Source organism: Streptomyces sp. NPDC021115 (genome assembly GCF_044333065.1).
Lineage (GTDB): Bacteria > Actinomycetota > Actinomycetes > Streptomycetales > Streptomycetaceae > Streptomyces.
Genome location: NZ_JBIRQF010000010.1, coordinates 230,687 through 288,357, shown reverse-complemented (window position 1 = coordinate 288,357; position 57,671 = coordinate 230,687). Strand labels below are relative to the sequence as shown.

Sequence of the window (57,671 nt, the reverse complement as noted above, 5' to 3'; positions counted from 1 at the left end):
ACCCAGCGGTACGTCCCGTCCGGCTGCCGCACCCGGTACTCGACGCTGTACTCGCTGCGGCCGCGCAGCGACTCGGTGCTCGACACCGCCTGCACCCATGGCATGTCCTCGGGGTGGATGGCGCCCAGCCACGTGTTGACCTGGCCGTCGAAGGCGCCGGGCTCGAACCCCAGCAGCGTCTGCGCCTGGTCGTCGCAGGTCAGGGTGGCGCCGCGGAGATCCCACTCCCAGGCCCCGATCCGCGCCGTGCGCAGCGCCCGCTGGAGCCAGAGCCCGGACCGCTGCTCCTCCGGGCCCCGGGCCCGGGCGGCGGCCGCAGTGGCGGTCGCCAGCAGCCGCAGTCGCTGGGCCAGCCAGCCGGTGACCGTCCGGGCCAGCTCGCGCTGGGCCGCGTCGCCCGTCCGCGGGGAGGACGTCAGCACCGACAGCACCGCGAGCGGCCGGCGGCCGTTCATCGGCACCGGGATGGCCGCCATGCACACACCGGGCGGGATGCTCCGGGCGAGGGAGTCACGGCCTGCCGGGTCGGCGGCCCACAGGGCGGCGCCCGCGTGGAAGGCGGCCATCGGAGCGACCGAATCGCCCCACTCGATGGTCTGCCACGCCCTGGGCAGCTGACCGCTGAGGCCACTGGTGGCAACCAGCCGCAGCCCCAGCCCGTCCGGCCTGCGCAGATGCGCCATGCCGCCCAGGCCCTGAAGGCCGGACACCAGATGGTCGAGCGCCAGCCGCAGCAGCTCCGCGTCGCCCAGACCCTCACTCGCGGTCTCGAGCAGACTCAACCGGGCCCGCTCCGCCTCCCGGACCTGCGCGTGCTCCTGCGCCGGGGCGTGTTCCTGCGCGGGGGTGTGGTTCTGTGCCGGGTGCCGGTCGTTTACACCCACGCGATCACCTGCGCTCTGCGAGGCCCGGACGACTGGCCCGGCCCTCCCGGGACAGTCTCTCTAGTAAGAATATGTCCGTATTTTCAAGCGTTTCACCCTCCCTGGCGACACCGTTCGACACCGAGGTCACCGAAGAGGCGAAGCGCATGGTGATCAAACTGGACCGGCGGGAGGGCCGACCCCACCGAGCGTACTAATCTCCTTAGCAGTAGGGTGGTCGCGACGGACTGCCCATCACTGTTATCGGCGGAGGAACGGCGTGAGCGCGAGCGGACGCGTACGAGCGGACGGCGTCCTGCGACGCCTCCTGTTCGTCGTCCTGCTCGTGCTCGGGGTGCTGATGATGCACTCCATGGGTCACCCCGACGGCGGCCCGGGCATGAGCACCTCGGCACATGCCTCCGGCGGGACGCACGAGGCCATGCGGGACACGCCTGCCATGGCCGCCTCCCACGACGGCGCCTCCCACGACCACGGCTCCCGGGACGGGTCCGCCGTCGCCGCGCAGCGCGCCCCCTCCGCGCCCATGACCGGGATGGACATGGCCTCGCTGTGCGTGGCGGTGCTCGGCGCGTGGGTGCTCACGGCCGTGCTGCGGGCCGCCCTCGTACGGCGCCGTGGTCCGCCCCCGCCCCGGTCGGCGCCGGTGACCGCCGTGCCGCGGCCCGTCCCTCCCTCGCCGGGTCCCGACCTCACCACGTTGTCGGTGCTGCGGATATAGGCCGTACCCGGCCATCCGCGGAAACACCGAACGCAGAACACCGACAACACACACGGCATGAGGTGCATCGGCATGACCAACATCAAGCACGCATCGCGCCGCCGCCTCGCGGTGGCGGCCATCGTCGCCACGGGCGGACTGCTGCTCACCGCCTGCGGCGGGAACGACGACATGAAGGGCATGGACCACGGGAGCAAGGATTCCTCCGCCTCCGCGAAGGCCACCGCGACCCCGGCGTCGGGTGACTTCAACGACGCGGACGTGTCCTTCGCGCAGATGATGATCCCGCACCACCAGCAGGCGCTGGAAATGGCGAAGCTGGCGGACGGCCGGGCCGGGGACGGGCAGATCACCTCCCTGGCGGGGAAGATCGAGAAGGCCCAGGACCCCGAGATCACGACCATGAAGTCCTGGCTGAAGTCCTGGGGCAAGCCGGTCTCGCCGTCCTCGGACAGCATGCCCGGCATGGATCACGGTTCGGGCGGTATGGCCGGGATGATGTCCCAGAAGGACATGGACGAGCTGAAGGCCGCCAAGGGCGCCTCCTTCGACCGCGCCTTCGCGCAGATGATGATCGACCACCACAAGGGCGCGATCACCATGGCCGAGGACGAGCGCAAGAACGGCCGCAACGCGAGCGCCAAGAAGCTCGCCGAGGACGTCATCAAGAACCAGACCGCCGAGGTGACCACCCTGCGGAAGATCCTCGACCGGCTCTGAGTCACGGAAGCGGTGGCAACCGCTGCGTCCCGGGGGTGGCTACATCATCCCCGGGGCGCAGCCCACCACCGCGGGCAGCAGCGGGAGGGCCACGGCGGCCGTGACCACCGCGAGCCGCAGCGCGGGATGCGGACGGTGGCGCGGGCCCAGCATCCGGTGCAGCCGGACCAGGGCGCCGGGGCCACCGGCCGCGAACGCCCCACGGGGGGTGCGACCCGCCGCCATCTCGTACAGCGCCGTGGCCAGCGTCTCGCGCGGGTGGCGGCGCAGCGCACGGTCGTCCGCCGCCATCTCCAGCAGCATCGCCGTCTGCTCCCGGGCGGTGCGCGCCAGCGGCAGCCACCGGAAGGCCCCGGCGAACGCCTCGGCGGCGGCCAGCGCCAGATGGTGGCGGCCCGCGATGTGCGCGCGCTCATGGTCCAGTACGGCGTCGAGCTGGGCGCCGGACAGCACCCGCAGTGCACCCGTGCTGACGACCACGCGCGGGTAGCGCCCCGGCAGGCAGTACACGGCGGGCAGCTCATGGTCGAGGACGGTGGCGCGCAGCCGCGGCGAGCGGCGGCCGACCATGTCCAGCACGCCCAGGTGGCGGGAGCGGGCCCGCCGCGACCGCAGCACCTCGTGGCCGAAGCGGACGAGCGCGGGCAGCGCCACGAGCAGCGGCAGCAGGACGGCCGGGAGGTCGAAGGGGCCGGGTACCGGGATACGGGCGTGCCAGGTCAGCCCGCAGAACTGGGCTAATCCGGCCATTCCGGTGTCAAGGTGTCCGGTCGGGACGGCGAGGTGGTACGCGGCCAGCGCCACCGCGACCGTGAACGACACCGTCAGCCCCTGCCAGGCGGCCACGGCGAGCGCGGGGGAGCGGTGCGGCCAGGCGCTGCGCAGCAGGACCCGCGGGGCCAGGGCGCCGACCGCGGCCGCGTAGCAGGCCAGGGCGAGCGCCGGGATCACTCCTGGTTCCGCCGCCCGGCGGCCCGCAGCGCCTTGCGCAGGGCGCTGACCTCCTCGGGGCCCATCTGCTCGACGAAGTGGGCGAGGGCCGCGGGGCGGTCCTGGCTGGTGCCCAGCGCGTCCTCCATCAGCGCGGCGGAGTACTCCTCACGGCTGCGTACCGGTGAGTACAGCCAGGCCCGGCCCTCCTTGCCGCGCTGGAGCCAGCCCTTGTTGTAGAGGATGGTGGCCACGGTCATCACCGTGGTGTAAGCGACCGGCCGCTGTGTGTTGATGTCGTCGACGATCTCCCGCACCGTCGCCGGGCGCTGCCACGTCCACAGACGGTCCATGATCTCCGCCTCGAGATCCCCCAGCCGCCGCATGGACGCTTCCTTCCGCCGTCAGACGCTTACCTCCGTTAGTACGGAGGCCCATAGTAGAGAGCCGTCATCGCCGGGGGGACACCGGGGTGAATGCCGGGCGGCCCGAGAAGATCGCCGATCATCCGCAGCACCGGGTGCTCCGCCCCTGGCCAAAGCCTCAACTGGCCTTGCGCGCGATAGGATTGACCGGACGCGTATTCAACACGGGTAAGGCGAAAGGGACGTCTGGATGAGTGGTCTGAACAAGGGGCTCGGGAAAATCGAGGTGGCGCTCAAGTGGGACCCCAGCCCCAGCGGGGAGCCGGCCAACGATCTCGACATCGTCGCAGGGACCTACCACGCGACCGATCCGTACGGTGAACCCGCGTATCTGGTGCACTTCGACAGCCGGTCGCCCGACGGCACCATCTACCTCAACCGCGACAGCCGCACCGGCCAGGGGCTGGGCACCGACGAGGCGATGACCCTGGAGTTCGAGCGGCTGTCGGAGGAGTACTCCCGCGTCGTGGTCGGTGTGGCCATCCAGCAGAACGGCGGGCGGAAGACCTTCGGCGATATCCGGAACACCAGCGTCCGGATTGTTGAGGGATATACCGAGCTGATGGAAGGAGATTTCACCGGCGTCTCCGGAGCCACAGCAGCCACGGTCGCGGAGTTCACCCGGGACGAATCGGGGGAATGGGGAATCCACGGCACCATTCGCGGATTCACCGTCGACCCGGAAACCTTTACGGATGTGATGGGCAAGGATTATTCCTGACCGCACTTGTGCGTTTTCTCCGTCGGCTACGGGGCGATGTGAATCCGGCCGTCGACCGCGCCGCGCCCAGGTCCCGCTGGGCGGCCGGATCGCGCACGGTCAACTCACCGCCGTGGACGGCGTGATCCGCGGCGTACCGCATCTGGTGTACGGCGCGTTGCCGGATACTCCTTGAGAAGCAGGACGGAATCCGTCTGATGTCAGCTCCGGCGTCGGCATCTCATGCCTAGGGTTCTGTCATGGATCTCCGAAAGACCCTGCGCGGTCGGCGGCTGCTCGCGACGGTGGCCGCCGTCGCCGTCCTCGCGGGCACGGGCACCTGGGCCTCCGTCGTAGCCGCCGACGACGGGCCGACCGTGCACCGCGAGGACCGGGTGCTGGACATGCCGGGGACGCGCCTGGACACCTCGTACTTCACCGCGGGTCAGGGCCGCCGCCCCGCGGTGCTGCTCGCCCACGGCTTCGGTGGCAGCAAGGAGGACGTCCGGGAGCAGGCCGAGGAGCTGGCCCGGGACGGTTACGCCGTGCTGACCTGGTCGGCGCGGGGCTTCGGCAGAACGACCGGCAAGATCGGGCTCAACGACCCCGGCCATGAGGTGGCCGACGCCCGGCGGCTCATCGACTGGCTGGCCAAGCGGCCCGAGGTGCGGCTCGACGCCAAGGGCGACCCGCGCGTGGGCGTCGCCGGCGCCTCGTACGGCGGGGCGCTGTCGCTGCTCGCCGCGGGGTACGACCGGCGGGTCGACGCCATCGCGCCCGAGATCACCTACTGGAACCTGGCCGACGCGCTCTTCCCGAACGGCGTCTTCAAGAAGCTGTGGGCGGGGCTCTTCTTCACCACCGGCTCCGCCGATCTCTCCGGAGGCGGACAGGGTGGCGAGGAGGGCCAGGACTCCCAGGGATCGCAGACGGGACCGCAGGGCGGCGGAGGCGGCCAGGAAGGCCAGGGCAGTCAGGGGAGCCAGGGCGGTCAGGCCGCGCCGAGCGCCCCGGCCGCCGGGGACGGGCGCAACCAGGGCTGCGGACGGTTCGAGAAGCAGCTGTGCGCGATGTACGAGCGCGTCGCGGTCGCCGGAAAGCCGGACGACGCGGCCCGGCGCATGCTGGAGGCCCGCAGTCCGTCCGCCGTGGGCGACCGGATCAAGGTGCCGACGCTGATCTTCCAGGGGCAGTCCGACTCCCTCTTCCCGCTCGGCCAGGCCGATCAGATGGCGAAGGCGATCAAGGCCAACGGCGCCCCGGTCGACGTCGACTGGACCGACGGGGGACACGACGGCGGCGACCGCGAGACCGGGCGCGTCCAGTCCCGCACCCGGGACTGGTTCGACCGCTACCTCAAGGGCGACCGGGGCACCGACACCGGGCCCGCCTTCCGGGTCACCCGCGCCGGGGGCGTCGACTCCACCAACGGCGCCGTCCAGCTGCGCGGCGCCACCGGCGACCGCTATCCGGGGCTGGAGGACGGGCGGCGGACCGTGGCGCTGCGCGGCCGCGAGCAGGCGTTCGCGAACCCGCCCGGCGGGGGACCGCCGTCGATCTCCGCGGTGCCCGGCATCGCCGCCCTGTCCCAAGCTTCCTCGTTCGGGGTCGGCGTCTCCCTCGACATCCCCGGCCAGTTCGCCCGCTTCGACTCCGCACCGCAGAAGGAGAACCTGCGGATCACGGGGTCGCCGGAGGTGAAGGTCCGCGTCCGGGCGGACACCGACGACGCCGTGGTGTTCGCCAAGGTGTACGACGTCGGGCCGGACGGACAGCAGACGCTGCCCTCCCAACTGGTCGCCCCCGTCCGCGTCACCGACGCGAAGAAGGGGAGGACCGTCACGCTCCGGCTGCCCGCCGTCGACCACGAGATCATCGCGGGCCACTCGCTGCGGCTGGTGCTCGCCTCCACCGACCTCGGCTACGCCTCCCCGGCCCAGCCCGCCACGTACCGCGTCGCGCTCGCGGGCGACGGACTCACGGTGCCCACCGCGCCCGGGGTGCACAACCAGCCCGCACCGCTGTCGTGGTGGGTGTGGGGGCTGCCACTGGGCGGCGCGGTGGTGGCGCTCGCCGTGCTGCTGACGGGGCGTCGGCCGACGGCCGCGCCGCCGCCGGACCCCGAGCTCGCCGACGTACCGCTCCAGATCACCGACCTCAGCAAGCGCTACGCCAAGTCCGCCGACCGGTACGCCGTACGGGACCTCTCCTTCCGCGTCGAGAAGGGGCAGGTGCTCGGGCTGCTCGGGCCGAACGGCGCCGGAAAGACCACCACGCTGCGCATGCTGATGGGTCTCATCAGCCCCGACGGCGGGGAGATCCGCGTCTTCGGCCAGGCCATCAGGCCCGGCGCGCCCGTCCTGTCCCGGGTGGGCGCCTTCGTCGAGGGGGCGGGCTTCCTGCCGCATCTGACCGGACGCGCCAACCTGGAGCTGTACTGGCGCGCCACCGGACGGCCCGCCGAGGACGCGCATCTGGACGAGGCCCTGGAGATCGCGGGCCTCGGCGACGCCCTGGAGCGCGCGGTGCGCACGTACTCCCAGGGCATGCGGCAGCGGCTGGCCATCGCCCAGGCCATGCTGGGCCTGCCCGATCTGCTCATCCTGGACGAGCCGACCAACGGCCTCGACCCGCCCCAGATCCGCGAGATGCGCGAGGTGATGATCCGGTACGCGGCCGCCGGCCGCACGGTGATCGTCTCCAGCCATCTCCTGGCCGAGGTCGAACAGTCCTGCACCCATCTGGTCGTCATGGACCGCGGGCGGCTGGTGCAGGCGGGCCCGGTCGGGGAGATCACCGGCACCGGGGAGAGCCTGCTGGTCGGCCACGAGGGCGAGCTGAACGACGCGGTGGTCGACAAGGTGAACGCGCTGCCCGGCATCACCTCCGCGGTGCGCACCGACGCGGGGCTGCTCGTCCTGGTCGACGGCGCCGCCCCGGCGCGGCTGCTCGCCGAGCTGGTGCGGCTGGAGGTCCCGGTGACCAGCTTCGGGCCCAACCGGCGCCTGGAGGACGCGTTCCTGACGCTGATCGAAGGAGGATCCGCATGAGCGGCCCGGTGAGCCCGGCGAGTTCCGTGAGCCCCGTGAGCTCTGTTACGGAGGCGGCGCCCGGCTACCGGGCGCGCCACACCCTGCCCCTGCGGGTCGAGGCGGTACGGCAGCTGCGCCGCCGCCGCACCCTGGTGATGGGCGTGGTGCTGGCGGCGCTGCCGTTCGTCCTCGTGGCCGCGTTCGCGATCGGCGGCGCGCCCGAGGGGCGGGACGGCCGGGTCACCCTGATGGAGACCGCCACCTCCTCGGGCGCCAACCTCGCGGCCACCGCGCTCTTCGTCTCGGCGGCCTTCCTGCTGGTCGTGCCCGTGGCGCTGTTCTGCGGTGACACCGTGGCCTCGGAGGCCAACTGGTCCTCGCTGCGCTATCTGCTGGCCGCGCCCGTGCCCCGGGCGCGGCTGCTGGCCGGAAAGCTGGCCGTGGCGCTGGCGTTCAGTGCGGCCGCGATGGTGCTGCTGCCGTTCGTCGCGCTGCTGGTGGGGACGGTGGCGTACGGCTGGGGGCCGCTGCGGCTGCCCACCGGCGGTGAGCTGGCCACGGGCGACGCGCTCACCCGGCTCGCCCTGGTGGTGGCGTACATCTTCCTGTCCCAACTGATCACCGCCGCCCTCGCGTTCTGGCTGTCGACCGTCACCGACGCACCGCTGGGAGCGGTGGGCGGTGCGGTCGGACTGACCATCGTGGGCAATGTGCTGGACGCCGTCACCGCGCTGGGCTCCTGGCGCGAATTCCTTCCCGCGCACTGGCAGTTCGCCTGGGCCGACGCACTCCAGCCCCAGCTGGAGTGGGGTGGCATGCTGAAGGGCACGGCGGTGTCGGTGACCTACGCGCTGGTGCTCTTCGCCCTCGCGTTCCGCGGCTTCGGCCGGAAGGACGTGGTGTCCTAGCGCGGCCCTGAGCCGGTCAGTAGTCCTTGAGGATCTGCGAGTCGACCAGCTGGTAGAAGTCCTCCGACAGCTTGTTGAGGTCCTCCGCGGCGGTGTCGCCGCCGGTGATCTCGGCCTCCATCCGCTGCTGGTTGACCAGGGCGATCTCCTGGTTGGCGGTCACGAAGTCGCGCAGCTCGCGCTCGTAGGCGGCGAAGGCCGCGGCGTGGTCACCGCCCGCGGCCTTCAGCTCGCCCGCCAGGACATACGCCCCGATCAGCGCCATGGAGGTGCCCTGTCCTGAGGCGGGCGAGCCGCAGTACCCCGCGTCGCCGAGCAGCGCCACCCGGCCACGGGACCAGGAGTCCATGTGGATCTGGGCGATCGCGTCGAAGTGGAAGTCGGGCGCGCCCCACATGTACTCCAGCAGCCGCGGCATCTCCCAGCCCGCGTGTGCGTACCGCTCGGCCACCAGCCGCTTGTGCTCCGAGGCGTTCCGGTCGCCGAGGAGCTTCGTGGGCGGCTCGTCCGAGTCGAAGCCGACGTAGACCCGGGCCTCGGTGTTGTCCCGGACGCTCATCACCATCCCGCCCCACACGCCGTCCGTCATCGGGTAGATGACCTGCCAGCGGTCCAGTCCGAGATAGTTCGGCACGGTCCACACCGCCAGATAGCTCCCCAGCGGGCGGAGGAAGTTCTCTTCGGGACCGAACACCAGCCGACGGGTGCCCGAGTGCACTCCGTCGGCGGCCACCACCAGATCGAAGGTGCGTGACACTCCGCTCTGGAAGGTGATGGCCACCTCGTCCGGGCCCTGGACGAGTGCGGCGATCGAGTCGTCGAAGAGATATTCGATGTTCTTTCCTCCCGCGTCCACGAGAATCTTCGCCAGATCGTCGCGGAGAATCTCGACGTCCGGGCGGTCGAGCTCGCCGCCGCTCGCGGTCCGTTCGGTGGTGCTGAAGAGTTCCTTTCCGTCGGCGTCGACCGTCGACATACCGCGCAGACCGGTGCTGTGAGCGCGGATCTCCTCCAGCACTCCCATGCGCTCGCACACCTCCAGCGCCGTGCCCCGCACGTCGATGGCTTGTCCGCCTGGCCGCAGTCCGGCGGCCCGCTCCACCACGGTGACCTGGCATCCGTAGCGGTCCAGCCAGTACGCCAGCGCCGGTCCGCCGATACTCGCACCGGAAATCAGGACTCTCATATTCCGCATCGTGAACTCCTTTTCCGTCCCCCGAATACCTTCTTCTCGCAAGAGTGATCGAGGCCACCGACACCGCACCGACGTACCGCCTACGCGTACCGACACGACGCCGACAAGGCCGAACGCTTCGGCGGCCACTGGAGCGCAGTGAGCGATTAATGAGAGTGTTACCTGATGGTGTTGTGCGGTTCTGTTGTCATCGAAGAGACTGGGGCTTCCGACTGGCCCGTACAAAAAGCCGGTTGGTCGCACTGGTGACGTTCGGTCCTCCCCCCCACGATCCGAACAAGGACGGGACCCATGCACACTTCCCTGGAACACGCTCGCGTGTCCCGAGGCCCGGCAAGAGCCGTACGCGTCTGTCCCGGACATCGCCGGAGACCCGGCTCCCGTGGCCGCGGACCGGTCACGGCCGCCGCGTAGCGACCTCGAAAACCCCCACGCGAAGCCTCACCAACGGCGAGTCGCCACCCCACCGCCCGTATCGGGCAGATCAACGGCCACGCTCGGCATGCCCCCGCGCGGACGGAACGTCCGCGTGCCCGGCATCGCGCCCCGTGTCCCGTTCGGTGACGCACGACTTGGCAAGGAAGGAACTCCTCAGGTGCTCATTTCGCACCATCCGCGGTCACGCGCGTCATCTGAAGCGCCGACTGACGGTTCGTCCGAACCCGACGACGCCGGAACGCCCCGGGCCGCCGCCGACGGCCCGAGCGGACATGTGCTGGCGATCGGCGCGCCCGGCCCGGGAATCGACCAGCTGACCCGGACCCTGGTGTCCGCGGGCCACGAGGTGAGCCACGCCCGGCCCGGTGACGTCGACCGGCAGCTCCGGCAGACCCCGCCCGACGCGATCGTCGCCCTCGACGACCGCCTCGACGGACTGGAGGTGATCCGCGAGGTCCGTGCCGTCCCCGCGGGCCGGGCCCTGCCCCTGCTCATGGTCACCACGGACTCCGGGCCCACCGGCGTCGCCGACCTGCTGCGCGGCGGCGCCGACGACTGCGTACCGGAAACCTCCGACCCCGTCGAACTGGCCGCCCGCATCGAGGCCAAGCTGCGCCGGGTCCCGGTGCCGGTCGAGAACCTGCTGCTGGACCCGCGGACCGGCCTCTACTCCCAGCCGCACTTCCTGGGCGAACTCGACCGGGAGCTCAAGCGCGCCGACGACAGCCGCAGCGGCGGCGTCGTGGCCATGGTCGGTGTCGCCGAGATGGCCGCGCTGGAGGCCCGGCTCGGGCCCCGGGTGCGCCGCGAGGTCGCCGAGCGGCTGGCCGGGGTGGCGGAGAAGCTGGGCGGGGTGTGCGACCGGCTCGGCTGGGACGACGACGGACGGCTGCTGATGCTGATGCCGGGCGTCGACGAGGACACCGCACGCCGCGGCCTCCAGCAGTTCGCCAACACCGTGGCCGGTACCCGCTTCGTGGTCGCCGACGAGAACGTGCGGCTGACCCCGGCCATCGGCTGGACCCCGCTCACCGACTGCCCCGACCGCCACCAGGCCGTGGACCAGGCCCGGGACGCGGTGGCCGAGTCCATCCGCCACCGGGACCTGCGCCCGGTCAAGTACGCGGCCTGGATGCGCGGCGCGCCCCGCGGGCGGCGCCGTCTCACCGTGGCGGTGCAGGCCCTGCTCTCGGCCCTCTCGCCCTTACTCGTGCTCGTCCTCGGCGTGGCCATCCCCTTCGTGTTCTACCAGCAGACGTACGAGCTGGGCTGGGACATCGGATCGGCCGCCTACTGGGTCGTGGTCGGCGGCCTCATCGTGTCCGCGGTGCTCATCGTGCTGGAATGCCTCTTCTCGCTCGACGCGAAGTCCCGCCCCGAGCGGCCCGCACAGCCGTATCCACCGGCCAGCGCCGTCATCGCCGCCTATCTCCCCAACGAGGCCGCGACCATCGTCGACACTGTCGAATCGTTCCTGCGGCTGGACTACCCCAGCGAGCTCGAAATCGTGCTCGCGTACAACACCCCGCATCCCATGCCCGTCGAGGACACCCTCCGGGACATGGCGCGCAAGGATCCGCGCCTGGTACTGCTGCCGGTGGCGGGCTCCACCTCCAAGGCGCAGAACATCAACGCCGCCGTCACCCGGGTACGCGGCGACATGGTCGGCATCTTCGACGCCGACCACCACCCCGCCCCCGACGCCTTCCGGAATGCCTGGCACTGGCTGTCGCACGGCTACGACGTCGTCCAGGGCCACTGCGTGATCCGCAACGGGGACAGCTCCTGGGTCGCCAAGCTGGTGGGCGTCGAGTTCGAGGCCATCTACGCGGTCAGCCACCCCGGCCGCACCCGGCTCTACACCTTCGGCGTCTTCGGCGGCTCCAACGGCTTCTGGCGCACCGATCTGCTCGCCCGCACGCGGATGCACGGCTCGATGCTCACCGAGGACATCGATGCCACCATGCGCGCCCTCCACGAGGGCGCCAAGATCGCCACCGACCGCACCCTCGTCTCCCGTGAGCTGGCCCCCACCACCCTCAAGGCGCTGTGGAACCAGCGGTCCCGCTGGGCGCAGGGCTGGCTCCAGGTGTCGCTCAAGTATCTGTGGGGCGCGATGCGTTCCCGGGACTTCACCCTCCGCCAGAAGGCGGGGCTGTTCGTCCTCCTCGGCTGGCGCGAGGTGCAGCCGTGGCTGACCCTTCAGATCCTGCCCGTCCTGCTGTACGCGGCCTGGCGCGCTGGCGGCCCCGGCGAACTCGACTGGGCGGTGCCGCTCTGCCTGCTGGCCACCCTGTTCACGCTCTCCGCCGGAGTGGTGCAGGCGCTGTTCGCCTGGCGGCTCGCGATACCCGAACTGCGCCGCCGCAGGGCCTGGTTCTGGCGGTATCTCCTGGTGTCCACCTTCTTCTTCAGCCACTTCAAGAACATCGTGGCCCGTCAGGCGCTGCTCAAGGAGGTGCTGCGGGACCACCAGTGGCGGGTCACCCCGCGGTCCGGCGGTACCACGCGGCCCGGCGGTGACAAGGCGGTGCCCGGCGCATGAGCACCCTGTCCACCGTCAACAACCACCACGCCCGCCCCGAAGCGGTCGCCGCCGTGAAACCCGCGCGGTCCGCGACCGCCCGCCGCCGCAACGGCGAGATCCAGGGCTTCCGTGGGCTGGCCGCGATGGCCACGGTCGTCTTCCACGTGTGGCAGCAGTACTTCACGTACGACCGGGACGGCTCCCATCCGCCGGTGGCCGACCCCTACGCGAACGCGCTCGTCTCGCTGGAGGTCATCGACTTCTTCTTCGTCCTGTCGGCGTATCTGCTGACCCTGTCCTACGCGCGGGCCGCGATCGACGGCGGCTCGACAAAGCCCGCCCGGGTGTTCCTCTTCCGGCGCGCCATCCGCATCGTGCCGCTGTACTTCCTCGCCATCCTGTTCATCTGGGCGACCCGCAATCCGTCCCTGCCGGGAGACTGGCCTGACCTGGTCCGGCATCTCACCTTCACCCAGGTGTTCGACAAGGAACAGATCTTCTACACCATCGGCCCCACCTGGTCGCTGTCGCTGGAAATCATGTTCTACGTGGCGCTGGTGGCGCTCGGCCCGCTGGCCGTCCGCGCCTGCCACCGGCTGGACCGCAGGGCCGCGCGGGTGGCGGTGTGCGCCGTGGGTTGCGCGCTGCTGTACATCGGCCCGATGGTGTGGATCGCCGTCGCGCACTACGGGTTCGAGGTGCCGCACACCGAATGGCCGGTGTACTTCGGGCCGCAGGCCCGCTTCGGCGGATTCGCGGCGGGCATGGGGCTCGCGGTGCTGACCGTCGCCCTCGGCGACCGCGGACGGCTCGGCCCGAAGGTGACGATCCCGCTGCGGGTGGCGCCGCTCGTGGCCCTGTACGTGCTGTCGCTGCTCAGCGCGGACCCCGAGGACTTCGCCACCACCTTCTACCACCCGCTCTCCGCCGTGCTGTGGACCGTGCTGCTGTTCGCCACCCTCCATGTGCGCACCCAGGGGCGGTGGGAGGCATGGCTGTCGGCCCGGTGGCTCACCGCGATCGGACTGGCCAGCTACAGCCTCTTCGTCTGGCACGAGCCCATCATGCTCGGTCTCTACGAGGCCGGACTGCTGCCGCCAGCGGGCCAGGAGGGCTTTCCGCTGGCCGTGCTCATCGTGCTGGTGGTGGCGGTGGCCGCGGCGGTGGTGAGCTACTGGGTCATCGAGTATCCGGCGAGCCTGCTCGGGCGGCTGAAGGACGCCAAGGGGCAGTCGCGTGACTTCTATCCGGAAGTGGCGCGCTAGCGCTGTGCCACCTTAACGGCCGATGTGTCATGGGTTCTCCCCGGTGTGCGGCTCTTCGCACACCGGGGACCCATGACTATCATCTGGCGTGTTCTTGACGTAATAACGGGGAGACATCAGCGATATGGGCCGACACAGCCGCCCGACCCCTGCCCAGCAGGCCCGGGCCACATCCCTCAAGGCGGCCGCCGCCCTCGGAGTGGCCGGGACCATAGCCTTCGGCCTGCACTCCTCGGTAGGGGGCGACAAGTCCACGCAGGCCCGCTCCGATGTCGGCACGCATCAGGGGCAGGTACCGGACATCGATCCCACGGCCGATGACAAGCCCGCGGGAAGCCATATTTCGCCATCGCAGTCCGCGACGCCGCGGCCCCTCGACGACCGGACGGACAGCGCGGACCACACGGGTGGTACGGGCGGTACGGGCGGTGGCGGTACGGAGCCGTCCCCGGCGGCCACCCCGTCGCACACCCCGAGCGCGACGCCCTCCACGCCCGCGCACACCGATGTGGCCACCTCGCCGAACCAGCGCGCCGACCAGACCCCCGCCGACCCCTCGTCGCCGCCCCGGACACCCAGCGGCGGCCCGACCTCTCCCGGCACCCCGAGCGGACAGCCCAGCGACTCGCCGCAGCCGGGGAACGGCGGCGGCAAGGGCACGGGCGTGGTCGGCGATGTGGTGGACGGCCTCGGCGACACCCTGGACGGTGTGGTCGGTGGCCTGACCGGCGCACTCGGCGGCTGACCGCTCGCCACCCCGCCCCGGCGTGGGGCGGGGTGGGCGGTTACCCCTTGGCCAGCGCCTTCAGCGCGGTCAGGCTGCCGTTGAAGCGGTTGTGGTCACCCACCACCGCACCCGTGGAGGTGTACTGCCAGAAGGTGTGCGTCTTCCACCCCGTGGGCAGCGCCCCCGGTGAGGCGGCGTAGCGCGCCACCCACAGCGGGTTCTTCGAGGCGAAGGCGCCGCTGTTGCCGGTGCAGGACCTCCACCAGCCGGTGGTCGTGTAGATCACCGGATCGCGGCCGGTGAGGGACTTCACCCGGCCGCTGAAATCCTTGATCCAGCTCACCATCTGAGCCTTCGTCTTGCCGTAGCAGGACCCGCCGTACGGGTTGTACTCCATGTCCAGCACGGGCGGCAGCGTCTTGCCGTCGTTCGACCAGTCACCGCCGTTGCGCACGAAGAAGTCCGCCTGCGCCGCACCGCCGGACTTGTTCGGCAGGGCGAAGTGGTACGCGCCGCGGATCATGCCCTTCTTGAACGCGCCGTTGTATTGCGAGGAGAAGGCGGGGTTCTTGTACGTCGTGCTCTCGGTGGCCTTGACGTAGGCGAACCGCACGTTCTTGTTCCACAGCGATGTCCAGTTGACCGAGCCCTGGTGGTTGCTGACGTCGACGCCCTCCACCGTCCCGGCCTTCGGAGTGGCGGCCGGGGCCGCCTGCGGGGCGGTCTTCTCGTGCTCGGAGAGGGTCGAGCCCATCCAGTCCCCCTCGGGGTGCGGGACGGGCGCGGACAGGGTGCGGTTCGGGGCGGAGTCGGTGTCGGGGCCGTCCGGCGACGCCATCGCGGGGACGAGCGTGGCGAGGACAGTGGCCCCGACCGCGGCGCCCAAACCGCCGACGGCATACGGCGAACGCCAGCGCGAGGGGGCCCGGTGCCGCCCCTTTCCGGCCTTTAAGGACATCTGTTCCTCCGGAATTGGTGCTCCGTGGGGAGAGCAGTCCGCACCGAAGGTACGCGCGTAGAAGAAACATATGGAAGAGATTTTGGAAATTCCATGGGTCCACCCTGCGGTTGCCGACGTCACTGCCGCCGATATGGGCGGTCATAAAGCGGGAAACCTTGAATGTCCGCCCCGGGCAGGGAATTTCGGGGAAAATCAGTCGCCCATCGGTGCCGTGGAATACCCCGCCACCAGGGCCCGCGCCGACCGCGTCGCCCGGGCGGCGACGTCCTCCACCACCTCGTCCGGGTCGCCGAACACGCCGTCGAGCAACAGGGTCGCGTACCCCCGGGTCAGCGCCTGCAACGCCTCCAGCAGCGCCACCGCCGTCGCACCGCCCTCCCGGGGCACCACCTCGAACGCGCTCGGCAGCAGCAGGTCCACGAACTCCCGCTTGCTCGTCACCACGTCGGGGTGGGCGGTGCGCACACCGGGGGCGTAGAGGAGTTCGTACCCGCCCCGGAAGCGGGCGGCCGCGCGCACCACGCTGTCCGCCATGGTGGCCAGCCGCTCCTGCGGTGACTCCACCGTGGCCACCGCCTCCAGATAGAGGGCTCGCAGCCGCCGCGACACCTCCAGCGCGGCGGCCGCCAGCAGCGCGTCGCGGTCGGCGAAGTGGCGGTAGGGCGCGCCGGGGCTGACGCGGGTGCGGCGCGCGGCCTCCGCTACGGAGAAACCGCGCACCCCGACCTCGTCGACGATCTCCAGCGTCACCCGCACCAGCGCGGCGGCTAGATCGCCGTGGTGGTACGTGGCGCGCCCCTTGCCGGTGGGTGCCATCCGGGCGACCTTACCCGACCGGTTTTCCCTGCTCCGCCGCTCCCGGCCCGCGCTTGTGGGCCTCGGCGCGCGCTGCCCGCAGCGCGTCGCGGGAGCGTTCGACGCGGATCGGCAGATCGCGCACCCGCTGCCCGGTCGCATGGTGGAACGCGTTGGCCACGGCCGCCGCCGCGCCCACGATGCCCAGCTCGCCGATGCCCTTGCCGCGCACCGGGTTGGGGGTGTCGTCCCGCTCGTCCAGCCAGACCGCCTCCAGCTTCGGGACATCGGCGTTGGCCGCGACGTGGTAGCCAGCGAAGTCATGGTTGGCGAAGTCGCCGAAGACCGGGTCGACCTCGCCGATCTCCAGCAGTGCCATCGACAGACCCATCGTCATGGCGCCCAGGAACTGCGACCGCGCCGTCTTCGGATTGACGATCCGCCCCGCGGCGAACACCCCCAGCATCCGGTCGACCCGGATCTCGCCGGTGTCGGTGTCCACCCGGACCTGAGCGAAGTGGGCGCCGAAGGAGTGGCGGGAGAGCGAGGCCCGCAGCTCCACGTCCTCGGTGGTGTCCGCCCGCGCCTCGAGGCCCCCGTCCGGGACCACGCCGCCGTAGCTGTCCAGCTCCGCCAGCAGCGCACGGCACGCCTTGTCCACCGCCCAGCCCCAGGACGCCGTGCCCAGTGAGCCGCCCGCGAACGGCGCCGGGCCGAGCGAGGCGCGCCCGATCTCCAGCCGCAGCCGCTCGACAGGGATGCCGAGGGCGTCCGCCGCCAGCTGGGTCAGCGCGGTGCGCCCGCCGGTCCCGATGTCGACGGCGCCGATCCGTACCGTGAACATCCCGTCGGCCTCGGCGCGCGCCGTCGCCGACGAGGGGAACACATAGTCCGGGTGGTGTGCGGCGGCGACGCCGGTGCCCACCAGCCAGCGACCCTCGCGCCGGATGCCGGGCTTCGGATCGCGCAGCGCCCAGTCGAAGCGCGCCGCCCCCTCCCGCAGACACTCCGCAAGACCGCGGCTGCTGAACGGCTTGCCGCTGTCGGGGTCGACATCGGTGTCATTGCGGATCCGCAGCTCGACGGGGTCGATCTCCAGCTCGGTGGCCAGCTCGTCCATCGCCGACTCCAGCGCGAACATGCCCGGGGTGTGACCGGGCGCGCGGAACCACGCCGGGGTCAGCACATCGAGCGGCGCCACCTTCACCGTCGTACGGACGTGGGGCGCCCCGTACATCAGCCGCGTCGAAGTCCCCGCCTGGTCCGCGAAGTCCACCATCGCGGAACACTGCTGCACCACCTCGTGGTCGATCGCGGTCAGCCGACCGTCGCGCTCGGCACCGAGCCGGATCCGCTGGATGGTGGGCGCCCGGTAGGGAATCAGCTGGAACATCTGCTGCCGGGTCAGCGCGATCTTCACCGGACGGCCGAGGTGCCTCGCGGCGAGCGCCGCCAGCACGGTGGGGGAGCGCGGAATGCCCTTGGAGCCGAAACCGCCGCCGATGTACTGCGCGATGACCTCCACCGCGCCCTCTTCGAGTCCGAACACCGCCGCCAGCAGCTGGGACGACATGAACGGGCCCTGGTCGGAGTTGTACAGCGTCAGCCGGTCCTCGTCCCAGACGGCGATGGTGGCGTGCGGCTCCATCGGGCTGGTGTGCTCGACCGGAGTGGTGTACAGGGCGTCGGTGCGCACCGGCGCGGCCGCCAGCGCGCCCTCGGTGTCGCCGCGTTCGACGAAGCCGGGGCTGCCGTCGGTCACCGTCTCGGCGACATGGGCCCGTTCGTCGTCGAAACGCAGCACCACATCGTGGGGCTCCTGCTCGTAGCTCACCCGCACGGCCGCCGCGCCCTCGCGCGCCGCCTCCAGCGACGTGGCCACCACCGCGGCCACGATCTGGCCGTGGTACGCCACCTCGGGGGACTGGAGCACGAACAGATCGGGGCTCGCCGGTGCCTCGGTGTTCAGCCGCGGGGCGTTCCCGGAGTCCAGCACCGCCAGCACACCGGGCCGGGCCAGCGCCGGGGCGCCGTCGACCTCCGTCACCCGGCCGCGGGCGATGGTGGCCTGCACCGGCCACACATAGCCGACGTCCGGCGTCGGGAACTCATACGCGTAGCGCGCCGCCCCGGTGACCTTGTCGAGGCCGTCGACCCGGGTCATCGGCGCGCCGACGGTCTGCCGGGTGGTGGTCGCGGTGGTCATGCGCGGTCCTTCCTCGCGACGAGATCGCGGATGACCGCGACGATGAGATCGGTGGCCAGATCCACCTTGAACGCGTTGTCCGGCAGCGGCCGCGCCTCGGCCAATTCGGCCCGGGCCGCCTCGCGCAGCGTCTCCTCGTCCGGCCGCAGGCCACGCAGCCGCTCCTCGGCGATCCCGGCGCGCCACGGGCGCGGCGCCACGCCGCCGAGCGCGATCCGTACATCCGCGAGCGTGCCGTCGTCCGCTACCGACACCGACGCCGCCACGCTCACCAGCGCGAACGCGTACGACCAGCGGTCCCGCACCTTGCGGTACCGCATGGCCGCGCCACTCGGCGGCGGGGGCAGCTCGACGGCCGTGACGAGGTCGCCGTGGCCGAGCACGGTCTCCTGATGCGGAGTGTCGCCAGGCAGCCGGTACAGCTCCGCCACCGGGACGGTGCGCGTCGCGCCGTCCACCGACCGCAGATGCGCCACCGCGTCCAGCGCGACGAGCGCCACCGCCATGTCGGAGGGATGGGACGCCACGCAGTGGTCGGAGGTGCCCAGCACGGCCAGATCGCGGTGCGCGCCCCCGATGGCCGGACAACCGGACCCCGGTTCGCGCTTGTTGCAGGGCTTGGACACGTCCTGGAAGTACACACAGCGGGTGCGCTGAAGCAGATTGCCGCCCACCGTGGCCACCGTGCGCAGCTGCCCGGAGGCGCCCGCCAGCAGCGCCTGCGCCAGCAGCGGGAAGCGCTCCCGGATGCCCGGGTCGCCCGCCAGGTCGCCGTTGCGCGCGGTGGCGCCGATCAGCACCGAACCGTCGTCGCGGTGCTCGATCCGGTCGTACGGCAGCCGGGACACGTCGATCAGCAGCCCCGGGCCCGCCACCCCGAGCTTCATCAGGTCCACCAGATTGGTCCCGCCACCCAGATACTTGGCGTCGGGCCGCTCGGCCATCAGCGCGGCCGCCTCGGCGGCGTCGCCCGCACGGGCGTAGGCGAACTCCTTCATCGCACGCCTCCGGCAGAGCTCGCGGCCCGGGCGCCCTCGGTGCCCTCGGCTCCGGCCGCCTCCATGACGGCGTCCACGATCCCGCCGTAGGCGCCGCAGCGGCACAGATTGCCGCTCATGCGCTCGCGCACCTCCGTCTCGTCCAGGTCCGTGGCGCCCGGCACCCCGGCCGCGGTGTCCTCGGTGACATGGCTCGGCCAGCCGCGCCGCGCCTCGCCGAGCGCGCCGATCGCCGAACAGATCTGGCCGGGGGTGCAGTAGCCGCACTGGAGGCCGTCGTGGTCGAGGAACGCCTGCTGCACCGGGTGCAGCCCCGCGCCGTCCGCCAGATCCGCCACCCCCTCGATCGAGACGATCTCCCGTCCCTCGGCCGCCACCGCGAACATCAGGCAGCTGTTCACCCGCTCGCCGTCCATCAGCACCGTGCAGGCGCCGCACTGTCCGTGGTCACAGCCCTTCTTGGTGCCCGTGAGACCGACCCGCTCGCGCAGCACATCGAGCAGCGTCGTCCGGTTGTCGATGGTCAAGGCGTGGGTCGTGCCGTTGATCCGCAAGCTGATGTCGCTACTGGGAGAGCGATGTGAGAGGCTCATACATTGAATGTATCAACCTCTTACATGCATGGCGAGGCCGTGGCGAGAGGCCGTGGCGAGGTTCGTGGGCCGGGTTCGTGACGAGGAGAATGGGGTTCCATGCGAGACGTCGAAGCGGAGATGCACCGATGGTGGCGCGCCGGTGAACCGTTCGCCCGGGCCACGGTGGTCGCCACCTGGCACTCCTCACCGCTGCCACCGGGCACGAGCATGCTCGTCGGACCGGACGGCTCGGCCGTCGGCAGCGTCTCCGGAGGCTGTGTGGAGGGCGCGGTCTACGAACTGGCCCAGGAGGTCACCGACAGCGGCACACCGGTCCTCCAGCGGTACGGGGTCAGCGACGACGATGCCTTCGCGGTCGGCCTGACCTGCGGGGGAATCATCGATGTCTTCGTGGAGCGCATCGACCCCGCCGCCTTCCCCGAATACGACGACGTGGCCGCCGCGGTGCGCGAGGGCGAACCGGTGGCCGAGGTCGTCTGCGTGGCGGTCGACGGCCCCGACCCGGCCGGGCGGCTCGGCCGGCGGCTGGTGGTCCGGCAGGACACCGCCACCGGCTCCCTGGGTTCCCAGCGGCTGGACGCGGCCGTCGCCGAGGACGCGCGCGGACTGCTGGCGGGCGGGCGCACCGGCACCCTGCGCTACGGCTACGACGGCGTCCGCACCGACGAGGAACTGACGCTGTTCGTGTCGGTGCACGCCGCACCGCCCCGGATGCTGGTGTTCGGCGCCGTGGACTTCGCGGCGGCCATGGCCCGTATCGGCACGTACCTCGGCTACCACGTCACGGTCTGCGACGCGCGGCCCGTCTTCGCCACCAAGCGCCGCTTCCCCGAGGCCCACGAGGTGGTCACCGACTGGCCGCACCGCTATCTGCGCACCGAGGCCGAGGCGGGCCGGGTGGACGGGCGGACCGTGGTCTGCGTCCTCACCCACGACCCCAAGTTCGACGTGCCGCTGCTGGAGGAGGCGCTGCGGCTGCCGCTGGCGTACGTCGGCGCCATGGGCTCCCGCCGCACCCACGAGGACCGGCTGCGCCGACTGCGCGAGACCGGGATCGAGGAGGACCTGCTGGCCCGGCTCGCCTCCCCGATCGGCCTCGACCTCGGCGCCCGGACCCCAGAGGAGACCGCGGTCAGCATCGCCGCCGAGATCATCGCCGACCGCTGGGACGGCAGCGGCGCCCGGCTGACCTCGCTCGACGGCAGCATCCACCGGCCCCACGCCGTGCGCCCGGCGGCCGAGGGCTGAGACGGGGGCTCTGCTCCGGCCGCGGACCGTCACAATGGTCCGCGACCGAAGTGGATGCAGGAGGAAATAAAAACCGCCGTGGAGACCACGCGAGGCACCGACGACGCCAGAGAACCACTTCCCGACGACACCCCCGCCGACCGGGTAACCGACCCGGATGCCCTGCCGAAGACCGGCTGGCGCCGCTGGGTCATGGACACCCGGCCGTTGCGCCACCGCCCCTTCCGCCGACTGTGGACGTCCACCACGGTCACCGCCGTCGGCAGCCAGCTGACCGCGGTCGCCGTGCCCAAGCAGATCTACGACATCACCGGCTCCTCGGCCTGGGTCGGCTACGCGAGCTTCGCGGGGCTGCTGCCGCTCGTGGTGTTCGCGCTGTGGGGCGGGGTGGTGGCCGACCGGATGGACCGGCGCACCCTGATGCTGGTCACCAACGCGGGGATCGCCGTCACCTCGCTGCTGTTCTGGGCGCAGTCCTTCGCCGGTCTGAACTCGGTGCCGGTGCTGATCGTGCTGCTCGCCGCCCAGCAGGGGTTCTTCGGTATGAACTCCCCGGCCCGCAACGCCTCCATCGCCCGGCTCGTCCCCGAGCACGAGCTGCCCGCCGCGGGCGCCCTCCAGTCGACCGTTGCCCAGACCGGCATGATCGTCGGGCCGCTGCTGGCGGGCGCGCTAATACCCGTCGTCGGTCTGCCCACCCTCTATCTGGCCGACGCCATCGCGCTCTGCGTCACCCTGTGGGCCGTCTGGCGGCTTCCCGCCCTGCCGCCCCTGCCGTCCTCCGCGCAGGAGGGCGGGCCGGAAGGCAGATCACGGGCCGGATGGCGTGACGTGGCCGACGGCTTCCGCTACATCACCGCCCACCGGGTGCTGCTGCTGTCCTTCCTCGCGGACATCATCGCCATGGTGTTCGGCATGCCACGGGCGCTCTTCCCGCAACTCGCCTCACACACCTACGCGCCCTGGGGCGAGGGCTTCGCGCTCGGCCTGCTCTTCGCCGCGATCCCGCTCGGGGCGGTGGCCGGGGGGCTGCTCTCCGGCACCTTCTCCCGGGCCCGCCGCCACGGCCTCATGGTCATCGTCGCTGTGGTGGCCTGGGGCGTGGCCATCGGTGGTGTCGGCCTCAGCTCGAGCCTGTGGTGGGCAGCCGGGTTCCTCGCCGTCGCGGGCGTGGCCGACATGGTGTCGATGGTGTTCCGCGGCGCGATCCTCCAGTCCGCGGCCACCGACGACATGCGCGGCCGGATGCAGGGCGTGTTCACCGTGGTGGTGGCGGGCGGCCCGCGCGTCGCCGATCTGCTGCACGGCACGGCGGGCTCGCTCCTCGGGCCCCGCACGGCGGTCGCCGCGGGCGGGCTGCTGGTCACCGTGCTGATGCTCGGCCTGGCCGTCGCGGTGCCCGACTTCCGGCGCTACACGCCGTGACGGCGGCCCGTGTGGGCGCCCCTGCCCAGGGGCGCCCACACGGGCCCCGGCCTCAGGCGTCGCGCTCGCTGCGGTCCTGGCCCCAGAGGGTGTGGAACGAGCCGTCGCGGTCGGTGCGCCGGTAGGTGTGCGCACCGAAGAAGTCCCGCTGCCCCTGCACCAGCGCCGCGGGCAGCCGCTCCGAGCGCAGCGCGTCGTAGTACGCCAGCGCCGCCGAGAAACCGGGCGCGGGCACACCCAGCTCGACGGAGGTGGACACCACGCGCCGCCACGCGTCCTGCGCCTCGCCCAGCGCCTGCGCGAAGTAGTCGTCGGCCAGCAGCGTGACCGGCTTGTTCTCCTTGCCGTACGCCTCGGTGATCCGGTTCAGGAAGCGGGCCCGGATGATGCAGCCGCCGCGCCAGATGCGGGCCACCGCACCGGCGTCGATGTCCCAGCCGTACTCCTGGCTGCCCGCCTCGATCTGGTGGATGCCCTGCGCGTACGCCACGATCTTCGACGCGTACAGCGCCTGCTCGACCTCGTCGGCGAACCGCTCGGCCGCCTCGCCCGTGAGCCGCTCGGCCGTGGGTCCGGGCAGCCCCTGCGCGGCGTCCCGCACATCGGCGTGGCCCGACAGCGAGCGGGCGAACACCGCCTCGGCGATGCCGCTCACCGGAACGCCCAGGTCCAGCGCGGTCTGGACGGTCCAGCGGCCGGTGCCCTTCTGCTCGGCCTGGTCCTGCACCACGTCCACGAACGGCTTGCCGGTCGCGGCGTCGGTGTGCGCCAGCACCTCGGCGGTGATCTCGATCAGGTACGACTCCAGCCGGCCGCCGTTCCAGGTGCGGAACACCTCGGCGATCTCGCCCGGCGTGAGCCCCAGCGCGCGCCGCAGCAGGTCGTACGACTCCGCGATGAGCTGCATGTCGGCGTACTCGATGCCGTTGTGGACCATCTTCACGAAGTGGCCGGCGCCGTCCGGGCCGATGTGGGTGCAGCACGGGGTGCCGTCCACCTTGGCGGAGATGCTCTCCAGCAGCGGGCCGAGCGACTTGTAGGATTCCACCGAACCACCGGGCATGATGCTGGGCCCGTTGAGCGCGCCCTCCTCGCCGCCGGAGATGCCGGTGCCGACGAAGTGCAGCCCGCGCTCGCGCAGGGCCTTCTCCCGGCGCCGGGTGTCGTCGAAGTGCGCGTTGCCCCCGTCGATGATCACGTCGCCCTCTTCGAGGAGCGGCGCGAACTCCTCGATGACGGCGTCGGTGGGCGCACCGGCCTTGACCATGATGACGAGCCGCCGCGGCCGCTGAAGCGCGGCGACGAACTCCGCCGCGGTCTCGGTGGCGACGAAGTTCCCCTCGTGGCCGTGCTCCTCGATGAGCGTCTTGGTCTTGGCCGACGTGCGGTTGTGGACCGCGACGGTGTGCCCGTGCCGGGCGAAGTTGCGGGCGAGGTTGCTGCCCATGACGGCGAGCCCGGTGACGCCGATCTGGGCGGTGGGCTGGGTGGCGGAAGGGCTGGGCATTCGGTGTTCCACTCCTGTCGCACGCATCGAGACTTGTGCGAGGCGGCAGCGACGAGAGGTCTGGGGATCTTCCCTCCCGGTCGTCCCGGCATCGCCTGGTCATAGTTACACGATGTGCTCGGCGCCGGGATGTGTGTCCAAAGAAAGCGGCCGGAGTGCGTCACCTTTTCCACTGCCCGGGCATGCGCCAGATTTGTGGGATTTCCACAAGGCGGTACTGAGGCGTGCTGCGGGCCATTCGCTTCGGGGCTGGGTTCTGGCGGTTTGAGATCTTGGCGCTGGCGTCGGGCCTTGGCGGTAGGTGGCGGGTCTGATGCTGACCCAATGCTGACTTTGCTGACGATGATTCAGGTGGCGTGGAAACCGGCCTGCCGGGTCTCGTGGACGTGAGGTCGCCGACTACCTCTGATCGCGGGTGTAACTCTGCGTGATGTGAGGAGCGTGGCTGCGGCGGGTGTGGGGATTCGGGGCGTGGCGCCTTTCCGTGTCGAAACCGGAGAAATTCGTGGACATCGGCTGCGATGATGCGGCCGCATTCGTGGCTGACCTACGCAGATGAGTTTTCGGCCTCTTTTTGCTAACGGCGGCCGCGAGTGGGTCGCCGATGTCCGTCAGGATCGCAAGGGCCCGCCGCAGACGGACTGCGCCGCGGTGGGCCGCGAGCCTCAAGCGTTAGGCGTACGTAGGCGCAGCGCTGCCGCAAGGCCCAGCGTGCCCGATCGTGGTACGCGCCGCCGACCACCGGCACAATCAAGATTCGCCCCTGGTTCTCCCACACCCGTTCCAGCACGCTGTCACCACAGCAACCGGACCCCACGAAAGCAGGCGCACATGCGCAAGACACGCACCGCCCTCACCGTCCTCGCCCTCTCGGCCGCGGCGCTGACAGGCACGACCACCGGCGCCGCCGCCACCGACAACTTCTCAACCAGCCGTGCGGCCGCGGCTCCGTGCACCGTGCCCGACGCGTTCTGCGCCACCAGCGGCAGCGGCGACCAGCTCGTGCTGCACTGCGGCGAGTCCGCGTTAGTGCCTTGGAGCGGCGTCGGATACTGGGACAACCGCCTTCCCGGAGGCGGCATAGTCAAGATGTTCGACTACTACGGCTCCGTGAACCATGTCGCGCCCGCCGACTCCGGTCCCACCGAGATCAACTGGAGTCTCGTCTGGGCGGTGCGCGCCTATTGCTGACACCTGCTCGACGCGCGGCGCGTGCGAGAGTACTGCGAAGTCAGCAGGAGCTGTGTCAGAACCCTGCGACATGGGCCGGAGGCGGCGCCGAAGCCTTCGAAATGCAGGGCGCCTGAAGGGTGTCTCGTCGCGCTTCGCCATGAGGTCGCTGTGCTTCGCCGACAAGTAGTGCGGCCGCAGCTCTCAGGGGCTGGTCGTGCCGTGCTCTCCGCTCTCGCACGGCACCTGCCATCCTGTGCCGCTCGAAAACTCATCGCCGCAGGTGAGCGGGTGCGCGGTCAGTTCGCTGGGATGATGCCTTCCGTGATCGTGTCCTTGTTGTACAAGGTGACCCGGAAGCTGTTGGATGTTCCATCGGTGCTCCTCCGTTGCGAGACGGCAGGACGCGGAACTGCTGGTGCTGCGGCACGAGAACGCGGTTCTGCGCCGCCAGTTGGCCGGACCGGTCCGCTATGAGCCCGCCGACCGGTTCTGGTTCGCCGCCCTGTCCGGGCTGATACCCCGGCGTCACTGGCATGAGGTCTTCCCTGTCACCCCCGGCACCCTGCTTGCCTGGCACCGCAGGTTCATCGCCGCGAAATGGGACTACACCGCGCGCCGGCGTACCGGACGCCCACTCACCCCGGCAGCGCTCAAGACACTCGTTGTACGGCTGGCCCGGGAGAATCCGAGGTGGGGACACCGACCCGACGGATCCAGGGGAGCTGGCTCGGCTCGGGCATCGGATCGCCGCCTCGACGGTCTGGGAGATCCTCAACGCGGTCGGCGTCGACCCCGCGCCACGTCGCTCAGGCCCCACCTGGCGCGAGTTCCTGACCGCGCAAGCCGAGGGCATCATCGTGGCAGACTGCCCTCGGCGGCCCCAGCATGGTCGCCTGCCTCCTCGACCGCCCCTTGCGCTTCGATCGAGGAAACCGCCCAGCGCTGTCACGGTCGGATGAGGATACGTACCCGCGAGAGCCGGAACGGGGCCCGGCCACGAGCGTTCTACCGCGTGAGCTCAAAGCGCCCACCGGTGGATTCCGGGAGGGAACTCCCCGCGGAGAAGGCTGATGAAGGCGCGACCGCATGCCAAGTGGGTTTCGGTGGGCACGTCTGCGAAGAACCACGACCCCTGCCCGCCCGTGCCGAAGGAGTTCGCCACGTCCTTCGGGATGGCCGGGGACCACGCGAGTAGTCGCTGCATGACGCGCTCCGACAGGTCGATAGTGAGGGAGACGCGGTCGGGATGGGTTCCGAGGTGGTCGTCCAGACAGGGCGACACACATCCCGTGAATCCGAGCGTGGCCTGCAGCTCCCAGTGCTCTCGGGCGGCAACGAGCCATTCGGCAGGAGCGGCGATGGTCTTGGCTTCCTGCGCGAGAAGGTACAGCCACACCTCAGCCTGGGCGTCGCGTACCCAGAACCCGGAACCGCGGTAGTCCATATTCGAGCTGCCCACCGTTGAAGTAGAGCACGTGGGCGCCGAACACCTCCACAGAATTCCGGTCAGACCCGGCGCACCGGCTAGGTCGTGCGACAGGACGGCCGCGAACCACTCAAGCTCCACCAGCCCCCTTCGGCTGCCGTGCCCTGTTGCCCTTCGGATTCGAATAAGCGATCTCATCGGGGAATGACCCAGAACGACTTCCCCTCCGACCTCACGGAGGCGCAAACCGCCCAGTACCGCACGTACTGGCAGCTCGCGGATTCCGGCCCGGCAGCCAGCACGACCACTCAGGAACCGGTGCTTCCCGGCTCGGGCCATGGTGGCTGGGGCGGTGTCGGATCACGGGGCGTCGAGAAGTCCGTGATCTTGGAAGGGCATGTCATTCGCCTGCGGCGTCCTCGGCCTCCCAGCGCAGCAGGTCGCCCGGCTGGCACTTGAGCACCTCGCAGAGAGCGGCGAGCGTCGCGAAGCGCACCGCCTTGGCGCGGCCGTTCTTGAGTACCGCCAGGTTGGCGGGTGTGATCCCTACGCGGTCTGCGAGTTCGCCCACGGACATCTTCCGCCTGGCCAGCATCACGTCGATGTCGACGGTGATCGGCATCAGATCACCTCGTCCAACTCGGCCTGCATCTGTGATGCTTCGACGTCGCGCGCGACGGCCTGGGCGAGCAGCATCCGCAGGAGGAGCACGATGAGCGCGACTCCCAGGATGGCTACGCCGATCCCGCCCATGATGACGGTGACGCCCGGGTCGTCCCGCTGCCCCGGCGCGTTGATGGCCGTGACCGCGAACCAGACGAGGGCGGCCGCCACGATCGCGCCGATCACACCGTCCACATACCGGAAGGCGGCGTGGGAGAACACGGTTCCGCGACGCACCATCGCCACCAGCCGCCACACGCAGACCAGGGCGACCTGGACCGACACCATGCCCAGGATCGTGGCCACACGCAGCGAGGTCAGTGGGAGCGACCCGTCCTCCGGGTCGCTCCCACTGGCCAACGCCCACACCATCCCTGCCTGTACGAACACGGTGCCGGCGAGCACCACCACGAGCACGGCGCGCAGCGCGCGCACGGTCAGCTTTCCCATGGCCCATCCTTCCACCGAATTCCGATGGAAATCTATCGATATTCGATAGGTTAAGCAAGGGCTGGTGCGGAGGGTGGTCGGCAGTTTCGCCCAGTGGCGGGACGTCGCAGCCCTGGCTCGACGCCGGCTGGTCGACGTCCTGGTGCTGCACCTCGCGCCCGTCGTCCTGGGCGCCGGGACGCCACTGTTCACCGGCGGAGCGCCACCGTGGCGTTCGCCCCAGCGCTCGATGAGCGCCTGACGCTCGGCTGCTGCCGGCTCCAGCGACGCGACGGACTGCCGACCACCGAGGTCCGTCTCGACGGGCGGCAGCAAGCGCGTTCCCGCCGCAGCCACTACGCCGACAAGCCGCCCTTCAACCGTGAAGATCACGGTCTATGGCTGCCCGCTCCGCAGCCGAGCGGGCGCGCTCGATCACTGCGGCAGGCCGACCTGGGCCGCCAGGCGGAACACGTCCCCGCACGTGGGGGATGGCACCGGTGAGCGTTCGGCGAGGACGATCAGCGTATGGCGCAGTTCCCTGCTCAGCTGGAAGAGCCAGCGGCCGGACTGCTCACCCTTGTAGGCGTACAGGCGGAAGAGGCCGACGGTCTGTCCGTCACGGCTGTCGGCGAAGGTTCCCGGGAGCCCTGTGAGCAGGTCGATGTCGCGCTTGCCGGTCGCCGCGTCGGCCACGGCGCTGAGGGGCAGAGCGTCGAATTCCGCGGCGGACACGGAAGCTTCCGCCGCGACGGCGTGGGCAGCCAGAGCCGCGAAGACCTCGATCAGCTGCTCGCCTTCGCCCGTGTCGATGCCCCAGGTCCGCAGGTTCTCGTGACGACGGGCCTGCCGCCATGGCTCTTGGTCCATCAGTGGCAGCAGAACACGGCCCAGGTGCGCGCAGCGGGTCCAAAGCATGTCGTGGTCCGAGGTCACGGTCGACCCTCTCAACGGCGAGTGGAAGGGCCTGGGGCGAGGATCAGCCCCACTGCCACAGCCCCCCAATTTCCCACTGCGCGCAGGGCACGTACAGGACGGGGCTGTTTGCCGTGCCATGGCCCGTAGTGCCGCTCGAGCTGACGTGAGGTCGCTGCCGTCATCCACATGTTCGAGAAGTTGTTGCAGAACTCGAGGTCCGCCTCGCTGGTGCAGGTCACAGGCCCACCTGAGCATGAGCTGAGGCCCCCGGTACCCGTCATCCGGGAGCCGCTGTGGTTGGGCTTCGACGCATAGGCGAGACAGGTGGCCGCTGCTCTGGATGTGTCCTGCGCGGTCACCGCGGCCTCAGGCGGTTCCGCATCCGGCGGCCCCGCAGACGAGCGACGCCAAACCGTCCCACTTGTCTCCGGCCGGGGCACCGAGCGGCGAGGCCGGCACGGTCACGCTGCCGGGCGTGCCGAGGGCTGAGAAGGTGCGTGAAGAGCTGAGCGCCCCCGCAGCCTGCCGGACGGCACCAGCACAGGCGCAGCTACTTCCGCAGAACTCTGGCACGGTGCTCCAGAAGGTCAACGCAGTCACGGAGACCCGGCCGAGGCGCGCCGACGCGTTCTCGCATCAGCGCGATGGCCTGCACGTTACGGCCAGCGGTGATCAGACCATCGACCTCTGCTCGCGTCATCGGCGACAGGCGGTCCCACAAAGCATCAACCATGCACCCATTGAAGCTTCTGAAGCCGCAGTACTGCGATGGGCGTCGAGCAGGGCCCACCCGTGTAAAACACGCGGTTGCCACCATCACAGCGAAGGCGCTTCAGGCCGAGGACCGGGCCGACGCGGCCACCCTGTGGGGCTTCTCCACCGGATGACTCGATGTCTTCTCTCTGTCCCAGCAGTGCTCCTACGGCGGGACATCTTCCTCGAGCACCGCACCCGGCGCCTGCACGTCGCCGGCGTCACCGCACGCCCGACCGCGGCCTGGACCACCCAGCAGGCCCGCAACCTCGCCACCGGCCTGGGCATACGCATGGACTCGCTGCGCTTCCTCATCCGGGACCGCGACAGCGAGTACGCCGGCGCCTTCGACGCCGCGTTCCAGACCGAGGGCATCCGAGCGGCGCACGACAGCAACGGCGCGGGCGACGCCCAACGGGTGAGCTTTCTTCGCTCTCCTCGGCAGCGGGGCCGAGCCCGGTGGAGGCCGCGCGGGGGCGCGAACGCGGCGGCTGCCTTCGCCGTCACCGCACAGCCTGCCCATCGGGCCCACGGGCGACGGACTCCGGGGCTTCTTCGGGCCGGGCGTCGGGCTTGAGGCAACTACCGGGGGCACATTATGGCTTGATCACATGAGATGAGTGAACAGAACACGTCAGGACCTCCCAAGACCTACCACGGGTAATGCGTGGTCTGCCGGGTTGGCGGCCGCGTTGGCCGGGCGAGGAGCCGCGCGATGTGAGAGTTGACGCGTCAAACGTGGCGTAGGTCACCGTGGAGCTCCTGACCGGAGCCTTTGTACTCTCCAAGCGCGCAATCGCTACCGCACTGCTGGTCCCGGCTTGGGACATCATCATCGATTCCACTTGCCTTGCCGTTCGGTGAGTGCCGGAAGATTGGACGAGTAGTGTCCGGTGATCCGCGCCGCAGCTGGCCCCTTTCGGTGGCGCAGCGAGGCATCTGGTTCGCGCAGCGGCTCGATCCCACGAGCCCGGCCTACAACACCGCCGAGTACCTGGAGATCACGGGTCCGCTCGAGGTGGCCTCACTGGAGGACGCGCTGCGCCGGGCGGTGGCGGAGACCGACACGCTCAATGTCGGCTTCACCGAGGACGACGACGGCCCCCGGCAGGTGTACGCACCGGTGCCCGACTGGCCGTTCCCGGTGCTCGACGTGTCCGGGGAACCTGATCCGCGCGCCGCCGCCGAGGCGTGGATGCGGGCCGAAGTGGCGCGTCCGGTGAGCCTGGAGTCCGGCCGGACCTTCGTCCTCGCGCTCCTGCGGACCGGTGACGACCGCCACGTCCTCTATCTGCGCGGCCACCACCTGGTCACCGACGGATACATGTGCGCGCTGTTCGCGCACCGCGTGGCCGAGGTGTACACCGCCCTGGTGCGCCGTGAGCCGGTGCGCGAGGACGGCAGCGGCTCGCTGGACTTGCTGCTGGCCGACGACGCGGCGTACCGCGGATCGGAACGCTTCGCCGGTGACCGGGACCACTGGCTGGGCCGGCTGACGGACCGCCCCGAACCGGTGAGCCTCTCGGGGCGGACCAGTGCTGTCTCGCGGAGCTTCCACCGGCACACCGCCCGGATACCGGCCGCGACCACGGCCGGACTGCGGGCGCTGGCACGCCGATTACGGGTCGGTTTCCCCACCGTGCTGATGGCCGCCACAGCCGTGTACCTGAGCCGGACCACCGGCGCCGGCGACGTGGCCCTCGGCGTCCCGGTGACCGGGCGGACCGGCGCCGGACGGGGCATCCGCGGGCCGATGTCCAACGAACTGCCGCTGCGGCTGGACATCCGGCCCGCGATGACCGGCCGGGAGCTGCTGCGGCACGTCACCGACGAGGCCCGGCAGTTGCTCAGGCACCAGCGTTACCGCTACGAGGACCTGAGCCGGGAGCTGGGGGCGGTGGCCGGTGGTCGGCGCCTCTTCGGCCCGACGGTGAACGTGATGCCCTTCTTTTACGACCTGGCCTTCGGCGAGGCGCGGGCCGTCCCCGGCAACCTTTCGATCGGTCCGGTCCAGGACCTCTCCCTGTGCGTCGACGACCGCGCCGGTGACGGCACGCCGCGCCTCCACCTGGACACCAACCCGGCGGTGTACGACGCCGACGACGGCGCCGCCCACGGGCGCCGCGTCCTGCGCCTGCTGGAGAGTTTCGCGACGGCGGGCGCGGAGACACCGATCGGCCGGCTCGACCTGCTGCCGCCCGACGAGCGCGCACGCGCGGTGTCACCCGCCCCCGCCCCCCGCCACGACGCCCCGCCGCACACGCTGCCGCGGCTGTTCGAGGAACAGGCCGCCCGCACCCCGGACGCCATCGCGGTGACCGCCGGGGACGCCGCCCTGACCTACGCACAGCTGGGCGACCGGGCCAACCGGCTGGCCCGGCTGCTCATCGGGCGCGGGGCCGGGCCGGAACGGCTGGTGGCCGTGGCACTGCCACGCTCCGCCGACCTGGTGGTGGCCCTCCTCGCGGTGGTGAAGGCGGGCGCGGCGTATCTGCCGGTCGACCCCGGCTATCCACCCGAACGGATCGCGCTCACACTGGCCGACGCCGACCCGGTGTGCCTGGTCACCACGGGCGAAGTGGCCGCACGGCTGCCGCACGGCACGGACGCCGCGCTGCCGCTCGACGCGGACACCACCCTCCGCGCCCTGGCCGCCACGCCCGGCGGCGACCTCACCGACGCCGACCGCACCGGCCCGCTGGACCCCGCACACCCGGTGTACGTGATCTACACCTCCGGATCGACCGGCACCCCCAAGGGCGTGGTCGTCCCACACCGCAACGTGGTGCGGCTGTTCACCGAGACCGAGGCGTGGTTCGGTTTCGGCGCGGACGACGTGTGGACGCTGTTCCACTCCTTCGCCTTCGACTTCTCCGTCTGGGAGATGTGGGGCCCGCTGCTGTCCGGCGGGCGGCTGGTCGTCGTACCGCACGACGTCGGCCGTGCCCCCGGGGAGTTCCTGGACCTGCTCGTACGCGAGCGGGTCACCGTGCTCAACCAGACCCCGTCCGCCTTCCACCAACTGATCCGCGCCGTCCAGGAGGCCCAGCGCCCGGCGGAACTCGCCCTGCGCACCGTCATCTTCGGCGGCGAGGCGCTGGACCCCGGCAGGCTGCGGGACTGGTACGCGCGCCACCCGGCCGACGCCCCGCGGCTGGTGAACATGTACGGCATCACCGAGACCACGGTGCACGTCACCGCGGCGCCGCTCGGCGAGGCCGACGCCATGGCCGAGTCACCCCGCGGCGTCATCGGCGAGCCGATCCCCGACCTGCGCGCCTACGTGCTCGACGGCGCCCTCCAGCCCCTTCCCCCCGGCGTCACCGGCGAGCTGTACGTGGCGGGGCCCGGTCTGGCGCGCGGCTACCTGGGACGCCCGGGGCTGAGCGCGGAACGGTTCGTGGCCGACCCGTTCGGCCCGCCGGGGACGCGGATGTACCGCACCGGGGACCGGGCCCGGCTCCACGAGGACGGCCGGCTGGACTACGCCGGACGCGCCGACGACCAGGTGAAGCTGCGCGGGTTCCGGATCGAGCCCGGGGAGATCGAGGCCGCGCTCGCCCGCCACGAGGCGGTCGCCCGGGCCGTGGTGCTCCTGCGGGAGGACCGGCCCGGCGACCAGCGGCTGGTGGCCTACGCGGTCCCCGCGCCCGGCATCCGCCCCGAGGCGGCCGAGCTGCGGGCCTACGCGGCGCGGATCCTGCCCGCACACATGGTCCCGGCAGCCGTCGTCGTGCTGGACCGGCTGCCGCTGACGGTCAACGGCAAGCTCGACCGGGCCGCGCTCCCGGCCCCGGAGTTCACCCCCGCGGGGGCCCGGCGCGAGGCGCGCGACGCGACCGAGCGGCTGCTGTGCGGGCTGTTCGCCGACGTCCTCGGCGTGGAGCGGGCCGGGATCGACGACGGCTTCTTCGACCTCGGCGGGGATTCCCTGCTGGCGACCCGGCTGCTGAGCCGGATACGGACCGCGCTGGGCACCGAACTCCCGCTGCGCACCCTGTTCGAGGCCCCGACCGTGGCCGGTCTCGCCGCGGCGCTCGGCGCGGCGGACGGGTCCACCCGGCCGCCGCTGCGCCCCATGGAGCGGCCCGAGGCGGTCCCCCTCTCCTCTGCCCAGCGCCGGCTGTGGTTCCTCAACCGGCTGGAGGGGCCGGAGGCCGGGGCCGACTACAACATGCCGTTCGTGCTGCGGCTGGACGGCACGCTCGACCCGACCGCCCTGCGGGCCGCGCTCACCGACGTGGTGTGCCGCCACGAGCCCCTGCGCACGGTCTTCCCCGAGTCCGACGGCGCGCCCCGGCAGACCGTGCTCGACCCCGCCGACGCCGCCGTCACCCTGCCCGCACGCCACGTCGGCCCGGCCGAACTGGACCGGGCCCTGGCCGCGAGCGCCGCCACCGCCTTCGACCTGACCCGCGAAACCCCGCTGCGCGCCGAGCTGTTCATCCTCGGTCCGGACCGGTACGTGCTGTCGGTCGTGGTGCACCACATCGCCGCGGACGCGTGGTCCATGGTCCCCCTGGCCCGCGACCTGTCCACGGCCTACGCGGCCCGGCTGCGCGGCGGGCCGCCGCGCTGGGACCCGCTGCCGGTGGCCTACGCCGACTACGCGCTGTGGCAGCGGGAACTGCTGGGCGACGAGGCCGACGAGAACAGCGCCGGGGCGCGCCAGGTCGCCTACTGGACCCGCGCGCTGGCCGGGCTCCCCGCCGAACTCGACCTCCCCACCGACCGCCCCCGCCCCGCCGTGCCCGGTCACCGGGGCGGCACGGTACCGGTGCGCCTGGACGCCGCCGCGCACCGGCGGCTCGCGGCCCTGGCCGAACGCCACGGGGTGACGCTGTTCATGGTGCTGCGGGCCGGGCTCGCCGCGCTGCTCACGCGGCACGGCGCGGGCACCGACATCCCCGTGGGCACGCCCGTCGCGGGCCGTACCGACGAAGCCCTGGACGACCTGGTCGGCTTCTTCGTCAACACCCTGGTGCTGCGCACCGACACCTCCGGCGACCCGGCGTTCGGCGAACTCCTCGTCCGCGTACGCGAGACGGACCTGGCCGCCCACGCCCACCAGGACGTGCCCTTCGAGCGCCTGGTCGACGTTCTCAACCCCGCCCGGTCGCTGAGCCGCCACCCGCTGTTCCAGGTGCTGCTGACGTTCAACAGCGGGCTGCGACCGGCCGTCGACCTGCCCGGTCTGCGCGCCGTCGCCGAGCGGGTGGAGTCGGACACCGCCAAGTTCGACCTGGCGCTCAACCTGACCGGGGCCACCACGGACGACGGCGACCCGGCCGGTATCGAGGGCTACGCCTCGTACAGCGCCGACCTCTTCGACCGCGCCACCGTGGAGGCCCTGGCGGACCGCTGGGTACGGCTCCTGGAGGCGGCCGCCACCGACCCGGACCGGCCCCTGTCCCGCCTGGAGATGCTGAGCGCGGCCGAGCGCCACCGCCTGCTGACCGCGTGGAACGACACCGGCGCACCCGGCGGGCGGTCACCCGCCCTGCTGCCGGAGCTGTTCGCGCGGCAGGCCGCCGCCACCCCGCACGCCCCCGCGGTGGCCGCGCCGGACGCCGAGTGGACGTACGCCGAGGCCGACGCCCGGGCGAACCGCCTGGCCCGGCTGCTGATCTCCCTCGGGGCCGGACCGGAACGGGTGGTCGCCGTCGCGCTGCCCGGCTCCGCCGAACTCGTCGTCACCCTCCTCGCCGTGCTCAAGTCCGGCGCCGCCTATCTGCCGATCGACCTCGCCCAGCCCCGTGAGCGCGTCTCCGTCCTGCTCGGCGACGCCGCCCCGGCCCTGCTGGTGACGATCCGGCAGGCGGCTGCCGACCTGCCCGCGCACCCCGGCCGTCTGTTGCTCGACGACCTCGGGACCGTACGGGCGCTGGAACGGCAGCCCGCCACGTGCCCCCGCGACACCGACCGGATCACTCCACTGCTGCCCGACCACCCCGCCTACGTCATCTACACCTCCGGCTCCACGGGCACCCCCAAGGGCGTGGTGGTCGGCCACCGCGGCCTGGCGGACTACGTGGCCCGCGCCCGGCGCGTCTACACCGGCCTGGACGGGACGGTCCTGGTCCCCACCGCGCTCGCCTACGACCTGGCCGTCACCGGCCTGTACGGCGCCCTCACCTCGGGCGGATGCGCGGTGGTGGCCGCGCTGGACGACGGCCCCTGGCTTACGGCGCGGCTGGCCCGGACCCCGGCCACGTTCATGAAGGCCACCCCGAGCCATCTGGCGCTCCTGGCCGCGCTGCCCGAGGCGTTCGCCCCGGTGGAGCAGCTGGTGCTGGGCGGCGAGGCGCTGCCCGCCGGGCCGCTCGCCGCCTGGCGCGCCCGCCACCCGCGGGTGTCCGTCGTCAACCACTACGGCCCCACCGAGACCACCGTCGGATGCCTGGACTTCCCCCTCGTCCCGGGCGAGGCCACGAACACCGACACCCTCCCGATCGGCCGCCCCATGACGGGCATGCGGGCCTATGTGCTCGACGACCGGCTGCGGCCGGTGCCGCCCGGGGTGACCGGTGAGCTGTACATCGCCGGAGCCCAGCTCGCGCGCGGCTATCTGAACCGGCCGGTGGCGACCGCCGAGCGGTTCGTGGCGGGCCCCTTCGGCGCGCCGGGGGAGCGGATGTACCGGACCGGGGACCTGGCCCGGTGGACCGCGGACGGGACGCTGATGTTCGCGGGCCGGGCCGACGACCAGGTCAAGGTGCGGGGCCACCGGGTCGAACCCGGCGAGGTCGAGGCCGCGCTGACCACCCACCCCGCCGTCGTCCAGGCGGCGGTGGCGGTCCGCGAGGACCGGCCGGGCGACCAGCGGCTGGTGGCCTACGTCGTCCCGGCCGGCGACGCGGAACAACCGGACCCCGAGGGCTTGCGCGCGCACCTGGCGCGGCGGCTGCCCGAGGCCATGGTCCCGGCGCTGTTCACCACGCTCGACGCGCTCCCGCTGACCGCCAACGGCAAGGTCGACCGGCGTGCCCTCCCCGCGCCCGCCCGGGCCAGGACCGGTGCGAGCCGCCCGCCGCGCGGCCCCGAGGAGGAGATCCTGTGCGGGCTGTTCGCCGAGGTCCTCGGCGTGGACCGGGCCGGGGTCGACGACGGGTTCTTCACCCTCGGCGGTCACTCCCTCCTCGCCACCCGCCTGGTCAGCCGCGTCCGCACCGTACTCGGCGCTGAACTCCCCATCCGCGCCGTGTTCGAGACCCCCACCGTGGCCGGTCTCGCCGCCCGGCTGACCGGAGCCCACGGCCGCAGACGCCCCCCGGTGCGCCCCCGCGCGCACCGCCCCGAGGCGATCCCGCTGTCCTACGCGCAAGCCCGGCTGTGGTTCCTGCACCAGATGGAGGGCGCGGCCCCCAACTACAACCTGCCGTTCGTCGTACGCCTCGAAGGCGGCCTCGACCACACCGCCCTCACCGCCGCCCTCGGCGACGTGGTGGCCCGGCACGAGAGCCTGCGCACCGTCTTCCCCGAAACCGGAGGCGTACCGCACCAGGTCGTGCTCGACGCCGGTTCGGCCGCTGCCGCGGTCGAGCTGCCGGTGCGCCGGATCGACGACACCGGGGAGCCGGGGCGGGCCCGCCTCGCCGAGGCCGTCGCCGCCGCTGCGGCCCACCGGTTCCAGCTCACCCACCGGACACCGCTGCGCGCCGAACTCCTCGCGCTCGCCCCGGACACCCATGTGCTGGTGGTGGTCATCCACCACATCGCCGGTGACGGCTGGTCCAACGGCCCGCTGGCCCGCGACCTGTCCACTGCCTACGCGGCCCGGCTGCGCGGCGAGCCGCCGCGGTGGGACCCGCTGCCCGTCCAGTACGCCGACTACACGCTGTGGCAGCGGGAACTGCTGGGCGGTGAGGACGACCCCGACAGCCTCATCTCCGGCCAGATCGCCTACTGGACGCGCACCCTCGACGGGCTGCCGGAGGAGCTGACCCTGCCCACCGACCGGCCCCGCCCCGCGGTCGCCGGATACACCGGCGGAAGCGTACCGATCCGCATCGACGCGGACCTGCACGCCCGGCTGGACGCGCTGGCCCGCGCATCGGGCGCGAGCCTGTTCATGGTGTTGCAGGCCGGTCTCGCGGCGCTGTTCACCCGCCTCGGCGCGGGCACCGACATCCCGCTCGGCAGCGCGATCGCCGGACGCACCGACGACGCCCTCGACGGCCTCGTGGGCTTCTTCCTCAACACCCTCGTGCTGCGCCTGGACACCTCCGGCGACCCCGGGTTCACCGATCTGCTGGCCCGGGTACGGGAGACCGCGCTCGCCGCCTACGCCCACCAGGACGTGCCGTTCGAGCACCTGGTGGAGGTCGTCAACCCGGCCCGGTCGGCGGCCCGGCACCCGCTGTTCCAGACCATGCTGACCCTGCACAACAACGCCGAACCCCGGCTGGAGCTGCCCGGGCTGCGGGTGAGCCCGGACATGGCCGAGGTGGGCGCGGCCAAGTTCGACCTCTCCTTCGGCCTCACCGAGGCGCGCGGTCCGGCCGGTGAACCCGAAGGGCTCGGCGGCCTCCTGGAGTACAGCGCCGACCTGTACGACCAGTCCACCGCCGAGGAACTGCTGGCCCGCTTCGTGACGCTGCTGCGCGCCGCGGCGGACGAGCCGGAGGCGCGCATCGGGACGCTGGAGATCCTGGCCCCCGAGGAGCGGCGGCGGATCCTCACCGAGTGGGCGGGTACCCCCGCCGCCGCGCCCGCCTTCACCGTCCCCGAACTCTTCGAGCGGCAGGCGGCGCTGACCCCGGACGCGAAGGCGGTGGTCGCCGGCGGCGAGACGCTGACGTACGCCCGGCTGCGCGCGCGGGCCGACCGGCTGGCCCGGCGGCTGGCCGAGCGCGGCGTCGGCCCGGACACCCTGGTCGGGCTGTGCGTGACCCGTTCGGCCGCGATGGTGCCCGCGGTGCTGGGCATCTGGAAGGCGGGCGGGGCGTGCGTACCGCTGGACCCTGGATACCCCGAGGAGCGGCTGGCGTTCATGCTCGCCGACTCCGGGGTGCGCGTCCTGGTGGCCGAGGAGGCGGCCACCGCGCGGCTGGGCGGCCACACCGCGGACCTGGTCCCGCTGGACGGCCTGGCCGACCTGGCCGACCTGGACGACTCCGGCGACTCGGACGACGAGGAGCCGTCCGGCGAGCCGCTCGCGCCGCGCGCCGTCCGCCCCGACCACGCCGCGTTCGTCGTCTACACCTCCGGATCGACCGGAGTGCCCAAGGGCGTGGTCCTGCGGCACGGCGGCATCGCCAACCTCTACGCCTCCCACCGGACACGCGTCTTCGCCCCGGCGGCACGGGCGTCGGGAGGGCGGCTGCGAGTGGCGCACACCGCGTCGCTGTCGTTCGACGTGGGCGTCGGCCAGCTGCTCGGCCTCCTCGCAGGCCATGAACTCCACGTGGTCGACGAGGACACCCGCCGCGACCCCGCCGCGCTGGGCGCCTACGTACGACGGCACCGGATCGGCTACCTGGCCGTCTCCCCGACCCTCACCCGGGAACTCCTCGCCCTCGGCCACCTCGGCGGCGACGGACACCAGCCCGCCGCGATCGTGCTCGGCGCGGAGCCCACCGGCCCGGCGCTGTGGCGGGAGCTGCGCGCCCTGCCCGCCACCGAGGTGCACAACTACTACGCGCCCAGCGAATGCACCGTCGACGCCATCGGCGCCACGGTCGCGAGCGCCGAACGGCCCCGCATCGGACGGCCGGTCCCCGGCATGGCGGCGTACGTCCTCGACGCCGGGCTGCGCCCGGTCCCGCCCGGTGTGGTGGGCGAGCTGTACCTCACGGGCGCCCAGCTCGCCCGCGGCTACCACGGCCGCCCCGGACTGACCGCCGTACGCTTCGTGGCCGACCCGTTCGGGCCGCCCGGGACGCGGATGTACCGCACCGGCGACCTGGGCCGCTGGACCGCCGACGGGGCGCTGGAATTCGCCGGACGAGCCGATGACCAGGTGCAGATCCGCGGTTTCCGCGTCGAACTCGGCGAGGTCGAGGCCGTCCTGTCGCGCCACCGCGACGTGACCCACGCCGTGGCCGTCGTACGGGAGGACCGCCCCGGCGACCGGCGGCTGGTCGCCTACGTGGTCGCCGCGCCCGGAGCGGTCCCGGACCCGGCCGCCCTGCGGGCGCACACCGCCCGGAGCCTGCCGGAGTTCATGGTGCCCGCCGCGGTCGTCGTGCTCGGCGCGCTGCCGCTGACGCCGAGCGGAAAGGTGGCGCGGCGTGCCCTGCCGGCCCCGGACCCCACCGCGTCCGTGGGCGGTCGTGGGCCGCGCACTCCGCGCGAGGAAATGCTGTGCGGGCTGTTCGCCGAGGTGCTGGGGTGTGCCCGTCCCGGGATCGACGACGGGTTCTTCGCCCTGGGCGGGCATTCGCTGCTGGCCACCCGGCTGATCTCGCGGGTCCGCGCCGTACTCGGCGTGGAACTGGCCGTGCGGGACGTGTTCGAGGCACCCACGGTGGCGGGCCTGGCCGCCCGGATCGAGGACACGGACGGCCAGGTGCGGCCCGCGCTGCTCCCGGCCGCGCACCGCCCGGACCCGATGCCGCTGTCGTACGCGCAGGCACGGCTGTGGTTCCTGCACCAGCTCGACGGCGCCGGCGCCGCGTACACCATGCCGCTCGCGCTGCGGCTGCGCGGAGCCCTGGACCGTGCCGCGCTGACCGCCGCCCTCGCCGATGTGACCGCGCGGCACGAGATCCTGCGCACGGTCTACCCCGACACCGGCGGCACCCCCCGGCAGCTCGTGCTCGACCCCGAGCGGGCCGCTCCCGCCCTGCCGGTCCGCGAGATCGACGATGCCGCGCTCGCCGGGGCGCTGGCCGCCGCATCCGGCCACCGGTTCGACCTGACCGCCGAACTCCCTTTGCGTGCCGAACTGTTCGCCCTCGGCGCGGATGACCACGTGCTGCTGCTGGTGATGCACCACATCGCGGGTGACGGCTGGTCGAACGTGCCGTTCGCCCGGGACCTGTCCGCCGCCTACGCGGCGCGCCGCGACGGCCGGGCCCCGGGGTGGGCGCCGCTGCCCGTCCAGTACGCCGACTACGCCCTGTGGCAGCACGACCTCCTCGGCAGCGGGGACGATCCGGACAGCCTGCTCTCCCACCAGGTGGCGTACTGGACGCGGGCCCTGGCCGACCTGCCGGAACAGCTCACCCTTCCCACCGACCGGCCGCGCCCCGCCGTCGCCTCCCACCGGGGCGGCCGGGTGCCGTTCACCGTGGGCGCGGCGACCCACACCCGGCTCCGCGACCTCGCCCGGGAGGGCGACGCGAGCCTGTTCATGGTGGTGCAGGCCGCGCTCGCCGCCCTGCTCACCAGGCTGGGGGCGGGTACCGACATCCCGCTCGGCACCCCGGTCGCGGGCCGCACCGACGACGCGCTGGACGACGCCGTCGGCTGCTTCGTCAACACCCTCGTCCTGCGCACCAGCACCTCGGGCAACCCGGCCTTCACCGAACTGGTGGCACGCGCCCGCGAGACCGGCCTGGCCGCCTACGCCCACCAGGACGTGCCGTTCGAGCACCTGGTCGACGTGGTCGAACCGACCCGTTCGCTGGCCCGCCACCCGCTGTTCCAGGTGATGCTGGCGCTCCAGAACACCGACGCCGTCCCGCTCGGCCTGCTGCCCGGGCTGGAGGCGGGCCCGCTGCCGGTGCCGACCACGGCGGTGAAGTTCGACCTCGCGTTCACGGTGACCGAGGAGACCGGCCCGGACGGCGGACCGGCCGGGATCAGCGGCGTCCTGGACTACGCGAGCGACCTGTTCGGCGCGGACACGGCCCGGGGCATCGCCGACCGCTTCGTCACGCTGCTGGAGGCGGTGGCCGCCGACCCGGCGCGGACCCTGGCCGACCTTCCGGTCCTCGACGAGGCCGAGCGCGAGCGGGTCGTGACGGTGTGGAACGACACCGGGCACCCGGTCCCGTCCACCACCCTGCCCGAACTCCTCGCGGCACAGGCCGCCCGCACACCGGATGCCGTCGCCGTGATCGCCGACGGCACCACCCTGTCCTACCGGGAGCTGGACGCGTGGGCGAACCGGCTCGCCCACGGCCTCATCGCGCGGGGCGCCGGACCCGAGCGGGTGGTGGCGGTCGCCCTGCCCCGCTCGGCCGAACTCGTCGTCGCGCTGCTCGCCGTCCTCAAGACCGGCGCCGCCTACCTCCCCGTCGACCCCGGCCTCCCGGCCGAACGGGTCCGCCTCATGCTCGACGACGCCCGCCCGGTCCTCGTCCTGGACGACCCGGCGCACATCCGGGACCACGAGGACCGGCCGGACACCGATCCGGCCGTCGCGTCGAGACCCGCACACCCCGCGTACGTCATCTACACCTCCGGCTCCACCGGCCGCCCCAAGGGCGTGGCCGTGCCGCACGCGGGCATCGTCAACCGGCTGCTGTGGATGCAGGACACCTACCGGCTGGAGCCCTCCGACGCCGTCCTGCAGAAGACCCCGTCCGGGTTCGACGTCTCGGTCTGGGAATTCTTCTGGCCGCTGATCACCGGAGCCCGGCTGGTCGTCGCCCGCCCCGGGGGCCACAAGGACCCCGCGTACCTGGCGTCGGTGATCCGCGAACACGCCGTGACGACCGTGCACTTCGTCCCGTCGATGCTGCGGGCCTTCCTCGACGCACTGGACGAACCCGCCGTGGCTGGCCTCACCGGACTGCGCCGGGTCCTGTGCAGCGGGGAGACGCTCCCCGCCGATCTGGCCGGGCGGGCGCGGAAGATCCTGGGCGCGCCGTTGCACAACCTGTACGGGCCGACCGAAGCGTCCGTCGACGTCACCGCCTGGGCCTGCGACGACGAGCCGGGCGCGGTGCCGATCGGCCGACCGGTCCGGAACACACGGACCTACGTGCTGGACGCGGGCCTCGGCCCGGTGCCGCCGGGCGTCACCGGAGAGCTGTACCTGGCGGGCGTCCAGCTCGCCCGGGGCTACCTGAACCAGCCCGGGCTGACCGCCGAACGGTTCGTGGCCAGCCCGTTCGGCGCGCCGGGGGAGCGGATGTACCGCACCGGTGACCTGGCCCGCTGGCGGCGGGACGGGGTCCTGGAGTTCGCCGGGCGGGCGGACGACCAGGTGAAGGTGCGCGGGTTCCGGATCGAGCTGGGCGAGGTGGAGGCGGTGCTGGCCCGGCACGCCACGGTCGGGCAAGCGGTGGCGGTGGTGCGCGAGGACCGGCCCGGCGACCGGCGTCTGACGGCGTACGTGGTGCCCGCGCCCGGCGCCCGGGAGCCGCTTCCGGAGCAGCTGCGGGAGCACATCGCCGCCGCGCTGCCGGAGTTCATGGTGCCGTCCGCGGTCGTGGTGCTCGACGCGCTGCCGCTGACGCCGAGCGGGAAGCTGGCGCGGCGCGAACTCCCGGCCCCGGATCTCACCGGACCGACCGGTGGCCGTGGGCCGCGCACCGCGCCGGAGGAGATCCTGTGCGGGCTGTTCGCCGAGGTGCTGGGGTGCGCCCGTCCCGGAATCGACGACGGGTTCTTCGCCCTCGGCGGGCATTCGCTGCTGGCCACCCGGCTGATCTCGCGGGTCCGCGCCGTACTCGGCGCGGAGCTGACCGTGCGGGACGTCTTCGAGGCGCCCACGGTGGCGGGGCTCGCCGCCCGGATCGACGCCGGGGGAGACGACCGGCGGCCCGCCCTGCGCGCCACGGCACACCGCCCGGACACCGTGCCGCTGTCGTTCGCGCAGGCCCGGTTGTGGTTCCTGCACCGGCTGGAGGCGTCAGGACCGACGTACAACATGCCGTTCGCGCTGCGCCTGGCCGGGGACCTCGACATCGCCGCGCTGCACGCCGCCCTGAACGATGTGATCGCCCGGCACGAGACGCTGCGCACGGTCTACCCCGAGGCCGCCGGGGTCCCGCACCAGGCCGTGCTCGCCCCGGGGGAGGCTTCCGTCGCCCTTCCGGTCCACCGCGCCGACGAGGCCGCGCTCGCCGGGGCGCTGGCCGCAGCGGCCGGGCACCGGTTCGACCTGACCGCCGAACTCCCTTTGCGTGCCGAGCTCTTCGCCCTCGGCGCGGATGACCACGTGCTGCTGCTGGTGATGCACCACATCGCGGGTGACGGCTGGTCGAACGTGCCGTTCGCCCGTGATCTGTCCGCCGCCTACGCGGCGCGCCGCGACGGCCGGGCCCCGGGGTGGGCGCCGCTGCCCGTCCAGTACGCCGACTACGCCCTGTGGCAGCACGACCTCCTCGGCAGCGAGGACGACCCCGGCAGCCTGATCTCCGCCCAGATCGCCCACTGGACGCGCACTCTCGACGGGCTGCCCGGGGAACTGGGTCTGCCCACCGACCGGCCCCGCCCGGCGGTCGCCGGCCACCGGGGCGGACGGGTGCTGTTCACCCTCGACGCCGGAACTCATCTGCGGCTCGCGGAACTGGCCCGCGCACACGGCACGACCCTGTTCATGGTGGTGCAGGCCGGGCTCGCCGCCCTGCTCAGCCGGGTCAGCGGCGGCACCGACATCCCCATCGGCAGCGCCATCGCCGGACGCACCGACGAAGCCCTCGACCACCTCGTCGGCTTCTTCGTCAACACTCTCGTGCTGCGCGTGGACACCTCGGGGGACCCCACCTTCGCCGGTCTGCTGGAGCGGGTGCGGGAAACCGACCTGGCCGCCTACGCCCACCAGGACGTCCCGTTCGAGCGCCTGGTCGAGCTGCTCAACCCGGCCCGGTCGGCGGCCCGGCACCCGCTGTTCCAGGTGATGCTGACGCTGCAGAACAACGCCGAGCCCGAGTTCGCCATGCCCGGCCTGCGGGTGACCCCCGACGTCGCCGAGACCGACGCGGCCAAGTTCGACCTGCTGTTCAGCCTCACCGACCGCTACACCGAGACCGGTCACCCGGACCGGCTCGACGGGGTGCTGGAGTACAGCGCCGACCTGTTCGACCACCCCACCGCCGAGGCCCTGGCGGCGCGCCTGGTGCGACTGCTGGAGGCCGCGGCGGCCGGGCCGGACCGGCCGATCAGCGCCTTCGGCCTCACCGGCGCCGCCGAGCGCGAGCGCCTGCTGGGGACGTGGAACGGCGCGGTGTCCCCGCTGCCGCCCACGACCCTGCCGCGGGCGTTCGAGGAACAGGCCGCGCGGACACCGGACGCGGTCGCCGTGACCGACGGCGGCACCGATCTGACGTACGCCGAGCTGAACGCGCGGGCCAACCGGCTGGCGCACGCGCTCATCGGCCGCGGCGCCGGCCCGGAGCAGGTGGTGGCGGTCGCCCTGCCGCGCTCGGCCGGTCTCGTCGTCGCGCTGCTGGCCGTGCTCAAGGCGGGCGCCGCGTACCTGCCGCTCGACCCGGACCATCCGGCCGAGCGGCTCCGCTTCCTGCTCGACGACACCCGCGCGGCCTGCGGGCTCACCCTGGGCGCGCTCGCCGCGGACCTGCCAGGACCGCGCTCGCGGTGGCTCGCCATCGACGCCCCCGACGTGCTCCGGGTCGCCGGGGAGCAACCGCCGAGCGATCCGACGGACGCCGACCGGACGGCGGACCTGCGTCCCGCGCATCCCGCGTACGTCATCCACACCTCGGGCTCCACGGGCCGGCCCAAGGGCGTGCTCGTCGAGCACCGTGCGGTGGCGGCCTACCTGGCGTTCGCCCGCGAGGCGTACCCGGGCACGGCCGGGACGGCGCTGTTGCACTCGGCGGTCACCTTCGACCTGACCGTCACGGCGCTGTTCGCGCCGCTCACCAGCGGCGGGCGGGTGCTGATCGGGGATCTGGCCCCCGGGGCCCCGGCGCCCGGACCGTACACGTTCCTCAAGGCGACGCCGAGCCACCTCGTCTCGCTCGCCGCCCCGTCCGGGCGGGACGGGACCGTCACGCCGGTCGCGGACCTGGTCGTCGGCGGCGAGCAGCTCACCGGCGAACGGCTCGGGCCCTGGCGGCGGGCGCAGCCGCAGGCCACGGTGGTCAACGAGTACGGGCCGACCGAGGCCACGGTGGGCTGCGTCACCTACCGGGTGCCGCCCGGCGCCGCCGTCCCGGACGGCCCGGTGCCGGTCGGGCGGCCCGTCCCGAACACCCGGGCGTACGTGCTCGACGCCGGACTGCGGCTGGTGCCGCCCGGCGTGACGGGGGAGCTGTACCTGGCCGGGGCGCAGCTCGCCCGCGGCTATCTGAACCGGCCGGGGCTCACGGCGGAGCGGTTCGTCGCCGACCCGTTCGGCGGGCCGGGGGAGCGGATGTACCGCACCGGGGACCTGGCCCGGTGGACTTCGGACGGCCACCTGGTCTTCGCGGGCCGCGCCGACGAGCAGGTCAAGGTACGCGGCCACCGGATCGAACCGGCGGAGATCGAGGCGGTGCTGTCCCGGCACGAGGCCGTGGCGCGGGCGGCGGTCGTCGCGTGGGAGGACCGGGCGTCCGGCACCCACCTGGTGGCCTACGTCGTCCCGGCGGCCGGCGAGCGGCGGGACGGCGAGGCGGCACGGACCCAGCTCGCCGAGTGGCAGGAGGTGTACGACTCCCTCTACGGCCCCGGGCGCGCCGACGCCGAACCGGCCCCGTTCGGCGAGGACTTCGCCGGGTGGACCAGCAGCTACGACGGGCGGCCGATCCCGGTCGGGCAGATGCGCCGGTGGCGCGACGCCACGGTCGCGCGGATCCGTGAGCTGCGGCCGCGCCGGGTGCTGGAGATCGGCGTGGGCAGCGGCCTGCTGCTCTCCCGCCTCGCGCCGGACTGCGAGACCTACTGGGGAACCGACATCTCGGCGGACGCCGTCGAAGGGCTGCGGGCCCAGGTGGCCGCCCGGGAAGAGCTGGCCGGGCGGGTGGAGCTGCGCGTCCAGTCCGCCGCGGACACGGGCGGCCTGCCGGCCGGCTTCTTCGACACGGTGGTGATCAACTCGGTCGCCCAGTACTTCCCGGACGCCCGCTACCTCATCAGCGTGATCGACACCGCGCTGGGGCTGCTGGCCCCCGGCGGGGCCGTGTTCCTCGGAGACGTGCGCGATCTGCGGCTGCTGCGGTGCCTGCACACCGCGGCACAGTTGCGCCGCGCCGCACCCTCCACCGACGGCGCCGTGCTGCGCCGGGCGGTGGACCGGGCCCTGCTGATGGAGAAGGAACTGCTGCTGGACCCCGCGTTCTTCACCGCGCTCGCGGCGCGACGGGACGACATCGCCGGGGTCGACCTCCAGGTGAAGCGCGGCGATTACGTCAACGAGCTGAGCCGCTACCGGTACGACGCCGTCCTGCACAAGACGCCCGCCGTGTCCCGCCAGCTGGAGACCGCCCCGGAACTGCGGTGGGGCCACGACGTGTCCGGCCTGGACGACCTGGAACGGCGCCTGACCGGGCACCGCGGGCAGGCGCTGCGGGTGACCGGCGTACCGGACGAGCGGATCGCGGACGAGGCCGCCGCCCTGCGCGCCCTGGACGAGGGCCGCCCGCCCGCCGAACTGATCGGCCTCCTCGACGCCGCGGAGCGGTCGTCGGCGCCGGAACTCGGCCCGGACGCCTTCCACGCCCTGGGCGGGCGCACCGGCCACCGGGTCGCGGTGACCCGGTCCGGCGACACCGCCGACCACCTCGACGTGCTCTTCGTGACCCCGGAAGCCTCCGGCCGGGCGACGACCGTGCTCGGTGGCGTCCACCGCCCGGCACCGGCCGCCGCCACCACACCGCCCGAGGCGTTCGCGAACGACCCGGCTGCCTCGCGGCAGCGCGCCGGACTGGCCGCCGAGCTGGCCGCGGTGCTGCGCGAACGGCTGCCCGCGTACATGGTGCCGACCGCGGTGACGGTCCTCGGTGAACTTCCCCTGACCGCCCACGGCAAGCTCGACCGGGCGGCGCTCCCCGCGCCGTACCTCGGTTCCGTGGCGGGCTCGCGCCCGCCCGCCTCCCCGCGCGAGCGGACGCTGTGCGACCTGTTCGCGCAGGTGCTGGGCGTGGCGTCGGTCGGCGTGGACGACAACTTCTTCGACCTCGGCGGGCATTCGCTGCTGGCCACCCGGCTGATCAGCCGCATCCGCTCCGCCCTCGGCACCGAACTGCCCGTGCGGACCCTGTTCGAGGTGCCCACGGCCGCCGGGCTCGCCGCGCGGCTGGACGAGGCGGAGCACCGGGCGGACGCGGCCCGGCCGGCCCTGCGGCCGATGCCCAGGCCCGATGTGGTGCCGCTGTCGTTCGCGCAGGCGCGGCTGTGGTTCCTGCACCGGCTGGAAGGGCCGGGCGCGACGTACAACATGCCGGTCGCCCTGCGCCTGCGCGGTGAGGTGGACCGGACGGCGCTGCGGAGCGCGCTGGCGGACGTCGCGGCGCGGCACGAGAGCCTGCGCACCGTGTTCCCCGCGGCCGGCGGGATGCCCCGGCAGGTCGTCCTGGACGCGGCCGCCGCCCGCCCCGAACTGATCGTCCGGGACATCGGCGAGCCGGGGCTGCGCGACGCCCTGCGCGAGGCGGCACGCTACCCGTTCGACCTCGCGGCCGACCTGCCGCTGCGGGCCGAGCTGTTCGTCATGGGCGAGCGCGAACACGTCCTGCTGCTGGTGGTGCACCACATCGCCGGGGACGGCTGGTCGATGGCCCCGCTGTCCCGCGACCTCGCCACCGCCTACGCCGCGCGGTGCCGCGGCGGGGCGCCGTCGTGGGCGCCGCTGCCGGTCGGCTACGTGGACTACACGCTCTGGCAGCGCGCGCTGCTGGGCGACGAGGACGACCCGGACAGCCGGTTCGCCCAGGAGGTGGCGTACTGGACGAAGGCCCTGGCCGGCCTGCCCGAGCAGCTCGCGCTCCCGGTGGACCGCCCCCGCCCCGCCGTCTCCACGTACCGCGGCGAGATGCTGGGCTTCGACCTGAGCCCAGCCCTGCACGGCCGGCTGGCGGGCCTCGCCAGCGCTGGGGAGGCCAGCCTGCACATGGTGCTGCACGCCGGTCTGGCCGCCCTGCTCACCCGGCTCGGCGCGGGTACGGACCTGCCGATCGGCAGCGGGGTCGCCGGGCGCCGGGACGAGGCGCTCGACGACGCGGTCGGCCTCTTCGTCAACACCCTGGTGATGCGCACCGACACCTCGGGCGATCCGTCGTTCGCCGCCTTGCTCGACCGGGTGCGGGAGACGGCGCTGACCGCCTACTCCCACCAGGACGTGCCCTTCGAGCACCTGGTGGAGGTGCTGAACCCGGTCCGGACCCCGAACCGCCATCCGCTGTTCCAGGTGGCCCTGGTCCTGCAGAACACCCCGGAGGCGGGGCTGGCCCTGCCCGGCGTCGAGGTGACGCCCGAACCCGTGGGCGCGGGCGCCTCGCGGTTCGACCTGTTCTTCAGCCTCACGGAACGCCCCGCGCCGCCGGGAGCGGCTGGTGGCTCCCTCGGGGGAGTGCGCGGAACGGTCGAGTACAGCACCGACCTCTTCGACCGGGGGACGGTCGAGGCGATGGTGGCGCGGTGGATCCGGCTGCTGGAAGCGGTCTGCGCGGATCCGCACCTCCCCATCGGCCGGGCCGACCTGCTCAACGCCGCCGAACGCGGCCGCGTGCTGGTCGGCGGGGCCGACCGGACGAACCCGCCGGACTGCCTCCCGGCGCTGTTCGAACGCCAGGTGGCGCGCGACCCCGGAGCACCGGCGGTCCTCGCGGGGGACGAGGTGCTGACGTACGGGGAGCTGAACGCCCGGGCCAACCGCCTGGCCCATCTGCTGATCTCCCGGGGCGCGGGACCCGAGCGGATCGTCGCCCTGGCCTTCCCGCGCTCCGCCGACCTGATCGTGGCGGTCCTCGCGACGCTCAAGGCGGGGGCGGCCTACCTTCCGCTGGACCTGAACTACCCGGCCGAGCGCATCGCGTTCATGCTCGACGACGCCCGCCCCGCGCTGCTGCTGACGGGCGGCACCGGAGGCGCCCGGGTGCCCGGCGCCGACGGCCTGCCCCGGCTGGACCTGGACGACGCCCGGGGCTCGCGCGCGGACCTGGCCACCCGCCCGGCCGCCGACCCCGGTGACACCGACCGGGCCCACCCGCTGACGCCCGCACACCCGGCCTATGTGCTCTACACCTCCGGCTCGACCGGACTGCCCAAGGGCGTGGCCGTCACCCACGCCGGTGCGGCCGCCCTGGCGTCCGCACACCGGGAGTCCCTCGGCGCGGGGCCGGGCAGCCGGGTCCTGCAGTTCGCCTCGCCGAGCTTCGACGCGGCGTTCTGGGAGCTGTGCATGGCGCTGCTGACCGGTGCGGCGCTGGTGGTGGCCCCGGCTGAACGGCTGCTGCCCGGGCCCGACCTCGGCGCGGTGGTGGCCGAGCACGGCGTGACGCACCTGACCGTGCCGCCGGTGGCACTGGGCGTGATGACGCCCGACCAGCTCGCCCCGGTGACCGACCTGGTGGTGGCGGGAGAGGCCTGCCCGCCGGAGACGGCCGCGGCGTGGAGCCGGGACCGGCGGATGGTCAACGCCTACGGGCCGACCGAGTCGACGGTCTGCGCCACGATGAGCCGTCCGCTGCCCGGCGACGGCGGCGTCCCGCCCATCGGCACGCCGATCCCCGGCGCACGCGCGTACGTCCTGGACGCCGCTCTGCGCCCGGTGCCGCCGGGCGTGGTCGGCGAGCTGTACCTGGCGGGGGCGGGCCTGGCCCGTGGCTACCTCCGGCGGCCCGGCCTGACCGCCGGGCGGTTCACCGCCGACCCGTTCGGCGCGCCGGGCACCCGGATGTACCGCACCGGCGACCTCGCCCGCTGGAACGCGGCGGGCGACCTGGAGTTCGCCGGACGGGCGGACGAGCAGGTGAAGGTACGGGGCCACCGGATCGAACTCGGCGAGGTCGAGGCCGTCATGGCGGGCCACCCGGGCGTCGCCCAGGCCGTCGCGGCGGTCCGCGACGACGGCCCCGGCGGGACCCGCCTGGTCGGGTACGTGGTCCCGGCTGCAGACACCGGGACCCGTACGGAGACCGGTACGGCCGGGGAGTCCGAGGCCGCCGTCGGCGAGTGGCGGCGGCTCTACGACACGCTCTACGGAGGATCGGAGCCCGCCCCGTTCGGCGAGGACTTCACCGGCTGGAACAGCGCATACGACGGGAAGCCGATCCCGGTCGCGGAGATGAGGCAGTGGCGGGACGCCACCGTCGCGACGATCCGGGACCTGGGCCCGCGCGGCGGCGGGGCCCCGGGCTCCGGGCGCGTCCTGGAGATCGGCGTCGGCCGGGGCCTGATCCTCGCCCCGCTCGCCGCCGGGTGCGCGGAGTACTGGGGCACCGACGTGTCAGCGGCCGCCGTCGAAGCCCTGGCCGCGCAGGTCGCGGACGAACCGGACATCGCCCACCGGGTGGTGCTCCGGGCCCAGCCGGCCGACGACTTCACCGGGCTGCCGGAGGGCCACTTCGACACCGTCGTGCTCAACTCGGTGGCCCAGTACTTCCCCGACGCCGACTACCTGACCGAGGTGATCGGCGGTGCGATGAGGCTGCTCGCACCCGGCGGCGCCCTGTTCCTCGGTGACATCCGCGACCTGCGGCTCCTGCCGGCCCTGCGGGCGGCCACCGGAAGCACCGCGCCGGAGCGGGAGCTGCTGGTCGACCCGGACTTCTTCCCCGCCCTGGCCGGGGTCGTGCCCGAAGTCGGCGCCGTGGACCTCCGCCTCAAGCGCGGCCGGTACCACAACGAGCTGTCCCGGTACCGCTACGACGTCGTGCTCCGCCGTGCCCCGCTCACCTCCCCGGCCCGGTCGTTCGCCGACGTGCCCGTGCTGCGCTGGCGGGAGGTGACCGGAGGCGCCGAGGAATGCGCCACGCTGCTGGCGGAGCGCCGGCCGCGGCCACTGCGCATCACCGGGATACCCAACGCCCGGCTGGCGGACGAGGACGCGGTGGACCCGGAGACGCTGTGCGAGCTGGGCGAGCGGCTCGGGTACTGGGTGGCCGTCACCTGGTCGGGCGAGGGCGGCGAGGGCCGCTTCGACGCGGTGTTCGCCGACGCGGACACCGCGACACGGTCCGCCGTCACCGGGGTCTACCTCCCGGTGGCCGCGACGGCGGGGGACCGGTCGTCGCTGCGGGCCTTCACCAACGACCCGGCATCGGCGCCACCGGTGATCCTGGGTGCCTCGGTGCGCGCCCGGCTGCGGGAGAAGCTGCCGGAATACCTCGTGCCCTCGGCCGTCGTCACCATCGACGCACTGCCGCTGACGCCCAACGGGAAGGTCGACCGCAGGGCGCTGCCCGCACCGGAGGCGGCCGGTACCCCGGCGGGCCGCCCGCCGGCGACCGCGCGGGAGCGGCTGCTGTGCGAGATCTTCGCCGATGTGCTCGGACTCCCGTCCGTCGGCGTCGACGACGACTTCTTCGACCTCGGCGGCGACAGCATCGTCTCCATCCAGGTCGTCGGCCGGGCCCGCGCCGCCGGGGTGGCGATCGCCCCGCAGGACGTGTTCCGGCACAAGACCGTGGCGGCGCTGGCCACCGCCGCCGGGACGCCCGGCGCCGCGCCCGCCCCGGACGGGGAGCCGCGGGCGGGCATCGGCGCGGTGCCGCTGACCCCGGCCCTGCACGCGCTGCGGGAACGCAGCGCCGACCCCGGCACCGGGTACGAGGCGATGGCCGTGGAGGTCCCGGCCGGGCTGGACGCGGAACGGCTGGAGGCGGCCCTGCAAGCGGTCCTGGACCACCACGACGCGCTGCGGGCGCGCCTGACCCGTACCCCCGGCGAAGCCGCCGGGGAGGGCCAGGACGAGTGGCTGCTGGAGGTGACGCCGCCCGGGACGGTCCGGGCCGCGGACTGCTTCCGCCGGGCGGGCACCGAACCGGACGGGCCCGGACCTGAGGCGGCGGAGCGGGACGCGGCGGCCCGTCTCGTACCGGAGGCCGGGACGATGCTCCAGGCGGTCTGGTGGGACGCCGGTCCCGGCCGGGCCGGGCGGCTGACGCTCGTGCTGCACCACCTCGTGGCGGACGCGGAGTCCTGGCGGATCCTGCTGGCCGACGTGGCCGCGGCCTGTGCGGCGGCCGCCACCGGCCGCCGCCCCGAACTCGCCCCGGTCGGCACGTCGTTCCGGCGGTGGGCCCAGCACCTGCGCACCCGGGCCCAGGACGTCCGGCAGGAGGCGGAGCTGCCCCGCTGGACCGCGCTCCTCGCCGGGCCCGACGCGCCGGGTGAGGAGCCCGGCATACGGCCACAGGCCGGCCGGGAGCCGGGGGCCGGGGCCGGGACGCTGACCGTCACCCTGTCCGCCGAGCGCACCGAGGCGCTCCTCACCAGCGTGCCGGCGGTCTTCCACGCCGATACCGAGGACGTGCTGCTGACCGCGTTCGCGCTGGCGGTGGCCGACTGGCGGCGCCGCCGGGACACTCCGGCCGCCCCGGACCCGCTGGAAGCCGGGGGAGACACCGTGGTGGCCGACGTCCGGCGGCCCGGCCGGGAACACATCGCCGAGGGCATCGACCTGTCCCGCACCGTGGGCCGCTTCACCGCGACCCATCCCGTCCGCCTGGACCTGACCGGCCTGGACCGGCGCGAGGTGTGGGACGGCGGGCACGCCGCCGGGACGGCGCTCAAGCGGGTCAAGGAGGGCTTGAGGTCCCTGCCGGAGGGCGGTCTGGGTTTCGGTCTGCTGCGCCACCTCAACCCCGCCACCGCCCCGGCGCTTGCCGAGCGGCCCTCGCCCCAGGTGGCGTTCCACTACCTCGGGCGGCTTCCGCGCGTTCCGTCCGGCACGTGGCCGGAGGGGCCCGGCCTGCCGCCGGAGTACCGGGCCGAGGTGAGGGTGGCCGTCGTGGACGGTCCGGACGGCCCCCGGCTGACCGCGGCCTGGGGCTGGCCCCGCGCGGCGCTGACCGAGGCAGTCGTACGCGACCTGGCCGACACCTGGAGCCGCGCCCTGGAAGCCCTGGCCACCCACGCCGCCCGGCCCGACGCGGGCGGCCGCACCCCGTCCGACGTACCGCTGGTGCGGATGAGCCAGAACAAGTTGGAGCAGCTCGAAGCCGCATGGAGGAGAAGAACACGATGACGCGGGCGGAAGCGGAAACGGAACTGGAAGACATCCTGCCGCTGGCACCGCTGCAGGAGGGGCTGCTGTTCCACGCGCTCTACGACGAGTCGGCGCTGGACCTCTACACCGTGCAGAGCGCCTTCGACCTGGACGGCGCCCTCGACGCCGGGGCGCTGCGTGCCGCCGCGTCGGCTCTCCTCCGCCGCCATGCGAGCCTGCGGGCCGGCTTCTGGCACGAGGACCTGGACGAGCCGGTGCAGATCATCCCGAGCGCGGTGGAACTGCCCTGGCAGGAGCACGATCTCGGCGCGGTGGACCCCGGCGCGCGGGAGGCGGAGGCGGAGCGGCTCGCCGCGCACGACCGCCTGCGTCGCTTCGACCCGGCCCGCCCGCCCCTGCTGCGGTTCACCCTCATCCGGTTCGGCCCGGACCGCCACCGGTTCCTCCTCACCGCCCATCACCTGGTGATCGACGGGTGGTCCGCGCAGTTGCTGCTGGACGAGCTGTTCCAGCTGTACACGCGCGGCGGCCGGGAGGACGGGATGCCCCCGGCGGCCCGGTACCGTGACTACCTGGCCTGGCTGGCCGGCCAGGACCGGGCGGCCGCCGAGGACGTGTGGCGCGACGTGCTGAAGGGCGTCGAGGGGCCCACCAGGGTCGCGCCGGCGGACCCGTCCCGGGCGCCCGGGCTGCCCGGTCAGGTCCTGCGCGACCTGCCCGGTGACCTCGCCACGGCACTCGAAGGACTGGCCCGCCGTCATGGCCTGACCCTGAACACGGTGTTCCTGGGCGCCTGGGCGGTCGTGCTCGGCCAGCTGACCGGCCGGACGGACGTGGTGTTCGGCACCACGGTCTCCGGCCGCCCGCCCCAGGTGCCCGGCGCCGAGAAGATGATCGGCCTGTTCGCCAACACCCTGCCCGTCCGGGTCCGGCTCACCCCCGCGGAGCCCCTGTCCGCCATGCTGGCCCGTCTGCAGCGGGACCAGACGAGGCTGATGGCCTGTCAGCACGTCGGGCTGTCCGGCATCCAGCGCACCCTGGGTTCGGGCGAGCTGTTCGACACGGCCACCGTGTTCGAGAACCTTCCGGCCCAGAGTGACGGACTCGCCGCCGCGGCGCTCGGCGGCGGGCTGCGGGTGACGGCGGGACCGAGCCACGGCGTCACCCACTACCCGCTCAACTTCATGGTGATGCCGGGCGGACCGCTGCGGCTGCGCCTGGACCACCAGACCGACCTGTTCGACCGGGACACCGCGGAGGCCGTCCTGGGCAGGGTGGTCCGGGTCCTGCGGACCGCCGCCTCGGACCCGGACCTGCGGATCGGCGCCCTGGACCTGCTGGCCCCGGCGGAGCGGAACCGGGTCCTGGTGGAGTGGAACGGCACCGTCGGCGATGCCCCGGCCGCGCTGGTGCCGGAGTGCTTCGAGGCGCAGGCCGCGCTGACCCCGGACGCGGTGGCCGTGGTGTCCGGCGGGACGCGGTGGACATTCGCGGAACTGGACGCCCGGGCGGACCGGCTCGCGCGGCGGCTGACCGGCCGCGGTGTGGGACCCGATGTCATGGTCGGGCTGTGCGTACGCCGGTCGGCCGCGATGATCGCCGCCGTTCTCGCCGTATGGAAGGCCGGCGGGGTGTGCGTGCCGCTGGACCCCGGCTACCCGGCGGAGCGGCTCGCGTTCATGCTCGACGACGCGGCCGTGCCCGTGGTGGTGACCGAACGCGCGGTTGCCGCACGGCTGGAGGGCGGCGCGGCGGACGTCGTAACTCTCGACGACGCCCTCGACGCCGGCCCGCCGCCGGCCCGGACCCCACGGCCGGCGGTGCGCGGGGACCACGCGGCGTACGTCGTGTACACCTCCGGCTCGACGGGCGTGCCCAAGGGCGTGGTGGTGACCCACGCGGGCCTGGCGAACCTGTGCGCCAGCCACCGCGAGCTGGTCTTCGCCCCGGCGGCGGCGAAGGCGGCCGCCACCGACGGGCGGCGACTGCGGGTGGCGCACACCGCCTCGCTCTCCTTCGACGCGAGCATGGGGCAGCTCCTCGGCCTCGTGGCCGGCCACGAACTGCACGTCGTGGACGACGAGACCCGTCGCGACCCCGCCGCGCTGCTGACCTGGGTACGTGACCGGCGCATCGACTACCTGGGCATCACGCCGTCCATGCTGCGCGAACTGACCGGAATGGGCATGCTGGAGGGCGCCGGGCACCGGCCGGGGGTGATCCTCCTCGGCGCGGAGGCCACGGGCGCCGCGCTGTGGGAGACACTGCGGGAGCACCCGGACACCGAGGTGCACAACTACTACGCGCCCAGCGAATGCACGGTGGACGCCGTCGGCGCCCGGGTCCGCGACAGCTCCCGGCCGGTGATCGGCCGGCCGATCCGCGACATGCGGGTCTACGTGCTCGACGCACGGCTGCGCCCGGTGCCGCCCGGTGTGGTCGGGGAGATCTACCTCTCCGGCGCGCAACTCGCCCGCGGCTACCTCAACAGGCCGGGCCTGACCGCCGAGCGGTTCACCGCCGATCCGTTCGGCGCGCCGGGGGAGCGGATGTACCGCACCGGTGACCTGGCCCGCTGGACCGCCGCCGGGCTGCTGGAGTTCGCCGGGCGGGCGGACGACCAGGTGAAGGTGCGCGGGTTCCGGATCGAGCTGGGCGAGGTGGAGGCGGTGCTGGCCCGGCACGCCACGGTCGGGCAAGCGGTGGCGGTGGTGCGCGAGGACCGGCCCGGCGACCAGCGTCTGACGGCGTACGTGGTGCCCGCGCCCGGCGCCCGGCCGCCGCATCCCGACGAGCTGCGGGAACACGCCGCCGCCGCGCTGCCCGAGTTCATGGTGCCCGCCGCGATCGTCGTGCTCGACACGCTGCCCCTCACTCCGAGCGGCAAGCTGGCGCGCCGGGACCTCCCGGCCCCGGCCCCGGCCGCCGGCCGGCGCGGTGCCGGCGGCCGGGAGCCCCGCGGCCACGCGGAGGAGGTCCTGTGCGGGCTGTTCGCCGAGGTGCTCGGCGTTCCCGGGGTCGGGACCGACGACGGATTCTTCGCCCTCGGCGGGCACTCGCTGCTCGCCACCCGGCTGGTGTCGCGCATCCGCTCGGCGCTCGGCGCCGAACTCGCCGTACGCGACGTGTTCGAGGCCCCGACCGTGGCCGGGCTCGCGGCCCGGCTCGGCACGGCGCCCCAGGACGGGCGGCGGCCATCGCCGCGTGCCGTGGAACGCCCCGCCGAACTGCCCCTGTCCTTCGCGCAGGCGCGCCTGTGGTTCCTGCACCGGCTGGACCCCACGTCGGCCGGCTACAACATGCCGTACGCGCTGCGCCTGACCGGAGACCTCGACATCGCCGCGCTGCACACCGCCCTGAACGACGTGGTGGCCCGGCACGAGGTGCTGCGCACCGTCTACCCGGACACCGGGGGCGTACCGCGCCAGCACATCCTGGACCCCGCCGACGCGACGGTCGACCTGCCCGTCCGGCGAGTCGAGGAGGCCGCTCTCGCCGAGGCCCTCGCGGACACCGCGGCGCACCGGTTCGACCTGACGGCCGAACCGCCCCTGCACACGGCCCTGTTCGCGCTCGGCCCGGACGAGCACGTCCTGCTGCTCGTGCTCCACCACATCGCCGGGGACGGCTGGTCCAACCGTCCGCTCGCCCGCGACCTGTCCGCCGCCTACACCGCCCGGTGCGCGGGCCGGGCCCCGTCCTTCGCGCCGCTGCCCGCGCAATACGCCGACTACACCCTGTGGCAGCGCCGGTTCCTCGGCGACGCGGACGACCCGGACAGCGTGCTGTCCCGCCAGGTCGCCCACTGGCGCCGCACGCTGGACGGGCTGCCCGCCGAACTGGAGCTGCGCCGGGACCGGCCCCGCCCGGAGACGGCCGGCTCCCGCGCCGGGGTGGTGCCGCTGCGCGTGGGCCCGGACCTCCACGCCCGGCTCGCCGAACTGGCGCGCGCGGGCGACGCGAGCCTGTTCATGGTCCTGTCGGCGGCGCTTGCGGCCCTGCTCACCCGTGACGGCGCGGGCACCGACATCCCCATCGGCACACCGGTCGCCGGGCGCACCGACGACGCCCTCGACGACCTCGTCGGATGCTTCGTCAACACCCTGGTGCTGCGCACCGACACCAGCGGGGACCCGAGCTTCGCCGGA

General features: G+C 73.2%; 28 protein-coding genes and 1 pseudogene (2 of these 29 running past the window's edge). 15 read left to right on the top strand and 14 right to left on the bottom strand.

Features of this window, described 5'->3' with window-relative positions; genetic code table 11:
• A protein-coding gene (locus ACH4TL_RS28735) for a SpoIIE family protein phosphatase (protein ID WP_398320751.1) crosses the window boundary here: on the bottom strand, positions 1–884 show its beginning. 2,134 nt of this gene lie to the left of the window's left edge; the window shows 884 of its 3,018 coding nt (coding positions 1–884); it begins with the start codon at positions 882–884; the stop codon falls past the left edge of the window.
• A gap of 259 nt (positions 885–1,143) precedes the next feature.
• On the opposite strand from ACH4TL_RS28735, the gene ACH4TL_RS28730 reads away from it, so the two are divergent.
• Positions 1,144–1,605, top strand: coding sequence for a hypothetical protein (locus ACH4TL_RS28730; protein ID WP_398320754.1), 462 nt, complete (start codon positions 1,144–1,146; stop codon positions 1,603–1,605).
• 72 nt (positions 1,606–1,677) lie between these two features.
• Positions 1,678–2,325, top strand: a complete 648-nt coding sequence (locus ACH4TL_RS28725; RefSeq protein ID WP_398320757.1) for a DUF305 domain-containing protein — start codon at positions 1,678–1,680, stop codon at positions 2,323–2,325.
• A gap of 39 nt (positions 2,326–2,364) precedes the next feature.
• On the opposite strand, the gene ACH4TL_RS28720 is transcribed toward ACH4TL_RS28725, so the two are convergent.
• Complete coding sequence (locus ACH4TL_RS28720) at positions 2,365–3,276, bottom strand: M56 family metallopeptidase (protein WP_398320760.1); 912 nt, start codon at positions 3,274–3,276, stop codon at positions 2,365–2,367.
• A complete protein-coding gene (locus ACH4TL_RS28715) occupies positions 3,273–3,641 on the bottom strand; it encodes a BlaI/MecI/CopY family transcriptional regulator (protein WP_398320763.1) in 369 nt (122 codons plus the stop codon). The genes ACH4TL_RS28720 and ACH4TL_RS28715 overlap by 4 nt, the downstream gene beginning before the upstream one ends.
• Positions 3,642–3,870: 229 nt before the next feature.
• Between ACH4TL_RS28715 and ACH4TL_RS28710 the strand changes: the two genes are divergently transcribed.
• The 3 genes from ACH4TL_RS28710 to ACH4TL_RS28700 all read left to right on the top strand — a co-directional run bounded on the left by ACH4TL_RS28710 (position 3,871) and on the right by ACH4TL_RS28700 (position 8,320).
• The gene (locus tag ACH4TL_RS28710; RefSeq protein WP_398320766.1) at positions 3,871–4,401 is read left to right on the top strand and encodes a TerD family protein; all 531 of its coding nucleotides are present in this window, start codon (positions 3,871–3,873) and stop codon (positions 4,399–4,401) included.
• Between the two features lie 239 nt (positions 4,402–4,640).
• Complete coding sequence (locus ACH4TL_RS28705) at positions 4,641–7,430, top strand: alpha/beta fold hydrolase (protein WP_398320769.1); 2,790 nt, start codon at positions 4,641–4,643, stop codon at positions 7,428–7,430.
• Positions 7,427–8,320: an ABC transporter permease gene (locus ACH4TL_RS28700; protein WP_398320772.1), complete on the top strand. Its 894-nt coding sequence runs from the start codon at positions 7,427–7,429 to the stop codon at positions 8,318–8,320. The genes ACH4TL_RS28705 and ACH4TL_RS28700 overlap by 4 nt, the downstream gene beginning before the upstream one ends.
• Positions 8,321–8,336: 16 nt before the next feature.
• On the opposite strand, the gene ACH4TL_RS28695 is transcribed toward ACH4TL_RS28700, so the two are convergent.
• Complete coding sequence (locus ACH4TL_RS28695) at positions 8,337–9,515, bottom strand: FAD-dependent monooxygenase (protein ID WP_398320775.1); 1,179 nt, start codon at positions 9,513–9,515, stop codon at positions 8,337–8,339.
• 595 nt (positions 9,516–10,110) lie between these two features.
• On the opposite strand from ACH4TL_RS28695, the gene ACH4TL_RS28690 reads away from it, so the two are divergent.
• From ACH4TL_RS28690 to ACH4TL_RS28680, 3 genes are all read left to right on the top strand, one after another.
• Positions 10,111–12,498: a glycosyltransferase gene (locus tag ACH4TL_RS28690; RefSeq protein ID WP_398320778.1), complete on the top strand. Its 2,388-nt coding sequence runs from the start codon at positions 10,111–10,113 to the stop codon at positions 12,496–12,498.
• Positions 12,495–13,745 carry an acyltransferase family protein gene (locus ACH4TL_RS28685; RefSeq protein ID WP_398320781.1) on the top strand — a complete coding sequence of 417 codons (1,251 nt, stop codon included), beginning with the start codon at positions 12,495–12,497 and terminating at the stop codon, positions 13,743–13,745. Before ACH4TL_RS28690 ends, ACH4TL_RS28685 begins: the two co-directional genes overlap by 4 nt.
• Positions 13,746–13,869: 124 nt before the next feature.
• The gene (locus ACH4TL_RS28680; RefSeq protein WP_398320784.1) at positions 13,870–14,490 is read left to right on the top strand and encodes an extensin; all 621 of its coding nucleotides are present in this window, start codon (positions 13,870–13,872) and stop codon (positions 14,488–14,490) included.
• A 40-nt stretch (positions 14,491–14,530) separates the two neighbouring features.
• Here the strand turns inward: ACH4TL_RS28680 and ACH4TL_RS28675 are convergent, their stop codons facing one another.
• The 5 genes from ACH4TL_RS28675 to ACH4TL_RS28655 form a co-directional block, all read right to left on the bottom strand.
• On the bottom strand, positions 14,531–15,430 hold the full coding sequence (locus ACH4TL_RS28675; protein ID WP_398320787.1) for a lysozyme: 900 nt from the start codon (positions 15,428–15,430) through the stop codon (positions 14,531–14,533).
• Between the two features lie 195 nt (positions 15,431–15,625).
• Positions 15,626–16,249, bottom strand: coding sequence for a TetR/AcrR family transcriptional regulator (locus ACH4TL_RS28670; protein WP_398320790.1), 624 nt, complete (start codon positions 16,247–16,249; stop codon positions 15,626–15,628).
• A 10-nt stretch (positions 16,250–16,259) separates the two neighbouring features.
• Positions 16,260–18,434, bottom strand: a complete 2,175-nt coding sequence (locus ACH4TL_RS28665) for a xanthine dehydrogenase family protein molybdopterin-binding subunit (RefSeq protein ID WP_398320793.1) — start codon at positions 18,432–18,434, stop codon at positions 16,260–16,262.
• Positions 18,431–19,432 carry an FAD binding domain-containing protein gene (locus ACH4TL_RS28660; RefSeq protein ID WP_398320796.1) on the bottom strand — a complete coding sequence of 334 codons (1,002 nt, stop codon included), beginning with the start codon at positions 19,430–19,432 and terminating at the stop codon, positions 18,431–18,433. Before ACH4TL_RS28660 ends, ACH4TL_RS28665 begins: the two co-directional genes overlap by 4 nt.
• Positions 19,429–20,025, bottom strand: coding sequence for a (2Fe-2S)-binding protein (locus ACH4TL_RS28655; RefSeq protein WP_398320800.1), 597 nt, complete (start codon positions 20,023–20,025; stop codon positions 19,429–19,431). Before ACH4TL_RS28655 ends, ACH4TL_RS28660 begins: the two co-directional genes overlap by 4 nt.
• 99 nt (positions 20,026–20,124) lie before the next feature.
• Between ACH4TL_RS28655 and ACH4TL_RS28650 the strand changes: the two genes are divergently transcribed.
• The gene (locus ACH4TL_RS28650) at positions 20,125–21,276 is read left to right on the top strand and encodes an XdhC family protein (protein WP_398320803.1); all 1,152 of its coding nucleotides are present in this window, start codon (positions 20,125–20,127) and stop codon (positions 21,274–21,276) included.
• 78 nt (positions 21,277–21,354) lie between these two features.
• Positions 21,355–22,701, top strand: coding sequence for an MFS transporter (locus tag ACH4TL_RS28645; protein ID WP_398320806.1), 1,347 nt, complete (start codon positions 21,355–21,357; stop codon positions 22,699–22,701).
• 52 nt (positions 22,702–22,753) lie between these two features.
• Here the strand turns inward: ACH4TL_RS28645 and gndA are convergent, their stop codons facing one another.
• Positions 22,754–24,208: an NADP-dependent phosphogluconate dehydrogenase gene (gene gndA, locus ACH4TL_RS28640; RefSeq protein WP_398320809.1), complete on the bottom strand. Its 1,455-nt coding sequence runs from the start codon at positions 24,206–24,208 to the stop codon at positions 22,754–22,756.
• Positions 24,209–25,039: 831 nt separating this feature from the next.
• On the opposite strand from gndA, the gene ACH4TL_RS28635 reads away from it, so the two are divergent.
• Positions 25,040–25,399: a hypothetical protein gene (locus ACH4TL_RS28635; protein WP_398320812.1), complete on the top strand. Its 360-nt coding sequence runs from the start codon at positions 25,040–25,042 to the stop codon at positions 25,397–25,399.
• 1,000 nt (positions 25,400–26,399) lie between these two features.
• On the opposite strand, the gene ACH4TL_RS28630 is transcribed toward ACH4TL_RS28635, so the two are convergent.
• The 3 genes from ACH4TL_RS28630 to ACH4TL_RS28620 all read right to left on the bottom strand — a co-directional run bounded on the left by ACH4TL_RS28630 (position 26,400) and on the right by ACH4TL_RS28620 (position 27,920).
• A complete protein-coding gene (locus ACH4TL_RS28630; protein ID WP_398425365.1) occupies positions 26,400–26,825 on the bottom strand; it encodes a hypothetical protein in 426 nt (141 codons plus the stop codon).
• 382 nt (positions 26,826–27,207) lie between these two features.
• The gene (locus tag ACH4TL_RS28625) at positions 27,208–27,429 is read right to left on the bottom strand and encodes a helix-turn-helix domain-containing protein (RefSeq protein ID WP_398320818.1); all 222 of its coding nucleotides are present in this window, start codon (positions 27,427–27,429) and stop codon (positions 27,208–27,210) included.
• Entirely contained in the window at positions 27,429–27,920 is a 492-nt protein-coding gene (locus ACH4TL_RS28620) for a DUF2975 domain-containing protein (RefSeq protein ID WP_398320821.1), read from the bottom strand. Before ACH4TL_RS28620 ends, ACH4TL_RS28625 begins: the two co-directional genes overlap by 1 nt.
• A 127-nt stretch (positions 27,921–28,047) precedes the next feature.
• On the opposite strand from ACH4TL_RS28620, the pseudogene ACH4TL_RS28615 reads away from it, so the two are divergent.
• Positions 28,048–28,125, top strand: a pseudogene (locus tag ACH4TL_RS28615) (dihydrofolate reductase); the annotation flags it as partial.
• Between the two features lie 209 nt (positions 28,126–28,334).
• Here the strand turns inward: ACH4TL_RS28615 and ACH4TL_RS28610 are convergent.
• Entirely contained in the window at positions 28,335–28,769 is a 435-nt protein-coding gene (locus ACH4TL_RS28610) for a hypothetical protein (RefSeq protein WP_398320824.1), read from the bottom strand.
• A gap of 961 nt (positions 28,770–29,730) precedes the next feature.
• Between ACH4TL_RS28610 and ACH4TL_RS28605 the strand changes: the two genes are divergently transcribed.
• The 3 genes from ACH4TL_RS28605 to ACH4TL_RS28595 form a co-directional block, all read left to right on the top strand.
• A complete protein-coding gene (locus ACH4TL_RS28605; protein WP_398320827.1) occupies positions 29,731–30,147 on the top strand; it encodes a hypothetical protein in 417 nt (138 codons plus the stop codon).
• Between the two features lie 309 nt (positions 30,148–30,456).
• Complete coding sequence (locus tag ACH4TL_RS28600; protein WP_398320830.1) at positions 30,457–53,541, top strand: non-ribosomal peptide synthase/polyketide synthase; 23,085 nt, start codon at positions 30,457–30,459, stop codon at positions 53,539–53,541.
• A protein-coding gene (locus tag ACH4TL_RS28595; protein WP_398320833.1) for an amino acid adenylation domain-containing protein crosses the window boundary here: on the top strand, positions 53,538–57,671 show its 5' portion. It continues 3,048 nt past the right edge of the window; only the first 4,134 of its 7,182 coding nucleotides appear in the window; it begins with the start codon at positions 53,538–53,540; its stop codon lies beyond the right edge, outside the window. Before ACH4TL_RS28600 ends, ACH4TL_RS28595 begins: the two co-directional genes overlap by 4 nt.

Excerpts from the sequence above, each read along its gene's own strand:
- ACH4TL_RS28725 (WP_398320757.1), top strand. The coding sequence starts at position 1,678 with ATGACCAACATCAAGCACGCATCGCGCCGCCGCCTCGCGGTGGCGGCC.
- ACH4TL_RS28715 (WP_398320763.1), bottom strand. The coding sequence starts at position 3,641 with ATGCGGCGGCTGGGGGATCTCGAGGCGGAGATCATGGACCGTCTGTGG.
- ACH4TL_RS28710 (WP_398320766.1), top strand. The coding sequence starts at position 3,871 with ATGAGTGGTCTGAACAAGGGGCTCGGGAAAATCGAGGTGGCGCTCAAG.
- ACH4TL_RS28705 (WP_398320769.1), top strand. The coding sequence starts at position 4,641 with ATGGATCTCCGAAAGACCCTGCGCGGTCGGCGGCTGCTCGCGACGGTG.
- ACH4TL_RS28700 (WP_398320772.1), top strand. The coding sequence starts at position 7,427 with ATGAGCGGCCCGGTGAGCCCGGCGAGTTCCGTGAGCCCCGTGAGCTCT.
- ACH4TL_RS28695 (WP_398320775.1), bottom strand. The coding sequence starts at position 9,515 with ATGCGGAATATGAGAGTCCTGATTTCCGGTGCGAGTATCGGCGGACCG.
- ACH4TL_RS28685 (WP_398320781.1), top strand. The coding sequence starts at position 12,495 with ATGAGCACCCTGTCCACCGTCAACAACCACCACGCCCGCCCCGAAGCG.
- ACH4TL_RS28680 (WP_398320784.1), top strand. The coding sequence starts at position 13,870 with ATGGGCCGACACAGCCGCCCGACCCCTGCCCAGCAGGCCCGGGCCACA.
- ACH4TL_RS28675 (WP_398320787.1), bottom strand. The coding sequence starts at position 15,430 with ATGTCCTTAAAGGCCGGAAAGGGGCGGCACCGGGCCCCCTCGCGCTGG.
- ACH4TL_RS28670 (WP_398320790.1), bottom strand. The coding sequence starts at position 16,249 with ATGGCACCCACCGGCAAGGGGCGCGCCACGTACCACCACGGCGATCTA.
- ACH4TL_RS28665 (WP_398320793.1), bottom strand. The coding sequence starts at position 18,434 with ATGACCACCGCGACCACCACCCGGCAGACCGTCGGCGCGCCGATGACC.
- ACH4TL_RS28660 (WP_398320796.1), bottom strand. The coding sequence starts at position 19,432 with ATGAAGGAGTTCGCCTACGCCCGTGCGGGCGACGCCGCCGAGGCGGCC.
- ACH4TL_RS28655 (WP_398320800.1), bottom strand. The coding sequence starts at position 20,025 with ATGAGCCTCTCACATCGCTCTCCCAGTAGCGACATCAGCTTGCGGATC.
- ACH4TL_RS28650 (WP_398320803.1), top strand. The coding sequence starts at position 20,125 with ATGCGAGACGTCGAAGCGGAGATGCACCGATGGTGGCGCGCCGGTGAA.
- gndA (WP_398320809.1), bottom strand. The coding sequence starts at position 24,208 with ATGCCCAGCCCTTCCGCCACCCAGCCCACCGCCCAGATCGGCGTCACC.
- ACH4TL_RS28635 (WP_398320812.1), top strand. The coding sequence starts at position 25,040 with ATGCGCAAGACACGCACCGCCCTCACCGTCCTCGCCCTCTCGGCCGCG.
- ACH4TL_RS28630 (WP_398425365.1), bottom strand. The coding sequence starts at position 26,825 with ATGGACTACCGCGGTTCCGGGTTCTGGGTACGCGACGCCCAGGCTGAG.
- ACH4TL_RS28625 (WP_398320818.1), bottom strand. The coding sequence starts at position 27,429 with ATGCCGATCACCGTCGACATCGACGTGATGCTGGCCAGGCGGAAGATG.
- ACH4TL_RS28620 (WP_398320821.1), bottom strand. The coding sequence starts at position 27,920 with ATGGGAAAGCTGACCGTGCGCGCGCTGCGCGCCGTGCTCGTGGTGGTG.
- ACH4TL_RS28610 (WP_398320824.1), bottom strand. The coding sequence starts at position 28,769 with ATGGACCAAGAGCCATGGCGGCAGGCCCGTCGTCACGAGAACCTGCGG.